49 protein-coding genes, 4 tRNA genes, 1 pseudogene and 1 other annotated feature (2 of these 55 cut by a window edge) are annotated in these 57,671 nt (G+C 49.7%); of the genes and pseudogenes, 10 read left to right on the top strand and 44 right to left on the bottom strand.

Features of this window, described 5'->3' with window-relative positions; all coding sequences use genetic code 11:
- Positions 1-205: the 5' portion of a stalk domain-containing protein gene (locus HFP08_RS11505; RefSeq protein ID WP_168120731.1), read on the bottom strand. 44 nt of this gene lie to the left of the window's left edge; only the first 205 of its 249 coding nucleotides appear in the window; the start codon lies at positions 203-205; its stop codon lies off the left edge, out of view.
- A 361-nt stretch (positions 206-566) separates the two neighbouring features.
- Between HFP08_RS11505 and HFP08_RS11500 the strand changes: the two genes are divergently transcribed.
- The 8 genes from HFP08_RS11500 to HFP08_RS11465 all read left to right on the top strand — a co-directional run bounded on the left by HFP08_RS11500 (position 567) and on the right by HFP08_RS11465 (position 12,283).
- Positions 567-737, top strand: coding sequence for a hypothetical protein (locus tag HFP08_RS11500; protein ID WP_168120529.1), 171 nt, complete (start codon positions 567-569; stop codon positions 735-737).
- The gene (locus tag HFP08_RS11495; protein ID WP_168120730.1) at positions 738-1,292 is read left to right on the top strand and encodes an N-acetyltransferase; all 555 of its coding nucleotides are present in this window, start codon (positions 738-740) and stop codon (positions 1,290-1,292) included.
- A 72-nt stretch (positions 1,293-1,364) separates the two neighbouring features.
- Positions 1,365-2,549 carry a hypothetical protein gene (locus tag HFP08_RS11490; RefSeq protein ID WP_168120729.1) on the top strand — a complete coding sequence of 395 codons (1,185 nt, stop codon included), beginning with the start codon at positions 1,365-1,367 and terminating at the stop codon, positions 2,547-2,549.
- A gap of 26 nt (positions 2,550-2,575) precedes the next feature.
- On the top strand, positions 2,576-8,080 hold the full coding sequence (locus HFP08_RS29000) for a hypothetical protein (RefSeq protein ID WP_206109227.1): 5,505 nt from the start codon (positions 2,576-2,578) through the stop codon (positions 8,078-8,080).
- 15 nt (positions 8,081-8,095) lie between these two features.
- Positions 8,096-8,542 carry a hypothetical protein gene (locus HFP08_RS11480; protein ID WP_168120728.1) on the top strand — a complete coding sequence of 149 codons (447 nt, stop codon included), beginning with the start codon at positions 8,096-8,098 and terminating at the stop codon, positions 8,540-8,542.
- Positions 8,543-9,053: 511 nt separating this feature from the next.
- Positions 9,054-10,217: a right-handed parallel beta-helix repeat-containing protein gene (locus HFP08_RS11475; protein WP_168120727.1), complete on the top strand. Its 1,164-nt coding sequence runs from the start codon at positions 9,054-9,056 to the stop codon at positions 10,215-10,217.
- A 91-nt stretch (positions 10,218-10,308) separates the two neighbouring features.
- Positions 10,309-10,749 carry a phage holin family protein gene (locus tag HFP08_RS11470; protein WP_240941284.1) on the top strand — a complete coding sequence of 147 codons (441 nt, stop codon included), beginning with the start codon at positions 10,309-10,311 and terminating at the stop codon, positions 10,747-10,749.
- Between the two features lie 40 nt (positions 10,750-10,789).
- Complete coding sequence (locus tag HFP08_RS11465) at positions 10,790-12,283, top strand: phosphodiester glycosidase family protein (RefSeq protein WP_168120726.1); 1,494 nt, start codon at positions 10,790-10,792, stop codon at positions 12,281-12,283.
- A gap of 180 nt (positions 12,284-12,463) precedes the next feature.
- On the opposite strand, the gene HFP08_RS11460 is transcribed toward HFP08_RS11465, so the two are convergent.
- A complete protein-coding gene (locus HFP08_RS11460) occupies positions 12,464-12,844 on the bottom strand; it encodes a zinc ribbon domain-containing protein (protein WP_168120725.1) in 381 nt (126 codons plus the stop codon).
- A 96-nt stretch (positions 12,845-12,940) separates the two neighbouring features.
- A tRNA-Val gene (locus HFP08_RS11455) sits at positions 12,941-13,013 on the bottom strand.
- Positions 13,014-13,239: 226 nt separating this feature from the next.
- Between HFP08_RS11455 and HFP08_RS11450 the strand changes: the two genes are divergently transcribed.
- A complete protein-coding gene (locus tag HFP08_RS11450) occupies positions 13,240-14,214 on the top strand; it encodes an S-layer homology domain-containing protein (protein WP_168120724.1) in 975 nt (324 codons plus the stop codon).
- 65 nt (positions 14,215-14,279) lie between these two features.
- Here the strand turns inward: HFP08_RS11450 and HFP08_RS11445 are convergent.
- The 21 genes and pseudogenes from HFP08_RS11445 to lspA all read right to left on the bottom strand — a co-directional run bounded on the left by HFP08_RS11445 (position 14,280) and on the right by lspA (position 36,744).
- Positions 14,280-14,949 (bottom strand): annotated as a pseudogene (locus tag HFP08_RS11445) (uracil-DNA glycosylase).
- A gap of 128 nt (positions 14,950-15,077) precedes the next feature.
- Positions 15,078-15,163, bottom strand: a tRNA-Leu gene (locus HFP08_RS11440).
- Between the two features lie 22 nt (positions 15,164-15,185).
- Positions 15,186-15,262, bottom strand: a tRNA-Ile gene (locus HFP08_RS11435).
- 41 nt (positions 15,263-15,303) lie between these two features.
- Positions 15,304-15,380, bottom strand: a tRNA-Met gene (locus HFP08_RS11430).
- 109 nt (positions 15,381-15,489) lie between these two features.
- Complete coding sequence (locus tag HFP08_RS11425) at positions 15,490-15,654, bottom strand: hypothetical protein (RefSeq protein ID WP_168120723.1); 165 nt, start codon at positions 15,652-15,654, stop codon at positions 15,490-15,492.
- A gap of 212 nt (positions 15,655-15,866) precedes the next feature.
- On the bottom strand, positions 15,867-17,366 hold the full coding sequence (locus HFP08_RS11420; protein WP_168120722.1) for an ABC transporter substrate-binding protein: 1,500 nt from the start codon (positions 17,364-17,366) through the stop codon (positions 15,867-15,869).
- A 4-nt stretch (positions 17,367-17,370) separates the two neighbouring features.
- Positions 17,371-18,267, bottom strand: a complete 897-nt coding sequence (locus HFP08_RS11415; RefSeq protein ID WP_168120721.1) for an ABC transporter ATP-binding protein — start codon at positions 18,265-18,267, stop codon at positions 17,371-17,373.
- A 6-nt stretch (positions 18,268-18,273) separates the two neighbouring features.
- Positions 18,274-21,156, bottom strand: coding sequence for an ABC transporter permease (locus tag HFP08_RS11410; RefSeq protein WP_168120720.1), 2,883 nt, complete (start codon positions 21,154-21,156; stop codon positions 18,274-18,276).
- 3 nt (positions 21,157-21,159) lie between these two features.
- A complete protein-coding gene (locus HFP08_RS11405; RefSeq protein ID WP_168120719.1) occupies positions 21,160-22,224 on the bottom strand; it encodes an efflux RND transporter periplasmic adaptor subunit in 1,065 nt (354 codons plus the stop codon).
- Positions 22,190-22,882, bottom strand: coding sequence for an ABC transporter ATP-binding protein (locus HFP08_RS11400; RefSeq protein ID WP_240941294.1), 693 nt, complete (start codon positions 22,880-22,882; stop codon positions 22,190-22,192). Before HFP08_RS11400 ends, HFP08_RS11405 begins: the two co-directional genes overlap by 35 nt.
- Positions 22,883-23,057: 175 nt before the next feature.
- Positions 23,058-24,782: a methyl-accepting chemotaxis protein gene (locus tag HFP08_RS11395; RefSeq protein ID WP_168120717.1), complete on the bottom strand. Its 1,725-nt coding sequence runs from the start codon at positions 24,780-24,782 to the stop codon at positions 23,058-23,060.
- A 163-nt stretch (positions 24,783-24,945) separates the two neighbouring features.
- Positions 24,946-25,566 (bottom strand): orotate phosphoribosyltransferase, encoded by a 621-nt coding sequence (pyrE, locus tag HFP08_RS11390; protein ID WP_168120752.1) that lies wholly within the window; start codon positions 25,564-25,566, stop codon positions 24,946-24,948.
- 16 nt (positions 25,567-25,582) lie between these two features.
- Positions 25,583-26,323: an orotidine-5'-phosphate decarboxylase gene (gene pyrF / locus HFP08_RS11385; RefSeq protein ID WP_168120716.1), complete on the bottom strand. Its 741-nt coding sequence runs from the start codon at positions 26,321-26,323 to the stop codon at positions 25,583-25,585.
- Between the two features lie 19 nt (positions 26,324-26,342).
- The gene (gene carB / locus HFP08_RS11380; RefSeq protein WP_168120715.1) at positions 26,343-29,561 is read right to left on the bottom strand and encodes a carbamoyl-phosphate synthase large subunit; all 3,219 of its coding nucleotides are present in this window, start codon (positions 29,559-29,561) and stop codon (positions 26,343-26,345) included.
- On the bottom strand, positions 29,548-30,693 hold the full coding sequence (locus HFP08_RS11375; RefSeq protein WP_168120714.1) for a carbamoyl phosphate synthase small subunit: 1,146 nt from the start codon (positions 30,691-30,693) through the stop codon (positions 29,548-29,550). The genes carB and HFP08_RS11375 overlap by 14 nt, the downstream gene beginning before the upstream one ends.
- Positions 30,694-30,745: 52 nt before the next feature.
- Positions 30,746-32,032: a dihydroorotase gene (locus tag HFP08_RS11370; RefSeq protein WP_168120713.1), complete on the bottom strand. Its 1,287-nt coding sequence runs from the start codon at positions 32,030-32,032 to the stop codon at positions 30,746-30,748.
- A gap of 36 nt (positions 32,033-32,068) precedes the next feature.
- The gene (locus tag HFP08_RS11365) at positions 32,069-32,968 is read right to left on the bottom strand and encodes an aspartate carbamoyltransferase catalytic subunit (RefSeq protein ID WP_168120712.1); all 900 of its coding nucleotides are present in this window, start codon (positions 32,966-32,968) and stop codon (positions 32,069-32,071) included.
- A 14-nt stretch (positions 32,969-32,982) separates the two neighbouring features.
- Complete coding sequence (gene pyrR, locus HFP08_RS11360) at positions 32,983-33,540, bottom strand: bifunctional pyr operon transcriptional regulator/uracil phosphoribosyltransferase PyrR (protein WP_168120711.1); 558 nt, start codon at positions 33,538-33,540, stop codon at positions 32,983-32,985.
- A gap of 368 nt (positions 33,541-33,908) precedes the next feature.
- Positions 33,909-35,144 (bottom strand): LL-diaminopimelate aminotransferase, encoded by a 1,236-nt coding sequence (locus HFP08_RS11355; RefSeq protein WP_168120710.1) that lies wholly within the window; start codon positions 35,142-35,144, stop codon positions 33,909-33,911.
- 155 nt (positions 35,145-35,299) lie between these two features.
- Positions 35,300-36,238, bottom strand: a complete 939-nt coding sequence (locus HFP08_RS11350) for an RluA family pseudouridine synthase (protein WP_168120709.1) — start codon at positions 36,236-36,238, stop codon at positions 35,300-35,302.
- 2 nt (positions 36,239-36,240) lie between these two features.
- Positions 36,241-36,744: a signal peptidase II gene (gene lspA / locus HFP08_RS11345; RefSeq protein WP_168120708.1), complete on the bottom strand. Its 504-nt coding sequence runs from the start codon at positions 36,742-36,744 to the stop codon at positions 36,241-36,243.
- 170 nt (positions 36,745-36,914) lie between these two features.
- Between lspA and HFP08_RS11340 the strand changes: the two genes are divergently transcribed.
- Positions 36,915-37,628: a TraR/DksA C4-type zinc finger protein gene (locus tag HFP08_RS11340; RefSeq protein ID WP_168120707.1), complete on the top strand. Its 714-nt coding sequence runs from the start codon at positions 36,915-36,917 to the stop codon at positions 37,626-37,628.
- Between the two features lie 52 nt (positions 37,629-37,680).
- Here the strand turns inward: HFP08_RS11340 and HFP08_RS11335 are convergent, their stop codons facing one another.
- The 20 genes from HFP08_RS11335 to spoVE form a co-directional block, all read right to left on the bottom strand.
- Positions 37,681-38,070 carry a DUF5665 domain-containing protein gene (locus HFP08_RS11335; protein WP_240941282.1) on the bottom strand — a complete coding sequence of 130 codons (390 nt, stop codon included), beginning with the start codon at positions 38,068-38,070 and terminating at the stop codon, positions 37,681-37,683.
- 104 nt (positions 38,071-38,174) lie between these two features.
- On the bottom strand, positions 38,175-41,267 hold the full coding sequence (gene ileS, locus HFP08_RS11330) for an isoleucine--tRNA ligase (protein ID WP_168120706.1): 3,093 nt from the start codon (positions 41,265-41,267) through the stop codon (positions 38,175-38,177).
- A 52-nt stretch (positions 41,268-41,319) separates the two neighbouring features.
- Positions 41,320-41,610 (bottom strand) — a binding site (T-box leader).
- Positions 41,611-41,713: 103 nt separating this feature from the next.
- Entirely contained in the window at positions 41,714-42,211 is a 498-nt protein-coding gene (locus HFP08_RS11325) for a DivIVA domain-containing protein (protein ID WP_168120705.1), read from the bottom strand.
- Positions 42,212-42,440: 229 nt separating this feature from the next.
- Positions 42,441-43,478, bottom strand: a complete 1,038-nt coding sequence (locus HFP08_RS11320) for an ABC transporter substrate-binding protein (protein WP_168120704.1) — start codon at positions 43,476-43,478, stop codon at positions 42,441-42,443.
- Positions 43,479-43,563: 85 nt separating this feature from the next.
- The gene (locus HFP08_RS11315; protein ID WP_168120703.1) at positions 43,564-44,736 is read right to left on the bottom strand and encodes a helix-turn-helix domain-containing protein; all 1,173 of its coding nucleotides are present in this window, start codon (positions 44,734-44,736) and stop codon (positions 43,564-43,566) included.
- 96 nt (positions 44,737-44,832) lie between these two features.
- On the bottom strand, positions 44,833-45,615 hold the full coding sequence (locus HFP08_RS11310; RefSeq protein WP_168120750.1) for a YlmH family RNA-binding protein: 783 nt from the start codon (positions 45,613-45,615) through the stop codon (positions 44,833-44,835).
- A 15-nt stretch (positions 45,616-45,630) separates the two neighbouring features.
- Positions 45,631-45,894 (bottom strand): YggT family protein, encoded by a 264-nt coding sequence (locus HFP08_RS11305; protein WP_240941281.1) that lies wholly within the window; start codon positions 45,892-45,894, stop codon positions 45,631-45,633.
- 22 nt (positions 45,895-45,916) lie between these two features.
- Positions 45,917-46,381, bottom strand: coding sequence for a cell division protein SepF (locus HFP08_RS11300; protein ID WP_168120701.1), 465 nt, complete (start codon positions 46,379-46,381; stop codon positions 45,917-45,919).
- Positions 46,382-46,384: 3 nt separating this feature from the next.
- The gene (locus tag HFP08_RS11295) at positions 46,385-47,092 is read right to left on the bottom strand and encodes a YggS family pyridoxal phosphate-dependent enzyme (RefSeq protein WP_206109226.1); all 708 of its coding nucleotides are present in this window, start codon (positions 47,090-47,092) and stop codon (positions 46,385-46,387) included.
- 16 nt (positions 47,093-47,108) lie between these two features.
- Entirely contained in the window at positions 47,109-47,933 is an 825-nt protein-coding gene (gene pgeF, locus HFP08_RS11290; protein ID WP_168120699.1) for a peptidoglycan editing factor PgeF, read from the bottom strand.
- Positions 47,934-48,013: 80 nt separating this feature from the next.
- On the bottom strand, positions 48,014-48,295 hold the full coding sequence (locus HFP08_RS11285; protein ID WP_168120698.1) for a YlmC/YmxH family sporulation protein: 282 nt from the start codon (positions 48,293-48,295) through the stop codon (positions 48,014-48,016).
- 141 nt (positions 48,296-48,436) lie between these two features.
- Entirely contained in the window at positions 48,437-49,219 is a 783-nt protein-coding gene (gene sigG / locus HFP08_RS11280; protein WP_168120697.1) for an RNA polymerase sporulation sigma factor SigG, read from the bottom strand.
- A 114-nt stretch (positions 49,220-49,333) separates the two neighbouring features.
- Positions 49,334-50,056, bottom strand: coding sequence for an RNA polymerase sporulation sigma factor SigE (gene sigE, locus HFP08_RS11275; protein WP_168120696.1), 723 nt, complete (start codon positions 50,054-50,056; stop codon positions 49,334-49,336).
- A gap of 72 nt (positions 50,057-50,128) precedes the next feature.
- Positions 50,129-51,046, bottom strand: coding sequence for a sigma-E processing peptidase SpoIIGA (gene spoIIGA, locus HFP08_RS11270; RefSeq protein WP_168120695.1), 918 nt, complete (start codon positions 51,044-51,046; stop codon positions 50,129-50,131).
- A 193-nt stretch (positions 51,047-51,239) separates the two neighbouring features.
- A complete protein-coding gene (gene ftsZ, locus HFP08_RS11265) occupies positions 51,240-52,367 on the bottom strand; it encodes a cell division protein FtsZ (protein WP_168120694.1) in 1,128 nt (375 codons plus the stop codon).
- A 17-nt stretch (positions 52,368-52,384) separates the two neighbouring features.
- Positions 52,385-53,626, bottom strand: a complete 1,242-nt coding sequence (ftsA, locus tag HFP08_RS11260) for a cell division protein FtsA (protein ID WP_168120693.1) — start codon at positions 53,624-53,626, stop codon at positions 52,385-52,387.
- 273 nt (positions 53,627-53,899) lie between these two features.
- Positions 53,900-54,670: a cell division protein FtsQ/DivIB gene (locus HFP08_RS11255; RefSeq protein ID WP_168120692.1), complete on the bottom strand. Its 771-nt coding sequence runs from the start codon at positions 54,668-54,670 to the stop codon at positions 53,900-53,902.
- Between the two features lie 73 nt (positions 54,671-54,743).
- The gene (gene murA, locus HFP08_RS11250; RefSeq protein ID WP_168120691.1) at positions 54,744-56,015 is read right to left on the bottom strand and encodes a UDP-N-acetylglucosamine 1-carboxyvinyltransferase; all 1,272 of its coding nucleotides are present in this window, start codon (positions 56,013-56,015) and stop codon (positions 54,744-54,746) included.
- A gap of 15 nt (positions 56,016-56,030) precedes the next feature.
- Positions 56,031-56,936, bottom strand: a complete 906-nt coding sequence (gene murB, locus HFP08_RS11245) for a UDP-N-acetylmuramate dehydrogenase (protein ID WP_168120690.1) — start codon at positions 56,934-56,936, stop codon at positions 56,031-56,033.
- A 161-nt stretch (positions 56,937-57,097) separates the two neighbouring features.
- Positions 57,098-57,671, bottom strand: partial view of a stage V sporulation protein E gene (gene spoVE / locus HFP08_RS11240; protein ID WP_168120689.1) — the 3' portion only. 527 nt of this gene lie beyond the right edge of the window; the window shows 574 of its 1,101 coding nt (coding positions 528-1,101); its start codon lies beyond the right edge, outside the window; the stop codon is at positions 57,098-57,100.

Genomic DNA, 57,671 nt, shown 5'->3' with positions numbered 1-57,671 from the left:
CATCTTTAAGGTATACATATGTCCTATCGTTATAAGTGAGAATTGGTTGAGAAGTCTCCACCTTTTCACCATTCAGTTTAAGTGTAACGGTGTTGTTGATATAAGCAGACACTTTTTCTAGGGCAGGGGCAGCATAGCCAGATATTCCAGTCATAAGCAACGCTCCTGCAATAAAACTAGCTGCGCCTATGGTTAGTTTTTTCATTGTGAAACCTCCGTTTTGTTTGGTTATGAAGTAATACGTTCATTTTCTATTATAGTAGCATATTTTTCCAATATTTTGTTAAAAAAATGAAGCATGAACATCCCAATCCCCACTCCACTCAAGAAATTATTGTCGATATTGAAGGATGAGGGTAATGGTGAATAGGTTGAGTGGAAGTAAAGTTGTTAAGATAAATTGAGTTTCATTTCAAGCGAGTTTCCTACTTTTACCATGTAATTTGTTTACTTCTACCAACTAAAATGATAGAATTATAGGTGAGAACGATAGTTTTCATATTAGTGGGTCTATAATTGATGTTTTCGCATACCTTATACAAATTAGTAGAGAGGTGTGTGGCGATATGAAAAATGGAAAGAAGGGGAAATTAATGGCTAAACCAATTGAAGCTACTCCCGTACTACGTGGGGAAGACCTTATTAATTTTGTTGAGTCTTTAAAGAAAACTGATACAAAAGCAAGTAGAGAAAAAAGGAAATCTGCTCTAACTCTATTGAAAAAAGTTAGGAAATAGATGAGATATAGAGACACAGGAGAATATGAAACCATATCTAATCTTGTATCTCTTGTAGACTTTGATGAAAACTATCCTCTTGAATCATTTGATTGTGGTATTGAAGATTATAACAATTTTCTTTTGCATGATGCAAAGAAATACATAGAATTAGGAATTAGTGCGGTACAATTACTTATTGATAATGAGTCTAATGCTGTATTGGGCTATATTGCAATGCTCACCGATTCATTCTACCTTGATTCGGAAGAAAAAAATCAATTGGAACTAGATGTGCCCTTTAATTCTGTTCCAGCTTTAAAGGTTGGCAAACTCGCAACCCACAAAGACAGAAATGAATTCCACTATGGTTGCTACCTATTAGAATTGTCGTTAGGTTATGCTCAAAACCTGTTGGAAGAAGGAATTGCATGTAGATTCCTTACTGTCGATACTGATATTGAATTTAGAGAAGACACACCTAGTTATTATGAGATGTACGGTTTTGTTAGAAATCTACACAAAAATCAGAAGAGAAAAAATGTTGTTAGTATGCGTTACGATATTTTTTCATAAAGGTCACTCCAAATTAGGAGTGGCTTTTTTGTTGTGTGGTGGAAGTTCAATTTTTTGTGGAAATGAATTGAGGTGATTACTATACCGAGTGTTTCGATTAGCGGAATTGGTCAAAACAGTGCTTCATGGACAATTAATGATTTGAGCAATGTATTTACATCAGATTTTTATAACAATGCGTATGTGGTAGCTACATGGTCTGGAGGAGGATATCAGGCTTCAGGATACGATTACCCTGCCGCTTCTGGCGGAACTACCAGTAAAAGTGCAAGTGGAAGTATAAATGGACTGCCTTCTGGAACATTTATATCAATTCAGGCATATGCTACGGCTGCAAATGGAACTGCATATAGTTCAGGTACAACAAGTTTTACAACCGCATCTCCTCCAACACCCACTATGAATCCTGTCACAATCGCCTATAGACAACAAGGGGCATTCGGGCTAACTTGGACTGCTTTATCAGGAGCATCGAATTACACCATTAGCTATAAACAAAGTTCAAGTGGGGCAAGTGGGACATGGAGTACTTTTTCGACAACTGGAACTTCTTATTATTTATCTGTTGGGACGTATGGTGTTCAATATGATTTTAAAGCAATTGCCACATTGACAGGTGGGGGGACATCAAATTCCAGTTACACTACACAGGGAACGTCACAGCCTAAGACACCAGCAATTTCAGGCCAAGTTACAAATGGTTCTACGTTCACTATTTATACAAGTGGGATGCAAGGCAACTGGAGTAGTATCACAGTTGAAAGGCTATCTTCTACTGGTTCTTATTTGGACTCAAAAACTATAACGCCAAGTGGAAATCAATACGTTCAGTGGCTGAATATGCCAGCCAACACAACTAATCAATTTAGAGCGTACTCTTCTTATTCTTCGTTGAACAGCCCTTACTCAGATAATACAATTACTTTGCAAAACAATCGCCCAGAAGAATTTTCATGGACATATGAAAAATCAAAAGACGAAAATTTCAATCTGACTGCAACCGAGTGGAATAATTTAACCTCCAAAATTAATGAGTTCAGAGCCTATAGGCTAGGAACAAATTCAAGTTATAGTTTTACTCAGGCACAGACAGGAAGTCCTTTTTATGCAGTCATGTTTAATCAAGCTGTCAATGCGATCAATGGAATAAATAATCCATCACCGACTATTAGCCCACCTAGTACAAAGATGAGGGGCGATATAATAACCGCTTCAGATATAAATCAATTAAAGTTTTCAATTAATTCAGTTCAATAAGAATAAAAAAAATTAGGAGTGAATGTATGAATTACTCACAAGACCCATTGATATATAGATTGCGTTCTGGAAAAGAAGGGGACGAATTTATCGAAATTGATTTCTCATTAAAAGTCATAAATAATAAATTCACACTCACAGAAGTACCAGACAAGGAATATAAAGTTCAAGTATCTGGATATAATGAGATCCTCAACTTGAATGACGAGACTCCTGAAATTGCAAGTAACGAATATTATGTGGATTATAATATCGGTGAAGTTTATTTCAATCCAAGTGAAGAAGGAAAAACTTTAACAGGAACATTTTGGGGCAGAGGTGTTGTACTATTCCCTACATCAAGAATATATAGACCTACAGGTGAAGGCGAAACTATCGAAATCCTTGAAGATGTTGTACAGAGTGCTCAAGAGGCGACTCATATTATTGAGGATGCTGGAGATGTTCTTCAGGATGCTCAAGACGCAACAGATGCTGCTAATACTGCTGCTACACATGCAACCACTCAAGGTGATTATGCATTAGCAAAAGGGAATGAAGCAAATACTGCTGCCACGAATGCCAATAATGCAAAAGATGCAATCGAAGCAAATGAATCGGAAAGACAAACAAATGAAACAGCAAGAGAAGATGCTGAGACCATTCGTGTTGCAAATGAGAGTGCTCGGATATCAAATGAGTCAGATAGAGACACTGCTGAAAGTACAAGACAAAGTAACGAAACTTCTAGGAGCAGTGCTGAAACTTCTAGAGATAATGCAGAAGATGCGAGAGTTATTGCAGAGACAGCAAGAAATACGGCTGAAACCACAAGGTCAGATAATGAAGACAGTAGAATCGTATCGGAAAACACAAGACTTTCAAATGAATCTGCAAGAGAGACTTCCGAATCTGATCGTGTGACAGCAGAGAATGCGAGAGTTAGTGCTGAATCGAGCAGAGTAATCGCTGAATCAACAAGAGATTCAAATGAAGACGATAGAATTTCAAGTGAATCTTCAAGGGCGACTGCTGAATCTGCTAGAGTTGACGCAGAGTCGGATAGAGAAACAAGCGAATCGACTAGAGAATCAAATGAGACCAATCGTATATCTGCAGAATCTGTAAGGGTTAGTGATGAAACAGCAAGAGAAGCCGCTGAAATAGCAAGGGGAAATGCGGAAGTAGCAAGAGTCTCATCGGAAGACTCAAGAGTAACTGCTGAAACAGCAAGGGAAAATGCAGAAGATTTACGTGAAACGAGTGAAGATACAAGGATCAGTAATGAGTCTGATAGGGTAAGTGCAGAATCGTCTAGAGTGTCTGCGGAATCAGGGAGAGTGTCTGCAGAAACTGTACGGCAAAGTAATGAATCCACAAGACAAACTCAAGAAACGACAAGACAAACAAATACCGCTCAAGCGATCAGTGATGTGAATGATAAGATTGATGAATTAGATGCATTGATTGAAAATACGACAGGTAAATTAGAATATAATTCATCTGCAACTTATTATAAGAATAACTTTGTTACGGATAATGGCTCTAGTTACATGGCTCTTCAGACAGTTACTGGAGTAAAACCTAGCTCAAGCGCTGTCGAGTGGCAATTGATGGCTCAAAGAGGCGTTGACGGAACAGGCTCAGTAAGTAGTGTGAATGGGGTGTCCCCTGATCTTAGTGGGAACGTTACGATAACAGCTTCTGATATAAACTTACCAGTAAAAAGTGGAAGCGGTACAAATTCAACAGTACAAGGATCTGGTACGACAGCATCAGGACCTAGTTCACATGCCGAAGGCAGCAATACCACCGCTTCCGCACTTCAAGCCCATGCTGAAGGTAGCAACACAATAGCATCAAATAATTCGGCTCATGCTGAAGGAATATACTCACAAGCGTCAAGTATTGCCGCTCATGCTGAAGGTGAGAATACTATAGCATCAGGAAGATCGTCGCATGCGGAGGGTTTCGGTACCGTTGCTGGCGTAACTGGATCTGTTACATCTGGTCTTGATGATTATGACGGATATTATACTCATGCAGAAGGAAGCGGTACGAAAGCCTATGGGAATTCGGCACACGCCGAGGGAAAAGATAGTGTTGCTTCTGGTAAGTATTCTCATTCTCAAAATAAAGGGACTATAGCTTCTGGTGAGAGTCAGACAGCAATGGGTAGATTTAACATTGAAGATGATTCAAAAGCAGTAATTATAGGTAATGGATTGGACGACGATAACCGATCAAACGCTCTAACTCTGGATTGGGACGGGAATTTATCTCTATCTGGAGAAGTAACTGATGGGGAAGGAACAACTTTAAGCAGTTTAAAGTCCTCTATTGTCGAAGGCCAAACCATCCCCTCCCCCCTACAGCGTGGCGTCAATGTAGTCAACACCGACCAAGCGAGCGGGGCGTCAGTACAGGTTAAAGGTAGGACGTTGGTTAACATCCTTGGGCGTGATGGCGGGTGTGAGAGTTTGACGGGTTTCACATATAACAGCGGTGCTGTGTCGATATCAACGGTACAAAAACGTAGTGGGACATCGTCTATTAAGTTGGAAGTGAGTGACGGTCAAGCTCGGGCACGTAAGGAGTTCACGTATGCGCTTGACGCAACAAAATACTATTTATTTACTGCGTGGACATACATCGAATCGTGGACAAGTGGAACAGTCAGTTTATCTTTACGCCAATCTGGTTCAACAACTGTAGACAGTCAGGCATTTGCGAATTCATCGCTTATTGGACAGTGGCAGTTTATTAGCGTTAAAGTTCCAACAGGTAACACGCTGGGTAATGGGTTCCGTTTATACATTGGACAAGACGGAGCAATAAACGCCACAGTCTACTTTGACGAAATCCGTCTCTACGAAATCTCCGCTGTCGACTACGCTGCCATAGGAACGACGATTACTGGCGAAGACATAGACGCTCATTTCCCGTATGTGGGTAGTGTTCAGCATTTGCAGGGCGTGAGTGTGAGGAAGACGGGATTGAACTTGTTACCACCCGTAGACATGTGGTCTACAGTTCACGCGAATGCTTCCAGAGTTGCACCTTATGAGTTGTTTCTCGCGGCTACTGCATCGGGACAACCCAGCTTTGTCAATATCCCTGCGCGAGGTGGACAGCAGTATACAGCCTCGATAGGCTCTATAGATGGCGGCGCTGGTTGGAGTGTGCGTGTCTGGGAATATAAAGGCAGTACCTATAACAATGCGTCTCAATCTCCTACTCCGGGTAGCCCTAAGACTTGGACTACTAAAGTCGATACGGACAAACTGAGATACGAGTTTACGTGTATATCGGCTGGAAACTTTAACTTCAAAAACTGGATGCTCGTCCTTGGTGACACCAGCAACCTCCCTGAATCATTTGAGCCAAGAATAGACCAATATACCAACGTACCTACACTCCTTGCCAGCAACGTAGATCGGAGCATAGCGGACAGCTACGACAGTGCTACTGGTGAGGTATTTAGGAGGTGGAGACAAAGTTACAAGTTGGATGGCTCGCTCGAATGGGTATTTTTAGCCGATAGAACTGGATTTAAAAGCGTAGCTGTGGTCGGATGGACAGATATAGCAGGCGCCCTACCTTCACAAACACAAGCCGTATCTATGGGGTATGACGGACGTATGATTAATACTGTCGATTATAATGACCTCGCCACTGCGGCAGATGCGGTTAATATTTCGGGCGATTCGCTGTATATTTGTGTTCCGGATGTAATATCAGGATGGACGGAGACATTGAATCCAAACAACGGTATTTTCATTAAAGCTCTCATGAATGGTTGGAAAGCCAACGGCAACGATGGATCGGTATACGATTCATGGGAATCCATCCTCGACGGTAGTCCTCCAATATATAATTATGTTGGATATGTTGTAACATACAAAGCCCCGGGATGGGACTGTTACGCTACACTCGATTACGTCCTTGCTACTCCTGTTGTCGAGCAGTTGGAAGGCGATCTTGGAGCGTTGTCGCTGGCTGAAGGCGGTAATACGGTGGAGCTGCTGGAGGGTGTGATTGTAAGGGAGTCCGTTACTCCAATACCATTCGGCGGAAGCGGCCTGTATTATATCAACAGAATATCCGCCGTTGGAAGCGAGTTGAGTAAACGAGCTGAAAAGATACTCGCAGTTTACAAAGGTGAGGTAAAGCAGCCATTCTCAACCGATGTCAATGTCGGATGGGTGGTAAACGCTTCTGATGCGTATGGTAATGAGCGATGTGTCGCGTCCATACCATTTGTAGACCCCGCCGCCGAATACTACGTCGACTATATCGTTCTCGACAAGTACGCCTACACCACAAACGCCATCGATGCTACTCTGACGTATCAATCAACTCTTGGCGGTGCAGTAGCTCAGGCTACGCAGGACATTGCTAAGATTAAGCAACATGAGGGCGTACAAGATTTTGCGTTGGATTATATTGAGGCTAAAGCGGATAATAACAAGATTGACTTGGATAACGTAAAGGAGGGGCTTGAAAACATCCTAGACAACGCTGATTTAACAGGCACTCCTACCGCAACCACTCCTACTGCGGGAGATAACTCAACAAGGGTATCAAACACCGCATTTGTTCAAGAAGCTATAGCTGCTCTAGTCGACAGTTCACCTGACGCACTGAACACTCTTAATGAACTCGCTCAGGCACTAGGCGATGATCCGAACTTTGCTACAACTGTCCTAAACAAACTTTCCACTAAGCTGGATAAGAGTGAGATAGAAGTCAAGCAAAAATCTGGTATCGATCTAAACACTCTAGTACAAGATGGTAGGTACCATATATTCACTATGGTCAATGGACCGACTGGTATAGGTGCTGAATGTTATGCCATAGTAACCTCCGAAGATGGTAGCATTGTATTCCAAACTATACTAGACCTAGTCAACAACAAAATGCATACCAGAACATATACTGGAACCTGGAGTACGTGGTCATATGGTGGAGATACTACCATATGGGAAATAGGTGTTGGAGAGATAGATCAAACAGGACACTATTATATCCTAACAAACTATAGTGACCTTCCTATTGCTCAACAGGGGTATGTGTCTCATATAGAATACCCAGAAGAAGGACACGGTATGCAGGAGTATACTCCATCAAATGAGAATAGGAAGTTCATTAGACGTAAACTTTTTGACTACTGGTATCCTTGGACGGAAGAACAGACCTTTGCACTGACCGATCCAGATGGCTCAGGTAAAGGGGGATATTACGGTAATGCTAATACTTTACCGTTTCAAGCTGGTATGTATTCTATAACTTCTCCTAACTCAAATTTCCCAGTATCTACGACTGGTATTTGTAACGTATATTACAGAGGTTCTGGATATTACCTACAAGAATTTATCACCATAGCCATTACAGAGAACGAAAAAGACAGAAGGTTCACTAGGTCTACTGTTGATGGGGGTACCACTTGGGGACCATGGGTGGAGATGATGACAACAGCAAATATTATAAAGTCGACATCTGATCCTAGTGGTGGAAAAGATGGGGACATATGGATTAAATATATCCCTTAGAAAGGTGGTGTACACATGCCTACTGGTATCGGAAGCACATCAATTGATGGAGAATATGTGGATGTTAGTTATGTTGCAACCTATGATAATCCTACCAATTATAATAAATACGTCGCAGTTTATGCTGTGTTTAATGGGCCTCAAATAGGATCTTATTCTATGGGTATTTTTACACAGCCCCCACTGGAATACAAAAGTTACACACGTGAAGGTTCATTTCTTTTAGCCAAGGGTCATTACACATGGAGTATCGAGGTACACTACTGGTATGAAAATCAACCCGGAAACCAATATATCGCCACTGATGGAGACTGGAAATTCCAATTAGGGTCTAATCTCTTTTGTAACGTTGGAGGGATTGACAAAAACGTTGAATCTGTTTACGTAAACATAGGTGGGGCATGGAAACTGGCTGAATCAGTTAGCGTTAATGTTGGTGGCGAATGGAAGTATTCCATATAACATCATAATAACAAAAAAGGAGGTACAAATTTTGCTCGAAACCGATGGGTACTCTTTAAAAGAAGTCATAGAGCGAAATTTCTCCAAATAGAAGACATCTCGTTTAATAAAATATTAAAATGAAATATCAATTTCATATTGAATAAATCAGAGGCTGTCTTGATAACAAAACAGCCTCTCTCTTGTGTCATTTTATTAAAGAAGATTTTTATATTTAAAACAACATAGACGGAGGTGCAGAACGATTATCAACGATCCAATTATACATAATTTAAGATCTGGTACTGCGTCAGACCCTTTTATAAAATATACAAATACACCGTATGAAGTCATTGGGGGCAAAATCGAATTATCGGAGATTCCTGATAAAATTCAAAAGGTTAAAGTTTCAGATCCAAACTCTTCGGACATTTACTCAGAAACAGAAAAGAAAGTTTTATCTTCAACACAATATCAGGTTGACTACACAACTGGTATTATATCATTCAATCCTTCCGCTGAAGGTAAAACATTGTATTTCACTTGGTGGGGTCGAGGAGTTACATATTTTCCTGCAAGTAGAATTTGGACTAGGTTGCAAGATGGCGACATAACTGAAACTCTTAATCAAACAGTAGCGAGAGTTGCAAACGCTGCTGTTACAGAATTTGGATTAAACATTAAATCACCTCCTGCTCCATTGATTGGAGCCAAAGGTGATGGAGTAACAGATGACACAGCGGCAATTCAAAAAATGTTCGATAATATAACTTCTAATACGTCTATATTCATACCAGACGGCACTTATATTGTAAGCGGACTAAAGATTTTCAATAAGTCACATATCAACATTGTTAGTCATGGCGCAATTTTTAAATTAAAAGAAAATAGTAATAATGATGTCTTGTTGTTAGAGCAGTGTCCATACTCATCAATATCAGGTGTAAACATAGACGGTAATCAAAATAATCAATCAGCTACGGTAAATGGTTTAAGTTTTAAAGCTACTTATTTCTCGTTAATTTTAAACTGTCGAGTTGTAAACTGTAAAAATGATGGAATAACAATTGTTGGATACTATGACAATGTAGATTCTAATTTATTCAGAGGAAATGATGAAGTTCATATTGATAATTGCTTCATACAATCAAATGGAAGATATGGCATATATGTTGATTCAGTTGCTGATCTTAATATAGAAACAAGCAATATTGAATTTAACGGATCTCATGGAATAGAAATAACCAATGCCACAGACATTCCAAGCGGAAACATTACTATATCCAATAATCAATTATTGAGTAATGACGGACATGGAATTGAAGTGACAGAAGGTTCATCTCGATTGATTATTGACAATAACCACATCAGGAACAACGGTAAGAGCGGAATTCGTTATGTTGGAGGGAAGCAATTCCTTATCACAAACAACAATATTCATCTGAATGGAAGAATAAACGTTTATTCAGCGGGAATTTTATTAGGGTACAACGGAAGAGGATTAGTTTCGCAAAACATTATAACTTGTACTGATTTCTCCCCAACTCAAGGTTATGGTATTGAAGCCTATAGTGTCAATGGATTGCGAATAACAACTAATATTATAGAAGACAATTTATCAACAGGTGTGAGCTTGGATGCAGATTGCTCCAATGCAGTACTAAGAGATAATATTGGCTTAATTGATTCTCCATAAATATTTTAATGCAATGGCTATCGTATTCTATGAAGATAGCCATTTTACTTTCAACTTAAAAAGAAAAATAATAAAAGGTGCGTGAAATCATTTGGGAAACCTACCATTTAAAATACTGGCAAACAAGGATTATACATATCTCTACGCTGGATCAGGATTAATCGGTTCTATATTATCTTATGCTTTTGATGGGTGGTCTGGTGTATTGGAAATTTTGCTATTAACCTTTGCAGTTGACTACATTTCGGGTGTAGCTGCGAGCATCAAGGAAGGAAAAGGCTTGCGTAGTACTATTGGTTTTTACGGTTTGTGTAAAAAGGGGCTTATGTTGCTGATGGTGCTATTGGGGCATCGGATTGATGTTGCATTTGATTTAAACATTGTCATGCACGGAGTGGTTTATTTTTGGCTTGCTAATGAATTGGTTTCTATTCTCGAAAACCTTACAAGATGTGGTTTGAAAACTCCACCTGTTTTCAATAAAATCCTGACAATTTTAAAAGAAAAAGAAAATAGTACAGATCAAAAATAAAAGAAGGATGTTTCATGAATAGCAGACAGGAGAATTCTAAATGAGTTATACCTACAAGCAAGATCATATCCCCAATAATACGCCTCATAATCGTAGACCTGCCACTGAATTTATTCCGACAAGCATAACAATTCATAATACAGGAAATCCCACTAGCACCGCTCAGAATGAGCGTAATTGGTTGACAAATCCAGATAATGATGTCACCGCTTCATTCAATATCGTTATTGATGAAAAAGAGGCTATTGAATGTTTGCCGCTTGATGAACATGGTTGGCACTCAGGCGATGGCTCAGGTTCTAAAAGCGGTAATATGACCAGTCTTAGTATTGAGATTTGTGAGAGTGGAAACTATGATCAGACCATTAGTAATGCAATTGATTTGATTGCCAAGATGCTTAAAGAACGTGGATGGGGTGTTGATAGGCTCAAAAGACACTGGGATTGGGCTAGACCATCAGATGGCTATCGGAAAATTTGTCCAAGATTGATGTATGACAATGGAACATGGAAAACATGGAAAGAGTTTGTCAAAAAAATTGACAATATTTTAGATGGGAATACAGAAGGTGATAAAGTGATTAATAAACTACCCGAGATTGTGAAAGAACGTATTTATTCTGAGAATGGCGTGTTGAAGAAATATCCGATCAACACGAATGGCGGCAAAGCAACTGATGTAAGACACATTAAGTTTGAGACTGGCAAATATGAATTTAAATTTGTATATGAAAAAGGTAAAAAAGTAAGTCAACTCGTAAAGGATCACAAGGCATTGTTCGGCTTTAACGCCCCCTATTTCAACTTGCAAACTGCTGAAATATATGGAAACGCAAAATCTGGTGATGAACTTATCTCACAGGCTTACGGTAAGATGCAGAAAAGACACGAACTCATTTTTAAAGACGGTGTTCCGCAGATTGGTCAATTTGGTATTGATGAAAAAGTTGACCTTATGGTTCAAGGCGCACCTAAACTCGTTAGTAATGGAAATTTAGCATATGATTATTACAGGGTTTATGATGAAGTGCAAGACGATATTGGAAAGAGAACATGTCAAAGAACGTTTGCATGGATTGACAAAAACGGCGATTTCCACTTAGGTATTGCTGATGGTGGAACTACTTCAACATGGGACATTGGTCTTACGCTTGAAGAGATGGCCCTATATGCTAAAGAAAAAGGCGCGGTGAATGCTCTTAATTTTGACGGTGGCGGAAGCTCGATTCTAGTTGACAAAGACGGTAAAGGAGTTAATCAATCTCAAAATACGGGCTCCAATGAACGAGTTACAAACCATGCGATTCTCGTTTTTGAAAAGGAACTGAACGAGATGTCATCAGCAGGACAATCTACCGTTGCTGCATATACATCTAAGATTGATTTTATTGACGGTAAAACTGGCGTTAAAACTGAATTAGAAGGATTAATATATAACGATAAAAGTTACATCGAACTTAGAGAAGTTGCCAAACTTTTTAGTTCCAAAGTAGATTGGAATAATGATTCCAGGAAAGCTACCATTACAAAATAGATGTGAGAAAAATTAACGCAACTCTCCCTATTTTATTTTGAACCTTACATGTTTTAGGGGTGTTTATCGGGGTTTTCATCATTATTTGTCATCCTAAAACAGTCATTTGCCTCCACTTAACCTCCCTCGTGTCATCCTAAATGGCAATTGACAGATAAATGACTTGAGGGAGGCTTATTATCATAATTCATCATCCGTCCAATAAGCGTGTCTGTTATTCGACATATAAGTTTTTGAACCGTCTTTAAAATATATCGTTATGTCCTTGTCTACTGGATTTACCTTTACGCTCTCCACTCTCTCAATTAAAATCGCAATAAGCTCGGTTGACAGATCAGGAATTGCTTCTGTTTTAGATGTAATCTCATAATTCTTAAGCTTGTCAATAATAAAGTGACGATGAATTAAATCCAAAAGCCATGATTCATCTATTCTCCATCGAATACAATTTCCATAGTTCGAGTGTCCCGAGCAAATATATTTTTTCTTACTTCTTTCTGTAATTCCGCGAAAATTTTTAGAGCAATTTGTACATTGAATTTTTTTTTTGAAGTAATACATTTTAATCACCGCCCCTGCCCTTGCAAATTTTCAAGTGAAATTTTAAAGCACAACAAAAAAACCCTCATAATCAAGGGTTTTAATGATGAAACTTGATGATCTGTAGTGGGCTCGAACCACTGACCCCTACCCTGTCAAGATAGTGCTCTCCCAGCTGAGCTAACAGATCGCAATTGAAGTGAACAAGATATAATATAGCAAATGAAGGCATATCAGTCAACCCTTTTCTTAACCTTTCTTTAATTTGTTACTCATTTTTCCATACGAACAGACTATAGAAAAAGATTTTGCAAAAAATAAAGCGTCGCATCTCGAACCTCTGCAACCTATTGGCGAAACTTACCGTCTCTATAGATAGAACGTTCTGCTACTAACTACATGATGAGGTGAGCTTAATGAAAAAGAAGAAACCGTTTATACTCGCAACACTGACAGCCATTCTATTGTTCGCGCTCGGACAAACCGTATTTGCGTTCTCCGACACAACGGGCAATTCGAATGAAGCCAAAATCAATGCGCTCAAGGATAAGGGCATTGTATCCGGCTACGGCGGCGATACATTCAAGCCTCATGACAGCCTGACTTATGCGGAAGGTATCACGATGCTTGTGAAAGCCTTCGACCTGAATATCGACAATATCCGTTTCATCAAGCAGCCGCTTGCCAGCGACACATTCCCAAATCTGGCGGATGACGCTTGGTATTCCGACAGCTTTATCATCGCTCCACTGAACGGCATCGACATTCCGAAGGACATTAAAGCCACTGATCCTATGCCTAGAGAGCAGTTTGCGCATAATCTATTCCAGGCGATGATGCAGCAAGGCGATTATCCTTTCATTGAAATCTATGCGCTAATCAATGATGAGGATGAAATCACGCCCGGTTATATGAACAGTATTCAGAAGCTGCTGATCAGCAAGATCGTATCTCTCGACAAGGATGACAACTTTAATCCGAAGGATGCCGTCACTCGCGCGGAAGCAGCTGGCTGGCTCTATGACGGCATGAAATTCGTCGATGAGCATGATCCAATCGAGCCGGCGCCGGAGCTTCCAGCAATCGCGCCTACACTTCAAGTTGAATCCGTGAATGACGATGTGAACAAAGTAACCATAACCGCCTCCATGCCGAATCCTGGCTACGGATTAAGAGTCGCATCCATCGTATTCGAAGATGAGCAAGCCGTAATTAATGTTGAGCCGGTCCTCCCTGATCCTGACAAGATGTATCCGATGGTTATAACTGACGTCAAGATTGTCACTTACGTGGACTCCGCCTTCAAGCCGGTTTTGCCTGAATCGACGGACACAGCTGCTTCAACTCCAAGCAGCAGCGCAAGCACAAGCAACAACGATACGTCCAACTAAATTCGAGCCGCAAAATAAGAGCCGCGCAAAAGATGCACAACTCGCATCGCTTGCGCGGCTCTTTTCTAATCCGGAATCTCCCAATCTACCGGTTCCTCGCCGCTCGCAATCAGAAATGCATTCGCGCGCGAGAACGGCTTGCTTCCAAAGAAGCCCTTGCGCGCCGCGAACGGACTCGGGTGGGCGGAAGAGAGACGAGATGCTTAGATTTGTCAATAGCACTACGCTTCTCCTGCGCATCCTTGCCCCATAACAGAAACACCATCGGCTTCTCCCGCCCGTTCAACGCTTCAATCACCCATTTCGTAATCTCCCAGCCCATGCCTGATGAGATCCAGGCTTGCCGTCCTCTACCGTCAGCACCGTATTGAGCAATACTACGCCTTGCCGCGCCCAATGCTCCAGAGAGCCGTGCTGAGGCGTTTTGCAGCCGATGTCCGACTCCAGCTCTTTGAATATGTTCCGAAGCGATGGAGGCTGCTTCACGCCCCTCTGAACCGAGAAGCTCATGCCACAGGCCTGTCCCTCCCCATGATAGGGATCCTGACCCAGCAGTGCGACCTTCAGCTCATTATTAGTGGTGCTGTTTAGCGCAAAGAACATTCTCTCCCGCTCCGGATAAACCTTCGCTTCATCATAACGCTTCGAAAGCCACAGCACCAGCGCTTCCATCTCGCTCTCCTCCAGCGCATCTCCAAGCCGGTCGTTCCACTCCTCGTTCAGATGCTCCGACAACCAGCTCATCCCATGCTCCGCCCTGACTGAACGTATTGTCTTATAAAAGCAAAAATCCTTCGCCATATCCGCAAATTCAGATAGGATCGAAGGAATTTTATCGGTCTTGCTATGTATGCTTTAAAAAGTGCCGAGGACGGGAATCGAACCCGTACGGTGGTCACCCACCGCAGGATTTTAAGTCCTGTGCGTCTGCCAGTTCCGCCACCCCGGCATGTTGTGAAGCTTTGTACAAATGGTGGGCCCTGAGGGACTCGAACCCCCGACCAATCGGTTATGAGCCGACCGCTCTAACCAACTGAGCTAAGGGCCCTCGAAATAACGTTCATCTATATCAATGTTTGATTGAATGTTTGGTTGCGGGGGCAGGATTTGAACCTGCGGCCTTCGGGTTATGAGCCCGACGAGCTACCGAGCTGCTCCACCCCGCGACGTTATCCATTTGGTCAAAAGATTCTTGAAATGGCGACATAAAATAATATACTATAGATACCGCTGCATAGTCAAGCATATTTTACTAATTATTTTTCCAAGGCATGTTCATGGCAAAAAGCGCACCCCGTATCTGCCCCTGCGGGAACGGAACACCTCGACCTCCCGCGGGCAATCATAGCCGTAAATCCACCAATCATTCTCCATTCTGCGCACCAAACAGCCTGCCTGAAACTTGGTTTCGTATAGACGAAGCCAGTAAATCCATTTCATACGCTCTCTCCTCCAGTTCCTGCTCATGTTGTTGCCCTTATAATACCCAAAATCAGTATTTTACAAGCATGGAGGAAAGCGGTGGCTTGAAAAAATAACGCAGCAACGAAAAAGAAAAAGGAAGCCCCCCGACGCCGTAACCCCGATCGACGAAGGCTTCCTCTTCAAAAAAATGCATGACTTAAAAACAAGAATCTTGAACGGGAATCGTTCTAGAACATGGGTCTGACAATCGGGCCGCCCCCGACGCCGCCATCGCCGTTCTCAAGCTGTCCCTCGAGAATCGCGTTGCCTCGAGTCTCCCATTCCGCAAGCGCGTCCTTCGTCTCCTTGGAGCCGTCCACCACGCTGTTAAACAGCTCATAGCCGATTTGACGAGCCTGCCAAGCGTTCGGGTTCTTCTGATAAATATCCGAATCGGTGGTTGAGCTCGGCAGAATCGGTCTCAGTGTTGTGAAAGCATCCATGTTGTAATCAAGACCGCCAACCGGCTTCAAGTATTCCTTCCGGGCAACCAGCTCGTAATTGCTTCTGGACTTGAGCTTCGCCCACTCCTTGCTGTTGGTGAACTCAATGAACTTCCAGGCATCCTCCGGATTTTGCGCCTTCACATTAATGCCCATGAGCTGGCTAAGGTAGATATTGCCGCCTTGATCCGGAGTCGACGGATGAGTAGGCACCGTCACCACATCCCAGTCGATGCCGTCGAAGTCATCGACCGAGGCCGCATTGTCATTCGCTTTCTTGAGCTCGCTCACATAGCCCGAATCGCCGATAACCATTGCAACATTGCCGTGAATGAACAGGTCGCCGTAGAACGGATCCGCTTTGCCGGAGCTCGCGTTCGCTTCGTTCATCGTGTTCATAAAATCGCGATCGGGAACGATTTTGTCTTGATAGAGACCGGCAACCGTATCCCATGCATCCGCCCATTGATCATTGTTCACCAGCATTTTTTTGCCTTCATCGTCTATCGTTTTGAGTTGAAGCGTCTGGCTGTAGTTTTCCACATCGCTGAAGCCGTCGGACATCCAGCGATTGAAGGAGAAGCCGAAGATGCGATCGGCGCCCTCACCCTTGGTCATTTGACGAGCTTTATTCAGAATGTCGGTCCATGACATTTTATCGGTTGGAGGCTCCACCCCCGCTTCCTGAAACAGCTTTCTGTTATAATACAGAGCCGAGGACGTGAAGGTCGGCGTCAGAGCATACAGATTATTGTCTCCCGCCGCTTTGATGCCGTCGATAACGGTAGGCACATAATCCGAAATGTCGAATTTGTCGCGCTCGATCAAGGGATCGAGATTTTGGAGCAGGTTATCTCTCGTCATGCGCTGCAGCATATTGTAATCAAGCACAACGACGTCAACCGGATTTTGGCCGTTCATCATCTTTGACATTTCCTCGTAAGGATCAGGCTGCTCCACCGTCTCCCCATCCGTTGGCTGATTGAAGCGTTGATCGTCATAATTGATTGCGCCCACAATCTCGAATTCGATATTCGAATTCTGCATTTCGAACATATCGGTGTATTGCTGGCGGAAGTAAGGCTCATTGTCCGAGCCGCCATACAGCACGCCGATGCGGAGAACATGCTTCTCCGTGTCGCCTGGATCATTACTCTTGGTGCATGCCGACGATAAACCCCCAAGTAGAATAAGAGCTAAACCGAGCAATAGGAATCTAGTTTGTTTTGATTTTCGAGTATACATGGCTCTAACCCCCTAATAATTTTGGCGAAGAGATAATAATTCGCTCACCGTCGAATTCCATTGTTGCTTTGTCCTTAATGCCAAGCGAGTTCAAATATTCCTTCGGCACCTGCAAGCGGCCGACACGGTCCACCACGACATAAGCCTCGTGGACGCCGCCGTCCAAACCTTTGCCGGCAGGCTCGATAGCCCCGGTCACCTCCCCGTCTTCATTAATGTTCGGATTGCGTTTAATAAATTCGGTGCTCGTCAAGCCGTCGCGAATGGCGACGACCCGATCGACCTTGCCGGCAAGCGACATGTCATGGGTAACGATGACGATCGTAATGCCGATCTCCTTGTTCAGGCGACGGAAGATGCTCATGATAAGATCCGCCGTCGCGGTATCGACAGAGCCTGTCGGCTCGTCGGCAAGCAGAAGCTTCGGCCGGTTGGAGAGCGAAATCGCGATCGCGACGCGCTGCTGCTCCCCGCCGGAGAGCTGATGCAGCTTGTTGTTCATCCGTTCCTTCAGCCCGACCCATTCGAGCAATTGCTTCGCGTATGCCCGGTCCACCTTGCCGGAGAGCATCATCGGCATCTCGACATTCTCGAGCGCCGTCAAGTAAGGAAGCAGGTTCCGGGCATTGTTCTGCCAGATGAATCCGACGGTTTCCCGCTTGTACTGTACAAGCTCCTCTTCCGTAATCTTCAGCAGATCCCAGGGACCTACCTTCACCTGTCCGGCGGAGGGACGGTCGAGACCGCCCAGCGTATTGAGCAAGGTTGATTTCCCGCTTCCGCTGTTGCCGATAATCGCCATCAGCTCGCCGTCCTCCACCTTCAGGTTCAAGCCTTGAAGCGCCACGACCTCCAGATCTTCCGTTTTGTAAATTTTCACCAAGCCTTCGCAATCGATCATCTGACGTTAACGCTCCTCTCCCATTTTCACGGCCTGATGGACCTTCAGCCTGCGGATATGCAGGAAGAGCAGCAACGCTCCAATGACCATCATAAAGCCGACTACGATAAACAGCTGATTCGTATCGCTCGCCTCGAACACGACGCGGAACGGCGGCACCGTATCCTCCACATTCTCCGTGGTTTGCAGGAAGGGCAGGAACAGCTTGCTCGCAATCTTGCCGATTAAGACGCCAAGTCCGATCGCCAGCCCAGCCGTGAACAGCTGCTCCAGCAGAAGCATGCCCGTCAATTGCTTTCTCGAGAGCCCCATTGCCCGCAGCACGCCGAATTGCACGACCCTGCTCGATAGATTGAAGAACCAGTAGAGCACATAGCCGACTAATGTAATAATGACCGATACGAGGAAGCCGAGACTCAAGATGCCGAACACGCCTCCTCTGCTAGGAAGCTTCGATTGCGTGATTAGCTCCGAACGCACATCGTCCACCGTGGCGAGCTCGATGCCTGCCTGCTGCAGTTTATCAACGAGCGGAGCCACAAGCGCGTCAGGCTTCATCTTCAGCCAAACTTCGTAAGGAATCATTGGCAGCTGATCGTAGATGTAATCCAGATTCGCAATTATGAAAGGCGTCTTGTCGGGATACTGGGTCGGCCAGTATGGAACAATGCCGACAATCGCGAATTCGATCATGCCATCGGTGAATCCGACGGATATCGTGTCGCCCACCTTCAGCTGATATCTGTTCGCAACCGTATCCGGTATGATCGCGGCATGCTCGGCCAGGCCGAGATAAGACAAGTAATAAGCGGGATTGACCGGATACAGATCATCCCTGAACCAGGCCACCTCGGAGAAATCCTTGTTGTCAATGCCAAGCACGTTGCCTTGGCCGATCGACTTGCCGGACACGACGATATTCCCCTTCGTCTCCATGACGCGCGCGGCCGCTTCGACGCCGTCAAGCGTTCGGAAAATTTCGAACGGCGGCTCATTATAAATAATTCGAGTAGGCACGCTGCCTCCCTGGCCGCCTCCGCTTCCGCCGCCTTGTCCGCCGTCCTGGCCGCCTCCGCCTCCAGAACCGCCGCTTCCGCCGGAGCCGCCGGTATTGGTCACTTCCGGCGTACCGTCCCAGACGGTCTGAATAATAACATCCGATCCGAATTTATAGAGAAGACGCTCTGTAGAATTCAGATCGATCGTCCTAGCCGCCGATGCATTGTACACGCCTAGCCCGAGCGTCAACACGAGGAGAATCATCAGCGGATAATAGCCCTTGGACGAACGCGACAGCTGCGTTAGCGTCAAGTAGAGCGGCACGGGAAGAAATTTCTTGCCGAGCCAATTGAACAGCTTCAGCAGCCACGGGAACAGCCTCAAGAAGAACAAACCCAGCGCGAAGATCGCAAGCGCGGGAACGAAGAACAGGAAGGGCTGCACATTCAACTGATCAGTCGTCATTCCCGTTTGGAAGGTCAGCATCTGCCGTTCATTGAACATGTACCAGCCGTAGCCGGCAACGGCAATAAGCAGCACGTCGAGAAACCAGCGCTGCCAGACCGGCTTCCGATCGGATCGCGCAAGCTCTTGTTTATAGCTGACTATTGACGAACGCGCATAGATAATTGCAGGCACAACAGTAGCTAATATCGCTAGAACGACGGCTCCGGCTCCCGCAATCAGCGCTTCGGTCGAGAAGCCGACCGGAATCGACTTCCGATTCACGAAGGAGAGGAAGCCGTTGGCCGAGCCAATGCTCTTCGCCATGAACCAGCCGATGAACGGCCCGCTTGCGAGAGCCACGGCGCCAAGCAGCAGGCCTTCGATAAGATAAATCCAAATGATCTGTCTTGTGCCGGCTCCGCGGCTGCGCAGAACGGCGATATCGCTGCGCTGTTTATCCAGCGCCTGTCTGGCGTTCATCGCGATAAAATAGAACACCATGGCGATCATTGGAGCCGCAAGCGTGAACAATAAGGTCTGCAGCTGCAGGCTTTGCTTCTTGAACTCCTTGAGCGTCGAAGCGAAGGAAATTTCGACTCTCGTATCCTTCAACCGCTGATAAAGCTCGATATTAAGCCGGTTCAGCTTCTTGGTCAGCGGACTAAGCTGACTCGTCTTGATTGTGGACAGGTCGAAGGCATAGTACCAGCCGCCGTTATGAAGCGGAATATGATCCTTCTGAAGCAGCAGCTTCTCGAATGCTTCTTCACTAATCTGCAAGGTATCATACATGCTCTCCAGCCCTTGATACCAGTAAGCGTCTGCAGCATCCAGCGGATTCACCGCGCCTACGATTTTGACCCGCAGCGTCAGATTCAGACCGCCGTAGACCGGATATTCAAAGATGTCGCCGATATGAATGTCATTGCGGTACATCGCATCCTCCAGCATCACCGCCTCAATCAAATCTTCGTCGCCAATCTCTTCGTCGAACCATTTGCCCTGAGCGATCTCCGTATGATCCGCTATGCCGGTCAATGACATTAAGGTCAACTGACGGTTGCGCCCTGCATCCACCTTCTCGGGGTCTTCGGGAACAACGTCGGCGCTGCGAATGGAGTAACTCTTGACGTAAGTGTCATATGTAAATCCAATATCCTTCGGCACCTGATCTTTGATATACGAATTCAAATTCGCCAGGTCGTCCAGCGCCGTCTCCTGGCCGGGCGTCGCCTGATATTTCATCAACAGGGAGCCGGCCGGCAAGCCTTCGCTCTTGGCGTTCAGCGAATCAGCGACCACGCGCTTCAGCGCCCCGTCCGCATACATCGGAATCGAGGTGGCGAAGGCTACCGCAATAATGAGGCCGGTCAAGGTGCTTAGCGTCAGCCAGCGATTGTTCCACATCTTGCGGAACAGAAATCGAAACAATCCAATTCCCATGCGCTATTTACCTACGACTTTCTGCCCTGGCTCAAGTCCCTGCAAAATTTCCACATCGACTGCGGTTTGCTGGCCAACCTCCACATCAACCTCGCGCTTTCCATCTTCATCAATAACCTGAACATAGGTGCGGGCTCCAATATTGCGCAGAGCGGACGGCGGGATGACAACGGCATTTTCTGTGCGGCTCGTTATGACATTGATCGAGATCGGCGTACCGCGATTCAGGTCCTTCGGCAAATCCGGCACATCGAGGATCATATAGTCCTCCGGTCTCTCCGGCTTGTTCTCGCCTCCCTGACCGCTATTGCCGTTCGAATCCGTCGAAGCGACGGGCAATTGCTTGACCTTCCCCTTGAAGCTGCCGACATTGCTGATCGTAACGACCGCTTCCATGCCGACCGTAATTTTCGACAGCTCGGTTTTCGTCAGCTTCGCCGCTGCCGTAATGAGCGAGGGATCGGCTACAATCGCAATCGGGTCGTAAGCGGTTATCGCATCGCCCTTCACCGCGCTGACAGATACGATCGTACCGTCGAAAGGCGCCGTCAAGACGGCTTTGCTGATCTCGTCCTGCATGTCAAGCAAGCTTTGCCGCTGCTCCTCGAAGGCAATCTGCTTCTGCTCAAATTCGAGCGGATCCATCTCGTCTCTCATGCGAAGCGTTTCCTTCATCGCATTCTCTTCGCTCTTGAAGGAGAGCTGAGCCGTACGAAGCTGCTTCTGAAGGTCCTCCACGTCGAGCTCCCCGATGATATCGCCGGCTTTCACCGTATCGCCGGTTTTGACGTACAGCTCCTTCAAATGTCTGTTGTCCAGGGTGAAATACATCGTCTCTTCCTGCAGCGAAATCAGCTTCCCGATGACCTGCACCTTCGTCTCGAGCGTCTTCGTTACGACTTCAATTTCAGGCTTCTTCGAAATTTGAGGCGGAATAATTTCCGGAAGCGTCTCCTCTTCCTTCTCGTCCGGCAGCAGCGCGCAGCCGCTGGTTACTACAAGCAATAGACATATAAGTGCGATCAATGAACGTTTAGCAAAATTTCCCGTCCACCATTTCATAAACATGGTCGGCAACCTCCAAAATTGTAGGATCATGTGTTGTCATGCAAATTGTCACTTCTTCTGTTTGAATAATATTCTGAAACACCGCCATAATCTGGGCGGCCATTCCGGTATCGAGCTCAGCCGTCGGCTCATCCGCGAGCAGAAGAATCGGCTTATGCGCGATAGCCTTGGCGATCGCTACGCGTTGCTGCTCGCCGCCGGACAGCTCGAACGGACGATGATGCATCCGTTTCTCAAGCCCTACCAGCTCCAGACATTCGGTGACCCGCTCCTTCCATTCCGAGCGGCTTACGCCAGCCATGCGAAGAGACAGCTCGACATTCTCCCACGCCGACAGGAGCGGCATCAGAGCGAAGGCTTGGAAGATAAATCCCATATTCTTCCTTCTAATCACCGTGCGCTCATCATCATTGAGAGAGCTGAACGGCGACCCGTCGAACTGAATTTCTCCCTTGCTGGGCGTATCAAGTCCGCCCAGGCAATTCAGCAGCGTCGTCTTGCCGGAGCCGGATCGCCCCTTCAGCATGACGAGCTTCTTCGGCAACAGCTCCATCTCGATTCCCTTCAAAACATGAATGGCGTTTCCGCCAGACTGAAACGTCCGTTCGACTTGATGAACGGACATAATCTTTCTCCTTGCTTCTTGCCCTGTCGTCATAACCGACTCTGTTACCTCCATCCTATGTATGTCTCATATTTCTAATCTTACATCATAGACGGCGGCATAGCTGAAAAAGTTACGTAAAATAGCATGATTTGCTAAACTTTTTTTTCAATAGAAAAAACTGCGCGAATCGGCATGAACGCCTCCTCGCGCAGTTCGCTTGAATACATCAAACTTTAAACGTGCTAACGGCCTTCTGCAGCTTGCCGACAATCTCATCGAGCTCTCTCGACGTGGCCGACACATGATTCATTAACGCGATTTGCTTTTCGGTTGCCGTTGCCACATTCTCCGTCATTTGCAAATTCAATGCCGCCGAAGACGCCGTCTGCTCCATAGAGGCGCTAACCTCCTCCGAGCTTGCCGACATCTGTTCCGTAATCGCCGAATTCTCCTGTAATTGTTCGGCCATCTGCATAATCGATACGTTGATCAAGTTCAGACTCTGCGCGGCATTATTCACCTGCTCCGTACCCGTTTCCACCTCTTGCATCGTTTGCTTCATAAATGTCGAGGCGCTGTTGATATCCTGTTGAATGAAAGCGATAAGATCGTGAATGCCTTCCGCGGAGCTGAGCGAGCTTGCGGCCAATTTCCGAATTTCACCCGCGACGACCGCGAAACCCTTGCCATGCTCGCCTGCTCTTGCGGCTTCTATCGAGGCGTTCAAGGAGAGAATATTCGTCTGATTCGAGAAAGCTGTAATATTCTCGGCGATTTCACCAATTTGCTGCGATCGATTTTCCAGCGTGGTAATCATTTCGGACAGCTTCTCGATAACATTGCTGATCTCGCTCATCTGCTTCACTAACTCGATGAGCACCAGCGACCCGCTGTCCGCTTGATCGGATGTCGTGGTTGAATGCATGGCCAGCGCTGATGTGTTCTCTGCTATGCGACTAATGCCGATCGCCATTTCCTCAATGGCTCTCGACGTTTCCTTGGCGCTTCTCGCCTGATTCTCCGAAGAGACGGAAACCTCGCCGATATGCTTCGACGTTTCGCCTGAAGCTTCCGCGGACTCCGCGGCCGCTGCGCTTAGACGGGATGACATAACATTCACCAGACCGGAATTATCTGCGATATTCGCCACCAATCCGTTCATGCTCTTGATCATCTCATCGACGGAACGAGAAATTTGACCTAATTCGTCCTCGCCGTATTTCGTCTCCGGCGTTGCCGTAAGGTCGCCGTCTCTAACAAGCGACGTCTTCCTGTCGACCGAACGGATCGTCGTCATGATGCGGCGAATAACGAAACCTGCAAACAGAAAAAGCACAATCGTAATGAACGCCACGCTCATATTTGTTATTTTCTTCGATTGGTCGATTTCATTCTTCATCTCTTCTATCGTTTGATTCGCGTATTCCGTAATGCTGGTCTCAATCTCGTCTACGCCTTGGCGACCTTTCTGAAAATCTTCTTCATATAGCGGCAGCACGGCATTGGAGCCGGCACTCTCTATGGCCTTCAACGCTTCCTTGTACCATCGCTCGAAGCTTTCGTCGAAATCCGCAAGGATCGCCTCCGCCGTCATGCCGGAATCGCCTTTGTCCAGCCCGAGAAGCCCTGATTGCTCCAGCCTCGTCCTGGCTTCGTGCACGCGATCCATCGCTTCATTGTAATTTTTCGTCATATCGGCAACCGCAGCTTCAGCATCCGTCGCGCTCAATCCTCCGTAGGCCAGCTTCTGATAAGCCGAGAAAGCCTGATACATATCCCGATCGCCGTTGAGAATCAAAGAATCCACCGCGCTTGAGGTTTCATACACCTTTTCTTTCATTTCGTCAAAAACCTTTTGCTGCTCTCCAATCAGAAAGTAACCCGAGCCCGCATAGAACAAAAGCGGTACAGCAGCGAGCAGCAACAGCTTGATTCGCAAGGATAGCTTCAACGATTTCATCTCCCATTATGTAATAATTATGCGCCTAATCCCTATATCGGTTTCATGGTGTGAAATTAAAAGCCCATTCCATGATTTTTTTCAAACGTTTTTGTCGAAAAAAAAGAAGCTGTCCGATTGCGGGCAGCTCCAAATGGAGTGAATCACTTTTTCTCTAGGAATACATTTTGGGATTCTTGCTCCAGGTTTGAAGAGCAGCTACATCCCCCGCTTGAATTTTGCCAAGCTCTGCAGCCTTCTCGATCAGAGCCGAATAATTGGACAACGTCTCCAGTGTAATGCCGGCCTCCTCGAATGATTTCGCGGCTTCCTCGAATTGATAAGTGAAGATGGCAAGCACGGCCTGCACATCTCCGCCGATTTCAATAACGGATTGAGCCGCTTTGAGCGAGCTGCCCCCTGTCGAGATAAGGTCCTCGATGACGATGACCTTCTGTCCCGGCAATATTTTGCCTTCAATCTTGTTTTCCTTGCCATGCCCCTTCGCTTTGTCGCGAATATAGGCCATTGGCAAATTCAGCTTCTGCGCCGTCCAGGCCGCATGGGGGATGCCTGCGGTGGATGTGCCCGCGATTACCTCGGTATCCGGGAACCGTTCGCTGATAATGGCCGCGAATGATTCGGCAATTTTCTCGCGGATTTCCGGATAGGACATCGTCAAGCGATTATCGCAGTAGATTGGCGATTTCAAGCCCGATGTCCAGGTAAACGGATCATTTGGACGAAGCGCCACCGCTTCGATTTCAAGCAAATTTTTGGCAATTTCCTTCGGCATTTCATTCAGAACGAGTTTACTCACTTGCGATCAACTCCTCTATTATCGTTTCAAGCGAAGCCCTCGGGTCGGCTGCAGCTGTAATCGGTCGCCCAATTACCATAAAGTCCGTGCCTTGCTTCAGTGCGTCTCCGGGAGTCATAATTCTGGATTGGTCGTTGATTTCGGCGCCGGCGGGTCTAATCCCGGGCGTCACCGTTACGAATTCGTCGCCGCAGCCGTTCTTGATCGCCGACACTTCCGTTGGCGCGGCTACGACGCCATCCAATCCGGCCTGCTTGGCAAGCTTGGCATAGCGAAGCACGGCAGCCTCGACCGTGCCGTCTATGCCGATCTGTTCGTTCAACACGGTGCGGCTTGTGCTTGTCAGCTGTGTAACGGCAATGACGGTCGGACGCGATTGCGATGCGACGCCCGTAACGGCCTGATCCACGCCTTCCATCGCAGCCTCCATCATAGCCGCGCCTCCGGCGGCATGAACATTGAACATATCCACGCCGAGCTTCGCGATGCTGTTCGCGCCGCCTTTCACCGTATTCGGAATGTCGTGCATCTTGAGATCCAGAAACACCCGGTAGCCATTCTTCTTCAGCTTCTCCACGAAGGAGGGGCCAGCCGCATAGAACAGCTGCATGCCCACCTTCATGTAGCAGGGAATGCCCTTCAGCTCCTCAATCAATTGTTCGGCAGCTTTCCCGTTCGGATAATCAAGCGCGACCATCACCCGGCCCGCTGCCTGCTCTCTTGTCAGCCTCATAGTCATTCCCTCCCTCCACTTAAATGCTTGCTACCGGCATCGCGTTCGACGAGAAGTTGATCGTCTCCATCATGCGAAGCAGCGCGCGAACCGTGTCGAGCGACGTCATGCAGACCACGCCGTTCTCAACAGCCTCGCGGCGAATGCGGAAGCCGTCGCGCTGAGGCGTTTTGCCCTTGGTCAGCGTATTGACTACGAAATGCGCCTTGCCCTCGCGAACCAGATCCAGAATATTCGGCGAGCCTTCGCTAAGCTTGCTGACGCGGGTTACAACCAGTCCAGCTTTCTCAAGCGTATCTGCGGTTCCGCCCGTCGCGAATATTTTGTAGCCGATGTTGTAGAAGCCGCGAAGCAATTCCGTCGCTTCTTCCTTGTCCTTGTCGGCAACCGTCGCGACGATGGCGCCGGAAGTAGGAATCTTCATGCCCGCTCCGATAAGTCCCTTGTAGAGCGCCTTCGCATATTGCGCATCGCGTCCCATAACCTCGCCCGTCGATTTCATCTCCGGAGTCAGTGTCGGATCGACGCGGCGAAGCTTCGCGAAGGAGAATACCGGCACCTTGACCGATACGAATTCATCCTCTTGCCATAAGCCGCTGGTGTAGCCCATATCCTTGAGCTTCGTACCGAGAATGGCCTGCGTAGCCAAATTCGCCATCGGCAGATTCGTTACCTTGCTCAGGAACGGCACCGTGCGAGAGGAGCGCGGGTTAACTTCGATTACATAGACCTTATCGTTATGAATAACGAACTGGATGTTCACGAGACCGAGCACCTCGAACTCTTTGGCAATTTTGATGGTAATGTCCACGATTTTCTGTTTGATTTCATCGGAAAGCGACTGCGGCGGATAGACCGCGATGGAGTCGCCGGAGTGTACGCCCGCTCTCTCGATATGCTCCATAATGCCGGGAATAAGCACCGTTTCGCCGTCGCAGATCGCGTCAACCTCCGCTTCCTTCCCAAGCATGTAACGGTCGATCAGAACCGGATGCTCCGGATTGATCTTCACCGCCACCTCCATATAGTTCAGCAGCTCTTCATCCGAATAGACGATTTCCATCGCTCTTCCGCCGAGTACATAAGAAGGGCGAACCAATACCGGGAAGCCAAGCTTCTTCGCGGTAACGACCGCATCCTCGACGGATGTGACCGTGCTGCCCTCCGGCTGCGCAATCGACAGCTTGCGCAGCAGCGCTTCGAACTTCTTGCGATCCTCTGCGGCATCGATGCTCTCCAGGCTGGAACCAAGGATGCGAACGCCCGCCTTCACCAGCGGCGCCGCCAGATTGATCGCGGTTTGTCCGCCGAATTGGACGATAACGCCGATCGGCTGCTCTTGTTCGATAACGTTCATCACGTCTTCGAAGAAGAGCGGCTCGAAGTACAAGCGGTCGGAGGTGCTGAAATCGGTCGAAACCGTCTCCGGATTGTTGTTGATAATAACCGCTTCATAGCCGGCCTTCTGAATCGCCCATACCGCATGAACGGTCGAATAATCGAATTCGATGCCCTGGCCGATGCGGATCGGGCCCGATCCAAGCACGAGCACCTTCTGCTTCGTCGTTTCCGTCACTTCGTTCTCTACCTCGTAGGTGGAGTAGTAATAAGGCGTTGTCGCTTCAAACTCGGCCGCGCATGTGTCAACCATCTTGTATACCGGCTTCAGGTTATGCTGCAGCCGGAACGCGCGAACCTCTTCCTCAGTCGTATGGCTGCCGCCCGGGAACCCTTCTTGGCGAACCTCCGCGATCGAACGGTCCGTGAAGCCCTTGCGCTTCGCTTCGTACAGCGTTTGATAAGACAAGGTCGATTCCTTGCGCATGCGATCCTCGAAGGCGACGATCGATAGCAGCTTATCGAGGAACCACCAGTCGATTTTCGTCAAATCCTGCAGCTCTTGCAGCTCATAGCCGCGGCGGAACGCTTCCGCAACCAGGAACATGCGCTCGTCATCAGGCTTAACCAAACGATTCCGCAGCGCTTCATCCTCAAGCGCCGCCGCTTCCTTCAAGTGGATGCGATGAACGCCGATCTCCAGCGAGCGAACCGCTTTGTGTATCGATTCCTCGAAGGTGCGGCCGATAGCCATTACTTCGCCTGTCGCCTTCATCTGCGTGCCGAGCTTGCGGTTGGCGTTGACAAACTTGTCGAACGGCCAGCGCGGAATTTTCGATACGATGTAATCGAGCGTCGGCTCGAAGCAAGCGTAGGTTTGACCCGTTACCGGATTGATCAGCTCGTCAAGCGTGAAGCCGACTGCGATCTTCGCCGCCATCTTCGCGATCGGATAGCCTGTCGCCTTCGAGGCCAGAGCCGAGGAACGGCTGACGCGCGGATTCACTTCAATGACATAATATTGGAACGAGAACGGATCCAGCGCCAATTGCACGTTGCAGCCGCCTTCGATGTTGAGCGCTCTTATAATTTTCAGAGATGCCGAGCGAAGCAGCTGATATTCGCGATCCGACAAGGTTTGGGAAGGAGCCACGACGATGCTGTCGCCGGTATGAACGCCTACCGGATCGAAATTCTCCATGTTGCAGACCACAATGCAGTTGTCGTTCGCGTCGCGCATCACTTCATATTCGATTTCCTTCATGCCGGCAATCGACTTCTCGATGAGACATTGGCTGATCGGACTGTAACGAATGCCCGAAGCGACGATTTCGCGAAGCTCCTCCTCGTCCTTGCAGATACCGCCGCCCGTGCCGCCAAGCGTGTAAGCCGGGCGAACGATAACAGGATAGCCGATCGAGTTCGCGAAGTTAATGCCGTCTTCCACCGTCGTTACGATGTCGCTTTCCGGTACCGGCTGCTCAAGCTCGCGCATAAGCTCGCGGAACAAATCGCGATCCTCCGCTTTCTCGATTGCCGTCAACTGCGTGCCGAGCAGCTTCACATTCTCGCGCTCCAGCACGCCTGCGCGGGCAAGCTCAACCGCCATGTTAAGGCCGGTCTGCCCGCCGAGCGTCGGCAATAGGCCGTCGGGACGTTCTTGACGAATAATTTGCGTAACGAAATCAAGCGTGATCGGCTCGATATAGACCTTGTCGGCCATATTGGTATCGGTCATGATCGTGGCCGGATTGCTATTAATTAGAACAACCTCGTAGCCTTCTTCTTTAAGCGCTTGACAGGCCTGAGTACCTGCGTAATCGAATTCGGCGGCTTGTCCAATGACGATTGGACCGGAGCCAATGACGAGAATTTTTTTGAGTTCATTATTTTTGGGCATAGAGAAGCTCTCCTTTCAATGTCTCCGACAACACAGCCTGACGAGGTTTTTGTGGGTTATTAGCTTTGTGCGTGCGAATCATTTCCAGGAATTCGTCGAACAGATAGCTGGAATCGAGTGGGCCGGGAGCCGCTTCCGGGTGATACTGCACAGAGAAAGCAGGGTAAGTATTATGCTTCAAGCCTTCAATGGTCTTGTCATTGTTATTGATATGCGTCACGGACAGCTCGGTTCCTTCGATTGAAGAATCCAGTACCGTGTAGCCGTGATTCTGCGATGTAATGTAGCAGCGATTGGTCGAGAGCTCCTTGACGGGATGATTGCCTCCGCGATGACCGAATTTCAGCTTCGTGGTATCGGCTCCGCAGGCAAGCGCGAACAGCTGATGTCCGAGACAGATGCCGAAGATTGGATATTCGCCCAGCAGCTCGGAGATCATGCGAACCGCATGCGGCACATCCTTCGGATCCCCGGGGCCGTTAGACAGCTGAATGCCGTCCGGCGAGAGACGGCGAATCTCGTCGGCAGTCGTGTTATGCGGTACGACAACCACATCGCAGCCGCGTTCTGTCAGCTCGCGAAGAATGCCGCTCTTCGCGCCGAAATCGACGAGTACGATTCGCTCGCGCGCGCCGGGGCTTGAGAACACATGCTTGGTCGAGGTTCTTGCCACTTGATCGCGAAGCAGGGTAGACAGATTCAAGCGTTCCGCTAGCTCTTCGACTCTCTCGTTGCCTGTCGTAAGAAGTCCCTTCATCGTGCCGTAATGGCGCAATTTGCGGGTCAGCATTCTCGTGTCGATATCGCTGATGCCCGGGATGCCGTATTCCTTCAACAGTTGCCCCAGCGAGTATTGCGCGCGCCAATTGCTCGGCACTGGCTCGTGACGGCGAACAACAAAGCCGTGAATGTACGGACGCATCGCTTCGAAGTCATTGCGCGCGATGCCGTAGTTCCCGATCAGCGGATAAGTCATCGTTACAATCTGTCCGCAGTAGGAAGGATCGGAGAGCACCTCTTGATAACCGGTAATGCCTGTATTGAAAACAACCTCGCCCGTCGTTTGCGCTTCCGCGCCGAAGGATTGGCCCGTAAATAATGTTCCGTCTTCCAACAATAATCTTGCTTGCATGGTATCACTCCTATGGTGTTGATGATTTCTCCTGGTACTTGCCGTCAGCCTGCTATTCCGACCAGACCACTTTGCCGTTCACGATCGTCGTTGTCGGCCAGCCCGACAGCTCCCAGCCGCCGAACGGTGTATTGCCGCTCTTCGAGAGGAAGGTTTGCGGATCGACAGAGCGCCTGGACTCCAGGTCCACAATCGTTATATCCGCCGGCGTTCCCTCGGCAAGCTTGCCGGTATCCAGGCGAAACACGCTCGCAGGCGTCTCCGTCATGCGGCTGAGCAGGAAGCCAAGCGTCCACTTGCCCGTAGCGACGAACTTCGTATACAGGAGCGGGAACGCCGTCTCGAAGCCGACAATGCCGAACGGAGCCAAATCCACGCCGCGCGCCTTCTCCTCCGCGCTGTGCGGCGCGTGGTCGGTTACGATCATATCGATTGTGCCGTCCTCCAAGCCTTCGATGACCGCAGCAACGTCGCGCGGCGTGCGAAGCGGCGGATTCATCTTCCAGTTCGCATCGTCCAGGCCCGGAATATCCTCATCCGCCAAGACGAGATGATGCGGACACACCTCTGCGGTGACCGATATGCCGACCGACTTCGCCAGTCGAATCAATCTTACGGATTGCTCCGTGCTTACATGGCAGACATGATAATGCGCGCCAGTCGCCTCCGACAGCAGCACATCCCGGCCGACATGAATCGCCTCGGATTCATTCGGAATGCCTTTGAGGCCATGCTTCTTCGAAAATTCGCCCTCAGATGCCCAAGCGCCGACGACCAGCGTGTCATCCTCGCAATGCGCGATAATCGGCATATCGAGCGATTTGGCCAGCGTCATCGCGTCCTTCATCATTTGCGCATTCTGAACGCCTACGCCGTCGTCCGTAAAACCGATTGCTCCGGCTTCCTTGAGCGCGGCAAAATCCGTAAGCTCTCTTCCCAGCTCATTTTTCGTAATGGAGGCGTAGGGCAATACCTTGATCAGATCTGCTTTCTCGGCCTTCTCAATGACATAACGGACAGTTTCGGGCGTATCGATGACCGGACGGGTGTTCGGCATGCAGGCGATTGTGGTGAAGCCGCCCTTAGCCGCCGATTTCGATCCGGTAACGATGTCCTCCTTGTGCTCAAAGCCGGGATCTCGCAGATGAACATGCATATCAATGAATCCGGCGGAAACCAGCTTTCCTCCCGCATCGATCACTTCCGCGCTGCCCGTGTCCACGTCAGCGGAGCCGTCCTTGATTTCCTGGATAACCCCGTCCCTGATTCCAATATGCTTGACAACCAGTCCGCCGGAGCCTTCATCCCATACGCTGCCGTTCAAAATCCATAATGTCATTGTTTGTCCACCTTCCGATAATATTCAGTGCTGCATCTATGCTAACGCTCTTTCGATAACTGCCATTCGAATCGGCACTCCGTTCTCCATCTGTGGGAAAATCCTCGATTGCGGATGCTCCACCAGTTCATCGTCGATTTCGACATTCCTGTTGACCGGTGCGGGATGCATGATAATCGCATGACTCCCCATCTTCTTCGCGCGATCGACAGTCAAGCCGTATTGCTCGCGGTAAGCCTCCGCCGAGCTCAGCATTCCGCTCTCATGCCTCTCCAGCTGCACCCGCAGCATCATGACTACATCCGCCTTCAGCGCTTCCTCCATGGAGATGTAGTTCACGTCCAGCTCCGTCGCTTGCATATTGTCCGGCGCGCAGAAGCTTACCTTCGCCCCGAGTTTGGTCAGCGCCCACAGATTCGATCTGGCTACGCGACTGTGAAGCACATCTCCGATGATCGCGACATTCAGCCCTTGAATGGAGCCGAAATGCTTGCGCATGGTGTAGAGATCAAGCAAGGCTTGCGTAGGATGCTCATTATTGCCGTCCCCCGCGTTAATCAGCGGCACCTTGATTTTCTCCGCCAGCTCGGCAAGCAAGCCGATCGGCTTTAGTCTTATAATTCCAACATCAATTCCCATTGATTCAAGCGTGCGCACCGTATCGTAAATCGATTCGCCCTTCTGCACGCTCGATGCCGCCGCAGAGAAGTTAATGACTTCCGCTCCCAGGCGCTTCTCCGCAACCTCGAACGAGAATCGCGTGCGCGTGCTGTTCTCGAAAAACATATTGGCTGCGAATTTCCCTTGCTGGGCTTGTTGAACCTTCGTTGTCTGCGCTTCGAAATATGCCGCCCTGTCCAGTATGGATTCGATCTCCTCTTTGGAGATGTCCTTAAGTCCAAGCAAGCTTCTTTGACGTAATTGCGTCAGTGTCATTCGGACTGCCTCCTCTAATGGATAATGGTGACTTGATCTTTCAGGTCGAGTTCTTGAAGAGACACTTGAATTTGTTCTTGCTTGGAAGTCGGAACATTCTTGCCGACGAAGTCGGGTCTGATCGGCAGCTCGCGATGGCCCCTGTCCACCAGCACCGCAAGCTGAATGCTGCGCGGTCTTCCGCAATCCATGAGCGCATCCATCGCCGCGCGAATCGTTCTTCCCGTATAGAGCACATCGTCGAACAGAATGATAATCTTGTCCTTCGCTTGAAGCGGCTGGCCGGCATTCGTTCCAAGCGCCGCTGCCGTCTCCAAGTCGCCTCGAGTAATCTCAAGCCGATCGTCGCGATAATGCGTAATATCAAGCTCATGTACCCCAACCTGCTTGCCCTCGATTTCGCTAATACGCTCGGCAACCCGATTGGCGAGATAGATGCCTCTCGTCCGTATGCCCACAATTATGCATTGATCGATGCCTTTGTTCTTCTCCACGATTTCATGCGCAATCCGGGTCAACGCTCTGCGTATCGCTGTCTCGTCCATAATAACCAAATGCGCTTCGTCCGCCATCCCTGTCTCTCCTTCCTCGCCCTGCGTTTTTTGATCTTGTGACCTGTGACACCTTCAAGCGGGCAACAAAAAACTCCTTGCGTGAATTCGCAAGGAGTTTGTGATCAGTCAGGAGAAGAAGAGGCTCCCGTCATCCTCTGATCAGATGGACTCTGATCCAAAGTGGGGGCCGCCTATTCTAATCAACCTATTGACCAATATTCACGTTACCTTGCCAGTCTCACGGGACTGAGTTAAAGGTACAGCTCTGTATCATAGGAATTATCCCATTTTCGACAGGTGTTGTCAAGAGCATTTGCACTTCATCTCATGCTTATTTTGAGCGGAATCCGCTCCGCTATGCAAGGCTAGCGAATCTCGATCCTCGCTTACAAGCTGAGCTTGCGAATGCGTTCGACCGCTTTCTCCGTGTTTTCCTTGGAGCCGAAGGCCGTTAAACGGAAGTAGCCTTGTCCGCTTTGTCCGAAGCCGACGCCCGGCGTTCCTACAATATTCGCCTCGGTCAGCAATTTGTCGAAGAATGCCCATGAATCCATGCCTTTTGGCGTTTTGAGCCAAATATAAGGCGCGTTGACGCCGCCGAACACTTCAATGCCGATGGAAGCCAGTCCGTCGCGGATAATCGCGGCATTATTCATGTAATATTGCACCAGCTCGGCGATTTGCCGCTTGCCCTCCGGCGAATAGATCGCGGCCGCGCCGCGCTGAGTGACATAGGATACGCCGTTGAACTTGGTTGTGTGGCGGCGATTCCACAAATCATTGATCAGCACGGAGTTGCCCGCAGCGTCAAGTCCTTTCAGTTCGCGAGGCACAACCGTATACGCGCAGCGGATGCCGGTAAAGCCGGCTGTCTTCGAGAAGCTGCGGAATTCGATTGCGACTTCTTTCGCTCCTTCAATTTCATAGATGCTGTGCGGCACATCCTGCTCTTGAATGAAAGCTTCATAAGCGGAATCGAACAGAATAAGGCATGAATTGGCTTTCGCGTAATCAACCCAAGTCTTCAGCTCTTCCTTCGTAAGCGTCATGCCGGTCGGATTGTTCGGATAACAGAGATAGATAATGTCAACCTTGCGGTCTGGTAGACTCGGCTTGAAATTGTTCTCGGCCGTGCATTCCAGATATGCGATATTCTCATAACGCTTGGTTTCTTGATTGTATTTGCCGGAGCGGCCCGCCATGACATTCGTGTCCACATAGACGGGGTACACCGGATCCTGAACCGCCACAATGCTGTTTTCGCTGAAAATTTCTTGAATGTTGCCGACGTCGCATTTCGAGCCGTCGCTGACGAACACTTCATTCGTCGCAATGTCGATGCCGCGCGCTTTGTAATCGTTCTCGATTATGGCGTTGATCAGGAAATCATAGCCTTGCTCGGGTCCGTATCCGCGGAACGAAGCCGGAAGCGCCATTTCGTCGACGGCTTGATGCATGGCTTTCAGAACCGCTTCAGGCAATCCGCGTGTTACATCGCCGATGCCGAGAGAGATAATTTCGGCGTTCGGGTTTTCTTGCGTGAATTTCGTTCTGCGTTTAGCGATTTCAGAGAACAAATAGCTGCCTTGCAGCTCCAAGTAATTTTGATTAATGGATGTCATTTCATTCACCTGTCCTTCATAATAGTTTCTAAGCCTAATTCCTTATGTCGTAAGAATAGCGTAATTCGTCCCCCATAATAATGAAGGATATGAGCAAAAGTTTGCACAAATTGTTCTTAAGCGTTTCTTCTGCCTCTAATTGGTCCTGCGCCGCCTTACCTCGTTCTCAAGCTGTTCAGAACATGCTCGAAATCGTCGGGCAGCGCTGCTTCGAACTGCAGCCGCTCGCCGCTGCGCGGATGAGTGAAGCCCAGCACAGCGGCATGCAAGGCTTGTCCGCCCAGCATGACGGTCTTGCTCCTGCCGTAGACGGGGTCTCCTGCAAGCGGGTAGCCGATATATTTCATGTGAACGCGAATTTGATGCGTCCTTCCCGTCTCCAATTGGAGCTCAAGCAACGTATAATCGACGATTCGCTCCAACACGATGAAATGAGTGATGGCTGTCTTGCTGTTGCGATCTGTTACCGCGAACAGCTTGCGATCACTGGCGTCTCTGCCGATCGGCGCGTCGATCGTGCCCGTATCATGAGGGATATTGCCATGGGCCAGCGCGATATACTTGCGGGTGACGGAGTGCTCCTTCAATTGTTCGGCGAGCGAACGATGCGCCAGATCATTCTTCGCGGCCATAATCAGTCCGGTCGTATCCTTGTCAATGCGATGCACGATGCCCGGACGCAGCAATCCGTTAATGCCGGAGAGATCCTTGCAATGATGCATCAACGCGTTAACGACCGTTCCGGAACGATGTCCTGGCGCGGGATGCACAACCATGCCGCGAACTTTATTGATAACGATGACATCTCCGTCCTCGTATACGATATCGAGCGGGATGGCCTCCGGCTTTATATCCGTTTCTTCGGATACGGGTATTTGCAAGGAAATTTCGTCGTCTGAAGAAAGCTTGTAATTCGTCTTCACCATACGTGCGTTCACGAGAGCGGCGCCTGATTTGATCCAATCCTGCACCTGCGTTCGCGAAACGCTGGAAGCTTCAAGCTGCTCGGCAATAAATTTATCAATGCGATTGCCAGCCTGCCCGGCAGAGATGCTCCACCCGTATTCCTCCTCTAGCGGTTGACTGCTGTTCATCCTCAGGTTAGCTCCTTCTCTTCGCTGTGCTTGGGCTGCTGCCTGCTTTCATTCCTCGCTCCGAAGAGCGCGTCGATGAGAATGAGAGCGACGCCGCAGCAGATCGCTGAATCGGCAATGTTGAAGATCGGAAAGGTATAGCTGCCAAAGTTAAATTGCAGGAAATCTACAACCTCTCCCGTGCGCAATCGATCCGTAAAATTGCCGATAGCGCCGCCAAGCACTAAACCGAGACCCACCAAAAGCCAAGGCTTGGCCGTCTTTCGCACCGATTGAATGTACCAGATCAGACCTGCGGCGATGACGACAGTGATGAGCAGGAAGAAAATGCGCTGCTCCTGCAAAATGCTGAAGGCTGCTCCTTTGTTCCGCTGCGAAGTAATCAGGAAGAAGTTCCCGATTACGGAAATTTGCTCATACAAATCCAGTTGCGCAGCGATGATTTTCTTCGTAATAAAATCGACCGCCAGCACGAGCACAGCTACAATATAGTAATAATAACGCATTCCATCACTCCTACAGATCATTAAAAAGAGCTTTTTCAACATTCCTAGTGTAGCATATGCGGATAAACGGAGCCAGTCCGGCGCCTATGCCAGCTATGCCCATACTGAAAACTGATTTTGCTGCGAAAGCTAATAAGGCTGATATAGAACTAAAAAGGACGGTGCAGACGATGAACGCTGAAATTCATGCCCGATTAGCCTCATGGCGCAAGCAATTGGAGCAGGAAAAACAACTACTGGAAAATCAACTCAACCGAAATGACGAATTCGGATTGAGGGAATCGCTTCGCGACTCTGTTGGAGAGCTCTCTCCAATCGACAATCATCCTGGCGATGTTGCGACGGAGCTGTACGAACGCGAGAAGGATATCGCTTTGCTTCGGCAGGAGGAACGGCATCTTGAGACCATTAATTCCGCGCTTGCCGCCATGGACGATGCCACCTACGGCATATGCAAAGTATGCGGAGCCGATATTGCGATGGAACGTCTCGATGCGGAGCCGGAGACATTAACCTGCATCGAGCATGCGCCGAAGGCTCCCGTTCAGGACTATCGACCCGTCGAGGAGCAATTCCTGGAGCCGCCGTTCGGACGCTCCAGCATGGACGAGAATGATTATGCCGGCTTCGATGGCGAAGACGCATGGCAAATTGTCGAGCAGTGGGGCAATTCCGACTCCCCTGCTCTGTCAGAGAATCGAAACGCATACGATTATGATCATATGGGTATCGAAGCCGATGAGAATGACGGCTATGTGGAATCCATTGAAAGCTTTCTGGCTACGGATATTACAGGAAGACATGTCTCCGTCGTGCGCAATCATGAATACAATCATTATTTGCACAGCGAGGAAGGCGATCATGAGCTGGAAGACGATTATTAGTCCATAGCCGACTGGATTCGCCAGTTTGCAGCCCGCTCATAAAGACTGCGCTTCAGTATGTCTTGCCTTCCAATTGAATTTGCACGATTCGCACAATATCGGCTATATAATCTCCGATGATCGGCAGATTCAGGGCGCCCAGAATTTGAAGCACATACAGAATGGTAGCCGCGAAGAAGGTGAAGCCGATCGCAATTCCGACGCCTCGCGCCAGGCCTGCGAGCAAATTTCGCCAGAGCAGCCTGTAAGGTCTATGCATAAGCTCGACGTAATCGGAGATTTGCGTGCGCTCCATCTTCTGAGCGATCTCCCTCAGCGACGCTTCAACCTGTTGCAGTGTATTCCTGACTTCGTTCTGCTCATTCGTTGACGGCTCCGAATTGCGCTTATCGTTGGCGTTGTCATTCTTTCGTATGTCCTTATGATTCACTTTGATCCTCATATGTATATCGCCTCCAATGAGGTAATACGCATCCCATTTTAGAGAACGAAAGCCCGACTCGCCAGCATGGCAAGCGGGCTTTCGTTCCCTGGACCTTCTTAGACTTAGACTTTGATGAAGATGCCTATTTCCTGATTGCCGAACGCGACGCGTTCCATATCCGCCGTCGACTCATACGAAACGGAATTCAGCAATACATTTTCATGCAGGACCTCCGAGAATGCCTCAAGCGCCGCCTTCAGTTCATTATTCGCGTCCAGCACGAGATCAATCCGTTTCTCAATTGCCAGATTCTGCTTCTTGCGAGTGTCTTGCACCGCGCGAATAACTTCTCGCACCCATCCCTCTTGCTCCAGCTCTGGTGTAATTTCCGTATTCAGAGCCACGGTCACGCCGCTGTCCGAAGCCGAAGCGAAGCCCGATTTCGCTTGCTTCTCCACCAGCAATTCGTCAAGCGTTACGACAAGCTCCTCCCCGTCCGCCGTTGTGAACGGGAATACGCCTTTGGCTACAACCTGACCGGCCAGCTCAGGAGCGAGCGCCTTTAAGGCTCCTTGCAGAGGACCGACATTTTTGCCGTATTTCTTCCCTGCAACCTTTAAGTTCAGCTTGAGATTGAAATCGACAAAGCCGCTGTCCGAATTCTGGACGACGATGCTCTTGACATTGATTTCGTCTTTGATAATCGCCTCGTACTCCTCGAGGGAGAAGTCGCGGCTCAGAGATACAATGAGCTCTGAAAGCGGTTGGCGCGTCTTGATTGCCGTATCGTTGCGCACGCTTCTCGCGAGCTCGACAATCTGCTTCGCGCTCTCCATATCGCGCTCCAGAGCTTCATCTATGAAGCCTGAATCTCCTGCCGGGAAGTCCGTCAGATGGACGCTGCCGACGCCGCCCAGATTTCCGTACATATCCTCGGCAAGCAGCGGCGCGTATGGCGCGATTAATTGCGACAGCGTAAGCAGCGTTTCTCTCAGCGTCTGGTACGCCGCGACCTTGTCTGTCGTCAATCCGCTTCCCCAGAAGCGGTCGCGCGAGCGGCGAATATACCAATTGCTCAGCTCATCGACGAACACTTCAATCGACTTTGCCGGATTAAGGAAATCATTGGCGTCCAGCCCCTTTGATACGGTTGAAACAAGCGAATGAAGTCTGGATATGATCCATCTGTCAAGCTTGTTCTCGGATACCGCGGCAGGATGCTCCAGAGCCTCGAAGCCGTCGATTGACGCATAGAGGGCGTAGAAGGCATGCGTGTTCACGATCGTATCGATCACCTTCGACTTCGCTTCGCCGACAATGCTTCGCGAGAACCGTTTGCTGTTCCATGGCGCGCTGTCCGACAGAAGCGCCCAGCGGAAAGCGTCGGTGCCGTATTCTTCGATAATTTCCCATGGATCAATGACATTGCCCTTGGACTTGGACATCTTCTGACCGTTCTCGTCGAGAATATGACCGGTCGACAGCACCGCCTTGTACGGCGCTTTACCGTTGTACAAGGTCGAAACCGCCAGCAAGGAGAAGAACCAGCCTCGCGTCTGATCGATGCCTTCGCAGATAATGTCCGCCGGATATTGATCCCTGAAGGCGGCTTCGTCGCCGAACGGATAATGCTGCTGCGCGAACGGCATGGAGCCGCTGTCGAACCAGACGTCGATCACCTCGGAGGTTCGTCGCATCACCGCGCCTTCGGAAAATGGCGATTTCAGCAAAATTTCGTCGACATACGGCTTGTGAAGCTCGATATCCTCCGGCACTTCTTCTACCGCCCGCGCCCGAAGATCGGCTATGCTGTCGGGCGCGTATTGCTTTCCGGTCTCTTCGCAGATCCATACATTAAGCGGCGTTCCCCAATAGCGGTTTCGGCTAATATTCCAGTCGACCAGGTCCTCCAGAAATTTGCCGAAGCGCCCTTCGCGGAGATGACCCGGATACCAATCGACGCCGTTATTATTCGCGATCAACTGCTCCTTGACTGCCGTTGTTTCGATGAACCAGCTCTCCGTAGCATAGTAGAGCAGCGGAGATTTGCAACGCCAGCAGAACGGATAGCTGTGCTCATAGCGCTCTTTCGCATAGAGCAATCCCTTCTCGCTCAGCATCTTCACGATGTCCACATCGCAGTCCTTGACGAAACGGCCCGCAAGCTCCGTCACTTCCTCGGTATATCGTCCCGCGTTATTGACCACGCTCAGCATGGAAATACCATTCTGGCGCGCCACCTTGTAATCATCCTCGCCGTGGGCGGGGGCGATGTGAACAATTCCTGTACCGCTCGTATCGCTGACGAACTCTCCCGGTATGACGATATGACCCTTCTCCAGCGGCACATATCGGAACGGCGGCTCATAGGCTTTGCCGATGAGCTCCGAGCCCTTCAGCGAAGACAGCACTTCATAGCCTTCCTTAAGCACATCCTCAGCCAAATTGCGGGCAACGATATACACTTCCCCGTTCTTCGACGCGCGTACGTAGTCCAGATCGGGATGCACGGCAAGCGCCGCGTTTGCGGGCAAGGTCCAAGGCGTCGTCGTCCAGGCGAGTATGAACTCTCCGGAATCGACCAGCTTGAATTTCGCCGTCGCGCTCAAATCCTTCACATCCTCGTACCCTTGCGCAACCTCATGCGAGCTCAGCGTCGTCTGGCAGCATGGGCAATACGGGCTGACGCGATGGCCGCGGTACAGCAAACCTTTCTTGTGGATTGTGGACAGGATATGCCACACCGTCTCGATATATTCGTTTTTCAGCGTAATATAGGGATCGTCGAGATCCGTCCAATATGCGATTGCTTCGGTCAGCTCCCGCCATTGCTTTTCGTAGACGAATACGGAATCCTTGCATTTCTTGATAAAAGCCTCTACGCCGTAATTCTCGATCTCCTGCTTGCCGGAGATGCCAAGCTGCTTCTCCACGCCAAGCTCTACCGGAAGGCCATGCGTATCCCAGCCGGCTTTGCGCACAACGCGGTATCCCGCCATCGTTCTGTAACGACAGATGAAATCCTTGATAACGCGTCCAAGCATATGGCCGATATGCGGCGCGCCGTTCGCGGTGGGCGGACCTTCGTAGAACACGAAGCTCGGTCTTCCTTCTCTATTCTCGATCGATTTCCTGAAGGTATTCTCTTCCTTCCATTGCTGCAATATTCGCAGCTCGCGGGCGCGCGCGCGCTCCTTCACATCAACGCGTTGCATATTCATCAATCTCCCTTCGCTCTTTCGAAAACATAAAAGCCCCGTCCCCTGTAGAAGGGACGAGGCTTGCTCGCGATACCACCCTTGTTCCGCTTGGCTTCTTCCTCACGGGAAGAGAGCCTTCCCTGTACAGGGCTGCGGCGCCTTAAGTGTGAATGTCTGTACATTCACGGTCCTGATAACGGGGGACTTCCGTCGACGCTTAATGCCGCTGCTATCCGCGGGTTCGGCTTCGCTTCTCGGAGCTGATATTCCGTATGCTTCCAAACGCCGGACTTTCACCAGTGGCCCGGCTCTCTGCGGATTGAAAATCATACGTACTTGGTCTCGTCATTGAAGTTCATTGTTAATCATCATTGTTCCTTCATCACAGCTTATGCATTTCGATAACAATAGTTATAGCGCAAAGCTTATTGCTTGTCAAATCGGATAGGGCTCGCCCGAAATTAACCTCTCAGAAGCTCCCGATCCGCTTCCTTCGCTTGCGTGTCGAGCGATTCCCAACCATCCTGCGACAAGAGCTCAAGCTGCGCTTCAACCAAGGTGCGGAACCTCGCGCGGTAGATCGAAGCCTGCTTCTTGAGCTCTTCCACCTCAAGCGAGACCTTGCGCGATTTGTTGAGCGATTCGTTAATGATCCGATCGGCGTTTTTCTCCGCTTCCTTGATAATAAGCTGAGCTTCCTTCTTCGCATTGTTGCGAACCTCGTCAGCGGCTTCCTGCGCTACGATAATGGTCTTGCTTAACGTATCTTCAATCGTCGTGAAATGATTAAGCTTCTCTTGAAGATTCAGCATCTGATTCTGAACTTCTTTATTTTCTCTAATAATGGCTTCATAATCCTTTATAACCAGATCGAGAAACTCATTAACCTCATCTTCGTCATAGCCTCTTAATCTTCTTGAGAATTCCTTGTTATGTATGTCCAATGGCGTAAGCGGCATTGGCGCACCTCCTCATAGAAAGTTGTTCCGTGGCAAGCGATGCTTCCATCGCCGAAATATACCGCCAGTTTGTCTGATGAGTAGGATTCGACAACAATGCTCCTTTTTCCTGCCGGAATTCAAATATATTTATTCGGACATACATCCCTTTCGACAACATTCAACGAGTCAAGCTCGAATGGAGGCGAGCCCATTGGCTTTGTTGTTCATCGCTCCGCCCCGGAATCGATTACTGTGTCAGCATCGTCAATACTTCTTTCATCGTTTCGCGAATCGTTACAATATCGGATCCATAGTACTTGTCTGTCTCCAGCATATGGACATGTCCTTCCTTCACTGCGTTAAGATTATTCCACAAGCCGGACTTCTCAATTTCCTCGAAGGCGGCTTTGTCATCTCCTTCGCCGCGCACAATAAGCAGAATATGATCGCCTGCGTATTCAGGAAGCTTCTCCAAGGAAATTTCAACCGCCGATCCGAACGGAGCTTTGTCAAGCTCGGCGGCTACCGGGGCCGGTGCATTCGCTTCAAGACTGCTGCGGAGCATGTAGCCTGCAAAGTTTCGATTGAGATAGATGCGCAGCCTGCCCTTCTCCACCCGAAAGATAGAAACCGTTTCATCGCCGATCGCCGCCTTCAGCCTGGCGCGGGCATCCACCGCTGCCGCCTCATAATCTTTAATCCAGGCAGCCGCTTCATCCGACTTCCCAACCAAATCCGCAATTTTCACAAAAATATCGTAAATGGGATCCTGATCGAAGGAAATATAATAGATCGGCGCAATTTTCTCGATCTGAGCCATCTGTTCCGGATAAATATCAAAGAAAACAGTTGGCGCGATCATCAAATCAGGATTCAAGGTCAGAATCTTCTCCAGATTGGGCGGATCGCCTATTTTCTCGACATCCTTCATCTGTTCCTGTGTGAACACAACCTTGAAGCCGTTATCGCCCGAGCCGACGGGCGTAATGCCCAGCGTCAACAACTCGCTTGCGAATTCCCCTGCAATTATCGCCTTGGGCGAGATTGACACTTCAACCTCGCGACCCAAATCATCCGTCACTGTTCGGAATTGCGGCGTTTCTTCTCCCCCGGTCGATTGCTCCTCCTTGCCCGTTTCGAGCTGTGAAGTCCCGGCAGTTGCTTGCGAAGCATTGCCGTTGCCATTGTTGCCATTTGAGCCGCATGCGCTCAATAGTAAAACCGCTGCCATTACGGTCAGCAACATGCCTGCCAGCCTTCTGAATGTACGTTCTGCCTGATGCATGATAACCTCCTATTTGATAATGATAATTAATATCATTAGCAATTGTACCTCCTATCAGGCTTTACTTCCATGGATGATCATTGCGCTAGGGATGGATATTTGTGACTTGTTTGTCCCCGGTTAGCAACACGGCAGCTTCCTCCATCTGAGCGAGAATGGATATCGGATCGAACGCGAGCCATCGCTTGACATCCAGCCTATAGACGCTCCCTGATGAGACAGCCGGATATTGTCGCCAAATTTCCATGGTCGAGAGCTTCTCCCAGTAGCTCATCGCCCCCTTATCAGGCTGAATCACGACAAACAAAGCATCCGCAGCATATAACGGCAGCTCTTCCGGCTCAATCACAATGGAATGAAAGTGAGCGTTGAACAGGGACAGCATTGTTATTTTATCCGGTGGCGAAAGTCCCAGTGACTCATATAGCGGATAACCCATATTCAGCATGCCATATACTTGCAGCAGATGCTCGCGAATTCGGATAACGGCCACCTTGCGTCTGCCAATCCGCTCCTTCACCTCGCTGCCAAGCTGCGCCTTGCGTTGTTCGTATCGCGCAATCCAGGCCTGGGCCTCCTCTTCTTTGCCGAACCGCTCTGCAAGCCTTGGCAATTGGTCATAGACAGGATCGGCGTGCATATCGATTGTTACTACCTGGCATGAATCCGGAATACCTTGTCCCCCGTCTTCTCTGGCAGTCAGCACGACGTCCGGCATCCACCGCTTCCATGCATCCGCTGCAACCCTGCCCTCGGCGTCGGCATTTAATTGTCCCGTCAATGTCGGATCTGGAGATAAACAGGCTCCTATCACGTTCCAATCGGCCGCTACCGGCACAAGTCCGAGGGCCGTACAATGACCGTAACCATCGAGTGCTGCAATTCGATGAGGCGGACGATTAGCATAATAGACGGGCGCAACGCCAACCCTTTGCTTGAAGCGCCTGCTGAAATGAAAGGGATCGGCAAAGCCGACAGCCCTCGCTATCTCGGATATGCCCATGTCCGATTCGAGCAGCAGCCGCTTCGCTTCCTCCATGCGAAGGTTGTTCAGGTATTCAAGGGGGCTTGCTCCTTTATATTTTTTGAAGATCCGGGAGTAATGCTCCTGATTCAACTCGGCGATGCTTGCCAGCGCCTCTCTGCCTATCACTTCTGCCAAATGCAGCTTCATATATGAGATAGTTTTTTCGATTTTCTCTGTGACAGCTTGCGATTTGACCGCTTTTCCCGGATAATCCTTTGGGTTACTTTCCATTATCCACCCTCCCGAAGCCGGATTTAGCTCCATATTGCATGGCATAAAGCAACAGTCGCCTTCATCCATGCAGGCGACTGTTCGGTATTGAAATCGTTAAATAAATTTGCCGATTTTCACGCGGATTCTGCCTTTTTTTGTCACTCCCTCGACCCCGAGCATCTTGAAACGGCCAAGTCCCTTGAAGGAAATCACATCGCCCTCCTTCAGCGGCTCGGATGGATTCTCGGTCGTCTTCCAATTCACGCGGCAGCGACCCGCGCGAATCGGATCCACGATTTTCGCCCGGCTGACCCGGTAGACATCGCTGGCGATGCCGTCCAGCCTCAAGGAAGCGACAGACAGCTCAAGCTCCTCCAGCTTCGGAATGACCGTACGAAGATCCTGCAACGGGACAACCTCGGTCAGCACGCTGTAGCGATGCACTTGACGCAGATGGATATTTAAGTAATCGGCAATTTCGTCCGAAACGATGATATGCGTAAAGGAATCATGCACATGAATATCGCCGATCCGATCCCTCTTAATGCCAAGTCCGAGCAACGCTCCCAAAAAATCGCCATGGTCCAGATCCAGTTTGTCTTGACCCGGAGCATGAGTCGACAGTACGGAGATACCTGCCTCTTCTTCTTCTAGATTGCGATAATGCGGTGCAATGATTGCTCTTCTTCGTTCAGCTTGCTCATAGCCGCCGTCCAGACGCACAGCCGCATCCCCGTTGCGATTGGCCAGCATGGTCACGATCTCGGCCTGCCTCGGATCCAAAAAATCGGTCCGCCTGAGCTCATGCAGCTCGGCGGACCGTTCTATCCATTCCGTCGCCCGATCGACAAACGGCTTCTCGTCTCCATGAAAATGCTCATAAATCGTTTGCTTCATCATCATTCATCCGCCTTAGAACAAATCAAAGATATAAACCAGCACGGCGATCAAGCCTGCCGATATAAAACGCAGCGCGAAAATCGCAATAATCGGCGATAAATCGAGCACGCCTCCGATTGGAGGAATAAATCTGCGGAAAATACTGATATACGGCTCCACGATTTTGCCGAGCAACTGCCCGATAAAGCTTTCGCGGGCATTGGGAAACCAGGATAACAGCACATATCCGATAATCAAATAGCTATAGATTTCTAAAGCTATACTTACTAGGTTCAATACAAAAGCTTCCAATCCGTGGTCACCTCATTTTGTTGTAATCGTTCTCCTCCGCCAGCATCTCTGATATGGAGCCCTGGATTTCCACGGTATCCGGCGTGCAAAGAAATATATTAGGACCCAGCTTCGAGATGCCGCCGCCTAAAGCGTACACTGTACCGTTCAAGAAATCAACAATTCGCATAGCCAGATCGCCGCGCACACGCTGCAGATTAACGACGACCGCTCTTCTGGATTTCAGATGATCCGCAATTTCCTGCGCGTCGTCGTAGGAACGGGGCTCGCTTAATACGACCCTTGCGTTCTTCTGCGAATGGATGCTGACCACATTATTGCTGGCGGCAGTATTGCTTCTTGTATTTCTACGCGCCTCGAACGCGGAGGTTTCATTCTCCTGATCATCCGCTTGAGAAATTTGTTCCCGCTCGATAATTTCCTCCTCTTCCTGCAAACCGAGAAAATTCATAAACCGATTCATAACGCTCATCGCTCATTCCTCCTCTTTTCCCACTAATATGGTTCCTAGTCTTACCCAAGTCGCTCCCTCTTCAATCGCGATCTCGAAATCATTCGACATGCCCATCGACAACTCCGTCAAATCGGTCCCTCCGGGCAATTGCTTCATCTCGTCCCTGAGCTCGCGAAGCCCGCGAAATACCGCTCTCGTATCCTCGGCATGCTCGGCGTGAGGCGCCATTGTCATGAGGCCGATAATTTTCAGCGCCGGGAAGCTCTGCAGCTGCTGAAGAAAATCAGGCAGCTCCCTTGGCTCCATGCCGTGCTTGGACGCTTCGCCCGACACGTTCACCTGTAAGAAGCAAGGAACCGTAATACCCATCAGGGAAGCTTTGCTCTGAAGAGCTTCCGCAAGCGAAAGCCTGTCCAGCGAATGAATGTATGTGAATTTCCCAATGACTTCCTTCACCTTGTTCGTCTGCAGCGTTCCGATGAAATGCCAGATCGGCTCATCATTCGGAGACTCTGCGGATTCGTGGAACGCCTCCCATTTCGCCTTCGCGTCCTGCCATCTGTTCTCGCCCAGATGCTCGAGCCCGCTGTCAAAAGCTGCTTTCGCCGTATCGACGGAAACATACTTCGTCACCGCGATGATTTGAATGTCATCCCGGCTTCTGCCGGAACGCTCGCATGCCGCCGCGATCCGCCGCTCGACCAGCTCCAGTCGTTTTGCCATAGTCATTTGCAACTTCACCTCTTTACGAAAAGCCGATCCAGCTTGCCATTCGACCTGTCAGCCCCGCCTCCATCCGGTGAGAGAAGAACAGATCGGTACGGCAGCCGGTACACCACTTGCTTAATTCGATATGGATCGGCAAAATTCCTGCTTTTATCATAATCTGTCGGTTTATTTCTTTCAAGTTCAGTCGGGCCTTGCCGCCGGCTTCAAGCTTCATGCATGTCTCCTGCTTGTCCCCGGGCAGCTGCAGTTCGTTCAAGAGCCGCTCCACCTCGCGAATGACAGCCCCGTCAACCTCGTAGCAGCATGGACCGATCGACGGACCGATTGCCGCCTGCATGACTTCGGGCTTCGCGCCGTACGCCTCTCCCATCGCAGCGATCGTACGATCGGCGATTTCCCCTACAGTGCCGCGCCATCCCGCGTGGGCGAGAGCGACAGCCTTGACATCCGGCGCGTAGAAATAGAGCGGCACGCAATCCGCATAAAGCGATGTCAACAGCACGCCGGAGACATTCGTCATTAAGGCATCGCAGCCGGCAATCCCATCCACCAAGGCCGATCTGCCCTTGCCACGCTCCGCCGCGGTCACCTGGAAAACCTCGCTGCCATGCACCTGCTCCGCGCATGTCCAAGCCTCGAACGGCCACCGGAGCGCCTCAGTCAGCCGCTTGCGATTCGTTATAACTGAATCGTCGCGGTCGCGGACATGCAGACCCAGATTAAGCGATTGCCACTGCTCCTCGCTCACGCCTCCCAATCTCGAGGAAAAGCCGGCGTCAAGCTCGTTATGCTGCTCCATCCAAGGCGACAATAAAAAAAGCGAAGACTTCTTCGCTTCCATGTTGAACGGCTCCACCTGCTCACCTCATTCCTGCTATTTCCTATCCGTTTCCGTTTGATTGCTTCTTTCAGTGTACCGCCTTACGATCGCACATGCAAATCATCCTCTTCGGCTCTTATCGTCTTCGATTCATCGAGCCGAACCAGCACGACATCCGCGCCGATCTTCACAATGCTGCGCCAAGGGATGACGATCTCCGTGCCGCTGCTGCCGAACAGCCCGAACACCTTCGTGAATTGCGGAACGATGACGGCATCGATTCGCCCCTGTCTGAGATCAAGCTCGAGATCGGTAATTTGCCCAAGCTTCTTGCCGTCCACAATATTAATGACATCCTTCGTCTGGAAATCGGATATTTTCAAGCATGCTCACCACTTTTCCGGCAAATTGGCTTTATCCCGCGCCGTACGCGCCATTACTTTATCCTATGTTGCCGTCCCGCAAAATAGAAACAGCCCCCCTCCCGTATGGCGTACGGGAAGGAGGCTGCTTGGAGCTCCTTGCTATGTTTTCACATGCTTCTGCATTTGCCCGATGGCCGACTTCTCCAGCCTGGACACCTGCGCCTGGGATATGCCGATTTCATCGGCAACCTCCATCTGGGTCTTGCCCTCGAAGAAACGCATCGACAGAATCATTTTCTCCCGATCATTCAGCTTGGTCATCGCCTCGCGAAGCGCGATTTCTTCGATCCATGACACATCCTTGTTGCGATCGTCGCTGATTTGATCCATCACATAGATTGGATCCCCTCCGTCATGATAGATCGGCTCGAACAGGGAAACCGGATCCTGAATCGCATCAAGCGCGAATACAACATCCTCCTTCGGCACGTTCAGCGCCTCCGAGATTTCGAATATCGTCGGTTCGCGACAATTTTTGTTCGTCAGGCTATCGCGAACCTGCAGCGCTTTATAAGCAATATCCCGAAGGCTTCGGGACACCCTGATCGGGTTGTTATCGCGCAGATACCGACGAATTTCGCCGATAATCATCGGCACGGCATAGGTGGAAAATTTGACATTTTGACTAAGGTCGAAATTATCGATCGCCTTCATAAGTCCGATGCAGCCGACCTGGAACAGATCGTCCACAAACTCTCCCCTATTGTTGAATCGTTGAATGACGCTTAGCACCAGCCGCAGATTGCCGTTTACTAATTTCTCTCTTGCTGCCCACTCATTTCGGGTTTGTAATGCCGTGAACAGCTCTCTCATCTCGACATTGGTCAGCACAGGCAGTTTCGCGGTATCCACTCCACAGATCTCGACTTTATTTCGGGTCAACGTGATTACCTCCCAAGGAGAAACATTAATGTTCATTATCTCCCTGAGCGTTCTTTTTATTCCTGAGCTGACATCTCGAGGCAATGCGCACAAATCTCGAAACACGGCAAATCCTTATACCATCTTGTTAAATTCCTTCCGAAGGCGCTTAATAATTCTTTTTTCGAGCCTGGAAATGTACGATTGGGAAATACCGAGCATATCCGCAACATCCTTCTGCGTTTTCTCCTCACCGTCAGCGAGGCCGAAGCGAAGCTCCATAATGATGCGCTCTCGTTCGGATAATTTGTCGAGCGCTTTATGCAGCAGCTTGCGGTCGACCTGCTCCTCGATATTGCGGTAGATCGTGTCATTCTCCGTGCCGAGCACATCCGAGAGCAGCAGCTCGTTGCCGTCCCAATCGATATTCAGCGGCTCGTCGAAGGATACCTCCGTGCGAATCTTGCTGTTGCGTCTGAGATACATCAGAATTTCGTTCTCGATGCATCTCGATGCGTAAGTAGCCAGCTTGATTTTCTTCTCGGGATCGAAGGTGTTGACAGCCTTGATCAAGCCGATAGCTCCGATGGAAACCAAATCCTCGATATGAATGCCCGTATTCTCGAACTTTCTCGCAATATAGACAACCAGACGAAGATTCCGCTCAATCAGCATGGCTCTAATCGCCGTATCGCCAGACGGAAGCTTCTCCAGCAAATATTCCTCTTCTTCACGGGTCAGAGGCGGCGGCAGCGCCTCGCTTCCCCCAATATAATAGATTTCCTCGCTTTTCATTCCGAACAGGAACAGAAGGCGATAATAATAGAGCTGCATGATCAGTTTATATTTGACGAGCATAAGACCCATCCCTCCCAGGTGAATTGATAGTGCGCCCGGTGAATTATTGCTGCCCGGTATGTGTTGCTTCGATTACGATCCGACCATTGACGGATGGATAATGGCTTGATAGGCGCCATCCGAGGCAAGCTTGCCCCCGTCGAGACCGATGAGCACCTTGCTTGTTTCGTACACCCTTCCCTCGCAGCAGACCTTCACCGCATCGGGCTTCACCGCCAGCATGAATTGCGATCCCCGATTCACCCCTCGGAACGGCACAAGCCGCAGCCTGTCTTGCCATACGAACGATGAGCCGTCCAGGCCCGCTACCAATCGATCTACCTGCGCGCTCTTAATGCTCGCAAGCCACGAAGCCGGCAGCTCCTCCTCCCATCTTGAGGCTTCCATCACCATGACCGGCGTGCGCGTCAGCGGATCATAGAGCTGATTGCCCGTATCGATTAGGCCGATGCATGTATAGATCCCTTCTCCAATGTGTATCGTTACTTCTGCTAAATGTGTGCGCACCAGCTCCCGTTCTTGCTTCTGCGTCAGGACAGAGCGATAGATATATATTCCGATGCAAAATGCGGCGATGAAATAAAAAAAACCTAGCCGCAGCTCCGCCTGCATGCTGCCGCCGGCGAAGGATATCGTTTCCCACATCTTGCCCGAGCCCTGAATGAACAAATAGTACAGTCCCAGAACCGCTCCGGCAGCCACGAAATTGACCGTATAAAATGCAGCCGTAGTGCGGAAAAAATGTTGAAGGGAATGAAAGCCGAACGTAATCCAGATCATAAACAGGGAGAACAAAATTTTCACGCCTAAAGTAAACAGGAATGATAACGGGGGCACCAGCATAAGTACAACATAGCAGGCTCCGCACGCTGAAGCAGCCAGCACCCGCCAAGGATTTGGCTTGAAATGGCGAACCCATGCGGTCGTAAGGAGAACTGCGCCGTCTATCAGCATTTCCCGCAAAAACAGAAGATCAGCATAAACCGTCATGAGAGTCCCCTTCCTCCAGGATCGACACATCAAAGCGCTACTTAAGCTTCGCGGGGAAACTACCTGAGACTAGTATATTGTAATCCTATTTCAAAGTCTGTCTATTCATGACGGTGCCCCCTATCTTTTTTTGTCGACTACTCATAAAAAAAACGCCTCCTCCATAATGGAAGAGACGTCTCTAAAGCTTGAATTATCTGTCGCCGCGAGGCTGCTTGCGCAGAAAAGCGGGAATTTCCAGCTGATCGCTCGTTGTCGACCCGGAACCGAAAGGCTTCACTCCGTTCGAGCTGGAAGCGGGCTTGGATTCACTCGCATCCGAGCTTTGCTGCGAGGGGCGACGCGCAGGCGTTTGCTGCTGCATCGGCTTCGATTCAAAACCGGTCGCAATGACAGTAACCTTGATTTCATCCTTCAGATCCTCGTCGATAATCGCGCCGAAGATCATATTCACATCCGGATCGGATGCGGAGATGACAATCTCGGCCGCTTCATTCACTTCATAAAGCGACAGGTTGTTGCCGCCCGTAATATTCATGATAACGCCGCGAGCTCCATCAATGGACGTCTCGAGCAACGGACTCATAATCGCTTTGCGAGCAGCTTCCGCCGCGCGATTCTCGCCTGTCGCTACGCCGATCCCCATCAATGCGGAGCCGCGCTCCGTCATGATCGTCTTCACGTCGGCAAAGTCGAGGTTGATCAAGCCGGGAACGGCAATCAAATCCGAGATGCCCTGCACCGCTTGCCGAAGCACGTTATCCGCTTCTCTGAACGCTTCCAGCATCGGCGTCTTCTTGTCGACGATCTCGAGCAGACGGTCATTCGGAATGACAATCAGCGTATCGACCTTTTCCTTCAACGCTTCAATGCCAAGCTCGGCTTGTCCGGAACGCTTGCGTCCTTCGAAGGTGAACGGTCTTGTTACGACACCGACGGTCAAAGCGCCGCATTCGCGGGCAATCTCGGCGATGACCGGCGCTGCTCCTGTACCTGTGCCTCCGCCCATGCCAGCCGTAACGAACACCATGTCGGAGCCCTTTAATTGATTCATAATTTGTTCGCGGGATTCCTCGGCCGCCTTGCTTCCGACCTCCGGATTCGCTCCGGCGCCAAGTCCGCGGGTCAGCTTGTCGCCAATCTGCAGCTTATGCTCCGACTTTGCAAGATGAAGCGCTTGAGCATCCGTGTTAACGGTTATGAACTCAACACCCTTCACGCCATTCTCGATCATGCGGTTGACCGCATTGCTGCCGCCGCCGCCTACGCCTATTACTTTTATTTGGGCGAGCTGTTCAAGCTCCATGTCGAATTCCAACATCTCTCATTATCCCCCAGTCAAATAAATTCGTTAAACATATTTTTAATCTTCTCAAACATACCGGGTTTAGTAGAAGGTGATGGACCCGCTTTACGACTTGAAGATTTTTTGGCTGAACCGGCGCTGCTGACTCCCATATACTTCGATACGTATTGAATCATTCCGACGCCGCTGCTGTATGCCGCATCCTTCACGCCGATATAATCGGGCAGAGCGATTCGCACGGAGGCTTCGAGCTCCGCTTGCGCCAGCGCCAGCGTGCCGGGCAAGGAAACTGCGCCGCCTGTAAGAACATATCCGTTCACATTGTCTCCATAGCCAAGCCGCCTAACCTCTTGGCGAATCAATTGGAAGATTTCCTGCATTCGAGGCTCTATAATGCTTGCAAGATCCTTCTGCGAGAATTCCTTCTCCACATTGCTTCCCATGCGCGTCACTTTGAATTTCACGTCTTCCGCCGCATCCTCAACGTTCGCACAGCCGTACTTCAGCTTGAACTTCTCGGCTTGATCGCTCTGCGTCCGCAGACCGTAGGCAATATCATTCGTTACGAATTCCCCGCCGATTGGCAAGGCCGAGATAGCCGCGAGGCCGCCTTGATCATAGACGGCAATCGTGCAGGAGCCGGCTCCGATATCGGCCAGAACCGTTCCCATCATCTTCTCGTCCTTCGAAAGCGACATCACGCCCGTGGCAAGGGACAAGAGAATGACGCCGTTAATGCGCAGGCCCGCCTTCTCCACGCAGCGCATCAGATTATGTATCGCCGTCTTCGCGCCTGTCACGATCGTCGCTTCCACTTCGAGGCGCACGCCGATCATGCCTCTTGGATCGGAGATGCCCTCGAGACCGTCAACCAAATACTGCTTCGGTACGAGATTAATAATTTCGCGTTCAGGCGGAAGAGCTACCACCTTCGCCGCTTGAATGACGCGTTCAATGTCTTCTTCGCCAATTTCCCTATCCTCATTGGACACGGCTACGACGCCATGATTCGTCTGCAATGCGATATGATTGCCTTGAATGCCGACATAAACATCGGATATTTGAATGCCGACCATGCGCTCCGCATGTTCAATCGCGTTGCGGATGGACTGGACAGTCTGATCAATATCAACGATTGCGCCCTTCCGAATTCCTTCCGAGTCAGCAGATCCAACGCCAATAATATTAATGGCTCCATTATTCATCTCACCAATAATAGCTCGAACTTTGGATGTACCGATGTCCAAACTAACTATGATGTCATTACTGCTCAACTTGCGGCACCTCCGTTTCCCATAATGATAACTGCATGTATCATGTATATTGTGTTCCCAACCAAGTCTATCTACATATTCAACGCGCTTAATATTTTCCCTCTTTTTTCAACAAATATTTCGCAACCCCCCGCAGTTCCCTGTCGAATCAAGGGATATTAGGCATGAACAGACGCAGTCATCTAAACCAATACCCCAAAATCGAAAAACTGAAACAGCTTCATGAAACATTTGCAAAAGAACAAGCACCTTAAATTCTACCATTCTTTCAAGCTATTGAGTAGTATCTTTTTGCCCATTCTGGCTATTACCAGAATCCTCCTGATCGAAAGGCACATACGTGTCGGCGAGGAGCATCGTTATCTTGCCCGGCTCCTGCGTCTCAATGACCGCGTTCAACGCCTCAATCTTCTCGGTCAGCACCGAAACGGCCGTAATCACTTCGAATTTCGTTCTGGTATACATACGGATGCGATCCGGATACGCCGTGGATGGATCAGGCATGATCTCCGACAAATCCGACAATTGCTTGGAGGGAATCGCGGCCAGCTTGGCCGTCAGTTCTTTCTTCACCGGATCCTCCTTGCTCCAGCCGGTAAGCACGGGCTTGTCCGCCAGTCGGATGCCGTTCTCCTCGTCCACGGTCTCCGTGCCATTGGACAGAAGCGCGACCCAAGATCCTTCGCTGCTGAGCTCGAATGCAACAACGGGATATTCCTGCACCTTCAGCTTGATGACGCCGGGAAAGGACTTGGTCACATCGACCTTCTCCACCTCGGGAAGCTTGCTTACCCGCTCCGCCAAAGAAGCAGACGATACCCGGAAGAACGCGTCTCCCGTTTCAATCCCCGCCGCCTCGACGACCTCCGCATTCGTCGTATACTGCAAACCTGATATTTGAATCTCCGAAATTTTGCTGATGGAAGAATTGAAGAATAAAACGGCCAGAAGCGCCATAAACAATAAAATAACGATTGCCAGAAGCTTCTTATTGCCTCTGCGCTTGCGCTCCGGCTCCTTCAGCACAGGCATCTGCACGCTCATAACTTGTCCCTCTTTTCGCTGAAACACCGGCTCCCCCGCCAAAGCGCTTGAAGGAAGCCGGTCATTCCTGTCTTCAACTATTATTAGGCACGGGCAAGGATCTGGAGATCGTCGCGCCAAGTTTGGCAAGCATGACCTCAATCTTCTCATAACCCCGGTCGATATGATGAACCTGCTCGACAATCGTTCTGCCTTGAGCAGCCAGCCCTGCGATGACCAAGGCCGCGCCAGCCCGCAAATCCGTTGCCTCCACCGTGGCGCCGTACAATCTCGGAACGCCTCTGATGAAAGCCGCGTTCAGATCGACGCGAATATCCGCGCCCATCCTCGACAATTCGTCAACATGCTTGAGTCGTCCCTCGAAAATCGTCTCCTTCATAATGCTTACACCGTCGGCAAGCGCCAGCAGCACCATAATTTGAGATTGCAGATCGGTAGGAAAAGCCGGGTAGGGCGCTGTTACGATTCTCTCAATTGCACGCGGCCTGACAAGACCGTCAACCCTTATTATATCATCGTCTACGATAATTTGAACACCAGAGCGGCGCATGACGTGAATGAGCGAGGTTAGATGCGCAGGCTGCGTGCGTTGAAGCACGACCGAGCCTCGGGTCGCCGCTGCCGCCACCATGACGGTTCCGGTCACAATGCGGTCCGGAATAACCTCATAGCGGCAAGGAGTCAGACGATTCACGCCTTCGATCGTAATCGTATCCGTTCCCGCTCCCATGATTTTGGCGCCCATGCGAACCAGGTAATGCTGCAAATCTGTTATTTCCGGCTCTCTTGCCGCATTGCTGATCGTCGTTCTGCCATCGGCAAGCACGGCGGCCATCATAATATTCTCCGTCGCCCCCACGCTGGGAAAGCCAAGATGAATATCCGCGCCGATTAGTTTATCCGCTCGACAGATGATCCGGTTGCCAATTTCTTCGATCTCCGCTCCGAGAGCCTTCAGGCCTTGCAGATGAAGATCGATCTTGCGCTCGCCTATCGCGCAGCCTCCGGGCAGATAGACCTGCGCCTCTCCGAACCTCGCAAGCAGCGGCCCCATCAGGAAAATAGACGATCTCATCAGTTTCATTAACGGCTCAGGAACATGCGACGTGTGCACGGCTGACGTATCAAGCACAACCGTATCTTCTTTATGCTCAGCGCGGCATCCTAATTCGCGTAAAATGTTCAGCATAACCTCGATATCAAGCAAATGCGGGACATGTTCGATTTTCGATACGCCATCCCCTAATAAACTTGCTGCCAATATCGGCAAAGCGGCATTTTTCGCTCCTTGGATCACGATGGTTCCTGATAGTGGTTTCCCGCCTTCAATCACCAATTTGTCCAATGTATCACCTCCGAGTTACCGCTCGCCCACCACCAATACCTCAGGCACCAGCCGAACGCCGAAGCGCTCCTCGACCGTGCTCTGAATGTGGGACATGAGGGCGAGAACATCTCTTGCTGTCGCTTGCCCGGTGTTGACAATAAAATTGGCGTGTTGCTCGGACACTTGCGCTCCTCCGATAGAGAACCCCTTCAGCTCCGCCTCCTGAATCAATCTGGCGGCGTAATCATCCGGCGGATTGCGGAACACGCTTCCCGCGCTGGGCTGCTGAAGCGGCTGCGTACGAATTCTGCGCTCTTTATTCGAAGCCATTGCGGAGGCGATTTCCATTCGTTCTCCTTTTTGCAGCTCGAAGGCGGCTTCGACAACGGCCCCTTTGATTTCATGCAGAATGGAATGACGATAAGAGAATCGCATATCCTCGCTTTCGAAGCGAACCAATTCGCCTGTTTCCAGTACAATGTCAGCATATTTGAAAATGCGCGACACATCTGATCCCAGCGCTCCTGCGTTCATATAGACAGCTCCGCCGACCGTGCCCGGAATTCCCCCCGCGAATTCGAGTCCGGTCAGTCCTTCCCTGCCCGCCATGACCGACAGCTTAATGAAGGAGTACGATGCGCCGGCAATGGCGGTCGTTCCTTCGAAACGCACGTAATCGAGATCTCCTGACGGCTTGATCACAACGCCGCGAATGCCCTTGTCGCTGACCAGCATATTCGAGCCTCTGCCGAGATTGTTCCAGCCAAGGCCATGCTTATGCAGCAGTTTGACAGTCGCGATCAGCTCTGCTCTGTTTCGCGGAAGGATTAACAAATCGGCAGGTCCGCCGATCTTCCAGGTTGTATGTTTCGAGAGCGGCTCGCCCGGTAAATATTCGGCTGTGCCGGATTGCTTAAGCTCCGCTATGAATGCTTCCACTGTGATAGCCTCCTTCAATGCTCCGTTCAGAGTGTTGCCTGACGTAATCCTGTGATCGTCTCGCGCCGCAGGCGTCGGTCGCGAATATAAGGTATCTTATGCCTATGAGAATCGTTATGTGACAATCGCCTATTGACCTTTGGTTTTCAGCCGCAAGACGTCTACGATCGTGAATATCTTGATATATTAAGCAGAATTCCCAGCGCTGTCAGCAGAAGCGTAAGCGATGAACCGCCGTAGCTGACGAGCGGCAGCGTAATGCCGGTAACGGGCATCATGCCGATGACGACGCCGATATTAATAAGAACCTGCACGCCGATTATGGATGTGATGCCTATGGCAAGCAGACTGCCGAAGGTGTCCGGCGCGGCAATCGCCGCGCGAATGCCTCTCCAGACCACGATCAGGAACAAGAAGATAATCGCGGCTCCGCCTATGAAACCCAGCTCCTCTGCAATAATAGAGAAGATGAAATCCGTCTGAGGCTCCGGCAAATAGCTGAATTTCTGCCTGCTCATCCCGAGTCCCAGACCAACAAGGCCTCCCGGACCAATGGCGAACAGCGATTGGATAATCTGATAGCCTCCGCCGAGCGGATCGGACCAAGGGTCGAGGAAGTTCGTTATTCTCGCAAGTCTGTAAGGCGCCGCCAGAATGAGCCCGACGAGCCCAAGCACGCCCAGCATTGCCAATCCCCCAAGATGCGCCATGCGCGCTCCCGCCGTATAGATCAGC

The organism is Paenibacillus sp. HB172176 (assembly GCF_011947265.1).
In the GTDB taxonomy this organism is placed as follows: Bacteria; Bacillota; Bacilli; order Paenibacillales; family Paenibacillaceae; genus Pristimantibacillus.
Note: the sequence above shows the minus strand (reverse complement) of the source record. Positions and strands in the feature narration are given on the sequence as shown.

Coding starts and splice junctions, on each gene's coding strand:
- HFP08_RS11500 (WP_168120529.1), top strand. CDS start 567: ATGAAAAATGGAAAGAAGGGGAAATTAATGGCTAAACCAATTGAAGCT.
- HFP08_RS11495 (WP_168120730.1), top strand. CDS start 738: ATGAGATATAGAGACACAGGAGAATATGAAACCATATCTAATCTTGTA.
- HFP08_RS29000 (WP_206109227.1), top strand. CDS start 2,576: ATGAATTACTCACAAGACCCATTGATATATAGATTGCGTTCTGGAAAA.
- HFP08_RS11480 (WP_168120728.1), top strand. CDS start 8,096: ATGCCTACTGGTATCGGAAGCACATCAATTGATGGAGAATATGTGGAT.
- HFP08_RS11465 (WP_168120726.1), top strand. CDS start 10,790: ATGAGTTATACCTACAAGCAAGATCATATCCCCAATAATACGCCTCAT.
- HFP08_RS11460 (WP_168120725.1), bottom strand. CDS start 12,844: ATGTATTACTTCAAAAAAAAAATTCAATGTACAAATTGCTCTAAAAAT.
- HFP08_RS11450 (WP_168120724.1), top strand. CDS start 13,240: ATGAAAAAGAAGAAACCGTTTATACTCGCAACACTGACAGCCATTCTA.
- HFP08_RS11425 (WP_168120723.1), bottom strand. CDS start 15,654: ATGAAATGGATTTACTGGCTTCGTCTATACGAAACCAAGTTTCAGGCA.
- HFP08_RS11420 (WP_168120722.1), bottom strand. CDS start 17,366: ATGTATACTCGAAAATCAAAACAAACTAGATTCCTATTGCTCGGTTTA.
- HFP08_RS11415 (WP_168120721.1), bottom strand. CDS start 18,267: ATGATCGATTGCGAAGGCTTGGTGAAAATTTACAAAACGGAAGATCTG.
- HFP08_RS11410 (WP_168120720.1), bottom strand. CDS start 21,156: ATGGGAATTGGATTGTTTCGATTTCTGTTCCGCAAGATGTGGAACAAT.
- HFP08_RS11405 (WP_168120719.1), bottom strand. CDS start 22,224: ATGTTTATGAAATGGTGGACGGGAAATTTTGCTAAACGTTCATTGATC.
- HFP08_RS11400 (WP_240941294.1), bottom strand. CDS start 22,882: ATGACGACAGGGCAAGAAGCAAGGAGAAAGATTATGTCCGTTCATCAA.
- pyrE (WP_168120752.1), bottom strand. CDS start 25,566: ATGCCGAAGGAAATTGCCAAAAATTTGCTTGAAATCGAAGCGGTGGCG.
- pyrF (WP_168120716.1), bottom strand. CDS start 26,323: ATGAGGCTGACAAGAGAGCAGGCAGCGGGCCGGGTGATGGTCGCGCTT.
- carB (WP_168120715.1), bottom strand. CDS start 29,561: ATGCCCAAAAATAATGAACTCAAAAAAATTCTCGTCATTGGCTCCGGT.
- HFP08_RS11375 (WP_168120714.1), bottom strand. CDS start 30,693: ATGCAAGCAAGATTATTGTTGGAAGACGGAACATTATTTACGGGCCAA.
- HFP08_RS11370 (WP_168120713.1), bottom strand. CDS start 32,032: ATGACATTATGGATTTTGAACGGCAGCGTATGGGATGAAGGCTCCGGC.
- HFP08_RS11365 (WP_168120712.1), bottom strand. CDS start 32,968: ATGACACTGACGCAATTACGTCAAAGAAGCTTGCTTGGACTTAAGGAC.
- pyrR (WP_168120711.1), bottom strand. CDS start 33,540: ATGGCGGACGAAGCGCATTTGGTTATTATGGACGAGACAGCGATACGC.
- HFP08_RS11355 (WP_168120710.1), bottom strand. CDS start 35,144: ATGACATCCATTAATCAAAATTACTTGGAGCTGCAAGGCAGCTATTTG.
- HFP08_RS11350 (WP_168120709.1), bottom strand. CDS start 36,238: ATGAACAGCAGTCAACCGCTAGAGGAGGAATACGGGTGGAGCATCTCT.
- lspA (WP_168120708.1), bottom strand. CDS start 36,744: ATGCGTTATTATTACTATATTGTAGCTGTGCTCGTGCTGGCGGTCGAT.
- HFP08_RS11340 (WP_168120707.1), top strand. CDS start 36,915: ATGAACGCTGAAATTCATGCCCGATTAGCCTCATGGCGCAAGCAATTG.
- HFP08_RS11335 (WP_240941282.1), bottom strand. CDS start 38,070: ATGAGGATCAAAGTGAATCATAAGGACATACGAAAGAATGACAACGCC.
- ileS (WP_168120706.1), bottom strand. CDS start 41,267: ATGCAACGCGTTGATGTGAAGGAGCGCGCGCGCGCCCGCGAGCTGCGA.
- HFP08_RS11325 (WP_168120705.1), bottom strand. CDS start 42,211: ATGCCGCTTACGCCATTGGACATACATAACAAGGAATTCTCAAGAAGA.
- HFP08_RS11320 (WP_168120704.1), bottom strand. CDS start 43,478: ATGCATCAGGCAGAACGTACATTCAGAAGGCTGGCAGGCATGTTGCTG.
- HFP08_RS11315 (WP_168120703.1), bottom strand. CDS start 44,736: ATGGAAAGTAACCCAAAGGATTATCCGGGAAAAGCGGTCAAATCGCAA.
- HFP08_RS11310 (WP_168120750.1), bottom strand. CDS start 45,615: ATGAAGCAAACGATTTATGAGCATTTTCATGGAGACGAGAAGCCGTTT.
- HFP08_RS11300 (WP_168120701.1), bottom strand. CDS start 46,381: ATGAGCGTTATGAATCGGTTTATGAATTTTCTCGGTTTGCAGGAAGAG.
- HFP08_RS11295 (WP_206109226.1), bottom strand. CDS start 47,092: ATGACTATGGCAAAACGACTGGAGCTGGTCGAGCGGCGGATCGCGGCG.
- pgeF (WP_168120699.1), bottom strand. CDS start 47,933: ATGGAAGCGAAGAAGTCTTCGCTTTTTTTATTGTCGCCTTGGATGGAG.
- sigE (WP_168120696.1), bottom strand. CDS start 50,056: ATGCTCGTCAAATATAAACTGATCATGCAGCTCTATTATTATCGCCTT.
- spoIIGA (WP_168120695.1), bottom strand. CDS start 51,046: ATGACGGTTTATGCTGATCTTCTGTTTTTGCGGGAAATGCTGATAGAC.
- ftsZ (WP_168120694.1), bottom strand. CDS start 52,367: ATGTTGGAATTCGACATGGAGCTTGAACAGCTCGCCCAAATAAAAGTA.
- HFP08_RS11255 (WP_168120692.1), bottom strand. CDS start 54,670: ATGAGCGTGCAGATGCCTGTGCTGAAGGAGCCGGAGCGCAAGCGCAGA.